Source organism: Shewanella sp. JNE2, assembly GCF_023159115.1.
In the GTDB taxonomy this organism is placed as follows: Bacteria; Pseudomonadota; Gammaproteobacteria; order Enterobacterales; family Shewanellaceae; genus Shewanella; species Shewanella putrefaciens.
In genome coordinates this window covers 2,364,526-2,422,196 of record NZ_CP096169.1, presented here as the reverse complement: position 1 = coordinate 2,422,196, position 57,671 = coordinate 2,364,526, and the positions used below count along the sequence as shown (strand labels likewise).

Annotated in this window: 56 protein-coding genes (2 of these 56 only partly in view); 28 read left to right on the top strand and 28 right to left on the bottom strand. The window is 43.9% G+C overall.

What is annotated here, in order from left to right; genetic code table 11:
- Positions 1-151 carry the 3' portion of an alpha/beta hydrolase YcfP gene (ycfP, locus tag MZ182_RS10855; protein ID WP_014610477.1) on the top strand. It extends 389 nt beyond the left edge of the window, so the window shows 151 of its 540 coding nt (coding positions 390-540); the start codon falls outside the window, past its left edge; its stop codon occupies positions 149-151.
- A 632-nt stretch (positions 152-783) separates the two neighbouring features.
- Here ycfP and MZ182_RS10850 read toward each other — a convergent pair.
- From MZ182_RS10850 to MZ182_RS10840, 3 genes are all read right to left on the bottom strand, one after another.
- Positions 784-1,332: a CbrC family protein gene (locus MZ182_RS10850; protein ID WP_248066030.1), complete on the bottom strand. Its 549-nt coding sequence runs from the start codon at positions 1,330-1,332 to the stop codon at positions 784-786.
- Between the two features lie 90 nt (positions 1,333-1,422).
- Positions 1,423-1,917, bottom strand: a complete 495-nt coding sequence (locus MZ182_RS10845; protein WP_248066027.1) for an AAA family ATPase — start codon at positions 1,915-1,917, stop codon at positions 1,423-1,425.
- A 93-nt stretch (positions 1,918-2,010) separates the two neighbouring features.
- Complete coding sequence (locus MZ182_RS10840) at positions 2,011-2,271, bottom strand: hypothetical protein (protein ID WP_248066024.1); 261 nt, start codon at positions 2,269-2,271, stop codon at positions 2,011-2,013.
- Between the two features lie 885 nt (positions 2,272-3,156).
- Here MZ182_RS10840 and MZ182_RS10835 point away from each other — a divergent pair.
- The 4 genes from MZ182_RS10835 to MZ182_RS10820 all read left to right on the top strand — a co-directional run bounded on the left by MZ182_RS10835 (position 3,157) and on the right by MZ182_RS10820 (position 9,518).
- The gene (locus MZ182_RS10835; RefSeq protein ID WP_115014972.1) at positions 3,157-5,397 is read left to right on the top strand and encodes a hypothetical protein; all 2,241 of its coding nucleotides are present in this window, start codon (positions 3,157-3,159) and stop codon (positions 5,395-5,397) included.
- Positions 5,398-5,406: 9 nt separating this feature from the next.
- Positions 5,407-7,107 carry a toxin-antitoxin system YwqK family antitoxin gene (locus MZ182_RS10830; protein ID WP_248066023.1) on the top strand — a complete coding sequence of 567 codons (1,701 nt, stop codon included), beginning with the start codon at positions 5,407-5,409 and terminating at the stop codon, positions 7,105-7,107.
- 160 nt (positions 7,108-7,267) lie between these two features.
- A complete protein-coding gene (locus MZ182_RS10825; protein ID WP_014610643.1) occupies positions 7,268-8,641 on the top strand; it encodes an IS4-like element ISSpu9 family transposase in 1,374 nt (457 codons plus the stop codon).
- Between the two features lie 601 nt (positions 8,642-9,242).
- A complete protein-coding gene (locus MZ182_RS10820; protein ID WP_248066862.1) occupies positions 9,243-9,518 on the top strand; it encodes an acylphosphatase in 276 nt (91 codons plus the stop codon).
- An 85-nt stretch (positions 9,519-9,603) separates the two neighbouring features.
- On the opposite strand, the gene MZ182_RS10815 is transcribed toward MZ182_RS10820, so the two are convergent.
- From MZ182_RS10815 to MZ182_RS10805, 3 genes are all read right to left on the bottom strand, one after another.
- Complete coding sequence (locus MZ182_RS10815) at positions 9,604-10,614, bottom strand: peptidoglycan binding protein CsiV (protein WP_248066865.1); 1,011 nt, start codon at positions 10,612-10,614, stop codon at positions 9,604-9,606.
- Positions 10,614-14,102, bottom strand: a complete 3,489-nt coding sequence (gene mfd / locus MZ182_RS10810) for a transcription-repair coupling factor (protein WP_248066869.1) — start codon at positions 14,100-14,102, stop codon at positions 10,614-10,616. Before mfd ends, MZ182_RS10815 begins: the two co-directional genes overlap by 1 nt.
- 87 nt (positions 14,103-14,189) lie before the next feature.
- Positions 14,190-14,795: a hypothetical protein gene (locus MZ182_RS10805; protein WP_011789182.1), complete on the bottom strand. Its 606-nt coding sequence runs from the start codon at positions 14,793-14,795 to the stop codon at positions 14,190-14,192.
- A 94-nt stretch (positions 14,796-14,889) separates the two neighbouring features.
- Between MZ182_RS10805 and MZ182_RS10800 the strand changes: the two genes are divergently transcribed.
- The 3 genes from MZ182_RS10800 (at position 14,890) to lolE (ending at position 18,146) form a co-directional block, all read left to right on the top strand.
- Positions 14,890-16,122, top strand: coding sequence for a lipoprotein-releasing ABC transporter permease subunit (locus tag MZ182_RS10800; protein ID WP_248066872.1), 1,233 nt, complete (start codon positions 14,890-14,892; stop codon positions 16,120-16,122).
- A gap of 81 nt (positions 16,123-16,203) precedes the next feature.
- Positions 16,204-16,899: a lipoprotein-releasing ABC transporter ATP-binding protein LolD gene (lolD, locus tag MZ182_RS10795; protein WP_248066877.1), complete on the top strand. Its 696-nt coding sequence runs from the start codon at positions 16,204-16,206 to the stop codon at positions 16,897-16,899.
- Positions 16,896-18,146, top strand: a complete 1,251-nt coding sequence (gene lolE / locus MZ182_RS10790; RefSeq protein WP_248066880.1) for a lipoprotein-releasing ABC transporter permease subunit LolE — start codon at positions 16,896-16,898, stop codon at positions 18,144-18,146. Before lolD ends, lolE begins: the two co-directional genes overlap by 4 nt.
- Positions 18,147-18,249: 103 nt before the next feature.
- On the opposite strand, the gene suhB is transcribed toward lolE, so the two are convergent.
- Positions 18,250-19,053 carry an inositol-1-monophosphatase gene (gene suhB, locus MZ182_RS10785; protein ID WP_011789186.1) on the bottom strand — a complete coding sequence of 268 codons (804 nt, stop codon included), beginning with the start codon at positions 19,051-19,053 and terminating at the stop codon, positions 18,250-18,252.
- A 153-nt stretch (positions 19,054-19,206) separates the two neighbouring features.
- Here suhB and trmJ point away from each other — a divergent pair, with 153 nt between their 5' ends.
- The 14 genes from trmJ to MZ182_RS10715 all read left to right on the top strand — a co-directional run bounded on the left by trmJ (position 19,207) and on the right by MZ182_RS10715 (position 29,515).
- Positions 19,207-19,932: a tRNA (cytosine(32)/uridine(32)-2'-O)-methyltransferase TrmJ gene (trmJ, locus tag MZ182_RS10780; protein ID WP_248066883.1), complete on the top strand. Its 726-nt coding sequence runs from the start codon at positions 19,207-19,209 to the stop codon at positions 19,930-19,932.
- 41 nt (positions 19,933-19,973) lie between these two features.
- Positions 19,974-20,795 (top strand): serine O-acetyltransferase, encoded by an 822-nt coding sequence (gene cysE, locus MZ182_RS10775; RefSeq protein ID WP_011789188.1) that lies wholly within the window; start codon positions 19,974-19,976, stop codon positions 20,793-20,795.
- 349 nt (positions 20,796-21,144) lie between these two features.
- A complete protein-coding gene (iscR, locus tag MZ182_RS10770; protein ID WP_011072275.1) occupies positions 21,145-21,606 on the top strand; it encodes a Fe-S cluster assembly transcriptional regulator IscR in 462 nt (153 codons plus the stop codon).
- Between the two features lie 76 nt (positions 21,607-21,682).
- A complete protein-coding gene (locus MZ182_RS10765) occupies positions 21,683-22,897 on the top strand; it encodes an IscS subfamily cysteine desulfurase (protein ID WP_011789189.1) in 1,215 nt (404 codons plus the stop codon).
- A gap of 38 nt (positions 22,898-22,935) precedes the next feature.
- Positions 22,936-23,319, top strand: coding sequence for a Fe-S cluster assembly scaffold IscU (gene iscU / locus MZ182_RS10760; protein ID WP_011789190.1), 384 nt, complete (start codon positions 22,936-22,938; stop codon positions 23,317-23,319).
- 14 nt (positions 23,320-23,333) lie between these two features.
- Positions 23,334-23,657: an iron-sulfur cluster assembly protein IscA gene (gene iscA, locus MZ182_RS10755; protein ID WP_248066884.1), complete on the top strand. Its 324-nt coding sequence runs from the start codon at positions 23,334-23,336 to the stop codon at positions 23,655-23,657.
- Positions 23,658-23,673: 16 nt separating this feature from the next.
- Positions 23,674-24,198, top strand: coding sequence for a co-chaperone HscB (hscB, locus tag MZ182_RS10750; RefSeq protein WP_011789192.1), 525 nt, complete (start codon positions 23,674-23,676; stop codon positions 24,196-24,198).
- 67 nt (positions 24,199-24,265) lie between these two features.
- Complete coding sequence (hscA, locus tag MZ182_RS10745; protein WP_248066887.1) at positions 24,266-26,128, top strand: Fe-S protein assembly chaperone HscA; 1,863 nt, start codon at positions 24,266-24,268, stop codon at positions 26,126-26,128.
- A gap of 8 nt (positions 26,129-26,136) precedes the next feature.
- Positions 26,137-26,475, top strand: a complete 339-nt coding sequence (gene fdx, locus MZ182_RS10740; RefSeq protein WP_011789194.1) for an ISC system 2Fe-2S type ferredoxin — start codon at positions 26,137-26,139, stop codon at positions 26,473-26,475.
- Between the two features lie 158 nt (positions 26,476-26,633).
- A complete protein-coding gene (gene rimK / locus MZ182_RS10735; protein WP_011789195.1) occupies positions 26,634-27,539 on the top strand; it encodes a 30S ribosomal protein S6--L-glutamate ligase in 906 nt (301 codons plus the stop codon).
- Positions 27,540-27,609: 70 nt separating this feature from the next.
- A complete protein-coding gene (gene iscX, locus MZ182_RS10730; RefSeq protein WP_011789196.1) occupies positions 27,610-27,807 on the top strand; it encodes a Fe-S cluster assembly protein IscX in 198 nt (65 codons plus the stop codon).
- A 230-nt stretch (positions 27,808-28,037) separates the two neighbouring features.
- Positions 28,038-28,205: a hypothetical protein gene (locus MZ182_RS10725; RefSeq protein ID WP_014610490.1), complete on the top strand. Its 168-nt coding sequence runs from the start codon at positions 28,038-28,040 to the stop codon at positions 28,203-28,205.
- 197 nt (positions 28,206-28,402) lie between these two features.
- Positions 28,403-28,834 carry a nucleoside-diphosphate kinase gene (ndk, locus tag MZ182_RS10720; protein WP_011789197.1) on the top strand — a complete coding sequence of 144 codons (432 nt, stop codon included), beginning with the start codon at positions 28,403-28,405 and terminating at the stop codon, positions 28,832-28,834.
- A gap of 237 nt (positions 28,835-29,071) precedes the next feature.
- Positions 29,072-29,515 (top strand): Hsp20 family protein, encoded by a 444-nt coding sequence (locus tag MZ182_RS10715; RefSeq protein WP_011789198.1) that lies wholly within the window; start codon positions 29,072-29,074, stop codon positions 29,513-29,515.
- 70 nt (positions 29,516-29,585) lie between these two features.
- Here the strand turns inward: MZ182_RS10715 and ilvN are convergent, their stop codons facing one another.
- From ilvN to MZ182_RS10700, 3 genes are all read right to left on the bottom strand, one after another.
- Positions 29,586-30,080: an acetolactate synthase small subunit gene (gene ilvN, locus MZ182_RS10710; protein ID WP_248066892.1), complete on the bottom strand. Its 495-nt coding sequence runs from the start codon at positions 30,078-30,080 to the stop codon at positions 29,586-29,588.
- Positions 30,080-31,798 (bottom strand): acetolactate synthase 3 large subunit, encoded by a 1,719-nt coding sequence (locus MZ182_RS10705; RefSeq protein WP_011919388.1) that lies wholly within the window; start codon positions 31,796-31,798, stop codon positions 30,080-30,082. Before MZ182_RS10705 ends, ilvN begins: the two co-directional genes overlap by 1 nt.
- A gap of 414 nt (positions 31,799-32,212) precedes the next feature.
- The gene (locus tag MZ182_RS10700) at positions 32,213-33,433 is read right to left on the bottom strand and encodes a multidrug effflux MFS transporter (protein WP_011919386.1); all 1,221 of its coding nucleotides are present in this window, start codon (positions 33,431-33,433) and stop codon (positions 32,213-32,215) included.
- Positions 33,434-33,904: 471 nt separating this feature from the next.
- Between MZ182_RS10700 and MZ182_RS10695 the strand changes: the two genes are divergently transcribed.
- On the top strand, positions 33,905-35,779 hold the full coding sequence (locus MZ182_RS10695) for a choice-of-anchor I family protein (RefSeq protein WP_248066895.1): 1,875 nt from the start codon (positions 33,905-33,907) through the stop codon (positions 35,777-35,779).
- 126 nt (positions 35,780-35,905) lie between these two features.
- Here the strand turns inward: MZ182_RS10695 and MZ182_RS10690 are convergent, their stop codons facing one another.
- Positions 35,906-37,270 (bottom strand): PLP-dependent aminotransferase family protein, encoded by a 1,365-nt coding sequence (locus MZ182_RS10690; protein ID WP_248066899.1) that lies wholly within the window; start codon positions 37,268-37,270, stop codon positions 35,906-35,908.
- A gap of 92 nt (positions 37,271-37,362) precedes the next feature.
- Here MZ182_RS10690 and MZ182_RS10685 point away from each other — a divergent pair, with 92 nt between their 5' ends.
- On the top strand, positions 37,363-37,989 hold the full coding sequence (locus MZ182_RS10685) for a LysE family translocator (protein WP_248066902.1): 627 nt from the start codon (positions 37,363-37,365) through the stop codon (positions 37,987-37,989).
- Between the two features lie 195 nt (positions 37,990-38,184).
- Positions 38,185-39,942, top strand: a complete 1,758-nt coding sequence (locus MZ182_RS10680) for a SulP family inorganic anion transporter (RefSeq protein WP_248066904.1) — start codon at positions 38,185-38,187, stop codon at positions 39,940-39,942.
- Between the two features lie 65 nt (positions 39,943-40,007).
- On the opposite strand, the gene MZ182_RS10675 is transcribed toward MZ182_RS10680, so the two are convergent.
- Positions 40,008-40,205, bottom strand: a complete 198-nt coding sequence (locus MZ182_RS10675; protein WP_041408380.1) for a hypothetical protein — start codon at positions 40,203-40,205, stop codon at positions 40,008-40,010.
- Between the two features lie 412 nt (positions 40,206-40,617).
- Between MZ182_RS10675 and MZ182_RS10670 the strand changes: the two genes are divergently transcribed.
- Positions 40,618-41,622, top strand: coding sequence for a rhodanese-related sulfurtransferase (locus MZ182_RS10670; RefSeq protein WP_248066907.1), 1,005 nt, complete (start codon positions 40,618-40,620; stop codon positions 41,620-41,622).
- Positions 41,623-41,822: 200 nt separating this feature from the next.
- The gene (locus MZ182_RS10665; protein ID WP_011919384.1) at positions 41,823-42,293 is read left to right on the top strand and encodes a hypothetical protein; all 471 of its coding nucleotides are present in this window, start codon (positions 41,823-41,825) and stop codon (positions 42,291-42,293) included.
- 113 nt (positions 42,294-42,406) lie between these two features.
- On the opposite strand, the gene MZ182_RS10660 is transcribed toward MZ182_RS10665, so the two are convergent.
- The 13 genes from MZ182_RS10660 to MZ182_RS10600 all read right to left on the bottom strand — a co-directional run bounded on the left by MZ182_RS10660 (position 42,407) and on the right by MZ182_RS10600 (position 54,575).
- The gene (locus tag MZ182_RS10660; protein WP_248066910.1) at positions 42,407-42,670 is read right to left on the bottom strand and encodes a DUF2897 family protein; all 264 of its coding nucleotides are present in this window, start codon (positions 42,668-42,670) and stop codon (positions 42,407-42,409) included.
- A 35-nt stretch (positions 42,671-42,705) separates the two neighbouring features.
- Positions 42,706-43,443 carry an 8-amino-3,8-dideoxy-manno-octulosonate cytidylyltransferase KdsB gene (kdsB, locus tag MZ182_RS10655; protein ID WP_011789211.1) on the bottom strand — a complete coding sequence of 246 codons (738 nt, stop codon included), beginning with the start codon at positions 43,441-43,443 and terminating at the stop codon, positions 42,706-42,708.
- 232 nt (positions 43,444-43,675) lie between these two features.
- The gene (can, locus tag MZ182_RS10650) at positions 43,676-44,293 is read right to left on the bottom strand and encodes a carbonate dehydratase (protein ID WP_011789212.1); all 618 of its coding nucleotides are present in this window, start codon (positions 44,291-44,293) and stop codon (positions 43,676-43,678) included.
- Positions 44,294-44,412: 119 nt separating this feature from the next.
- Complete coding sequence (locus MZ182_RS10645; RefSeq protein WP_248066913.1) at positions 44,413-45,255, bottom strand: alpha/beta fold hydrolase; 843 nt, start codon at positions 45,253-45,255, stop codon at positions 44,413-44,415.
- A gap of 55 nt (positions 45,256-45,310) precedes the next feature.
- A complete protein-coding gene (locus tag MZ182_RS10640; protein ID WP_248066917.1) occupies positions 45,311-46,027 on the bottom strand; it encodes a M15 family metallopeptidase in 717 nt (238 codons plus the stop codon).
- The gene (gene dapE, locus MZ182_RS10635; protein WP_011919380.1) at positions 46,021-47,160 is read right to left on the bottom strand and encodes a succinyl-diaminopimelate desuccinylase; all 1,140 of its coding nucleotides are present in this window, start codon (positions 47,158-47,160) and stop codon (positions 46,021-46,023) included. Before dapE ends, MZ182_RS10640 begins: the two co-directional genes overlap by 7 nt.
- Positions 47,157-47,501: an ArsC family reductase gene (locus MZ182_RS10630; protein WP_248066920.1), complete on the bottom strand. Its 345-nt coding sequence runs from the start codon at positions 47,499-47,501 to the stop codon at positions 47,157-47,159. Before MZ182_RS10630 ends, dapE begins: the two co-directional genes overlap by 4 nt.
- Positions 47,502-47,614: 113 nt before the next feature.
- Complete coding sequence (locus MZ182_RS10625; protein ID WP_011789217.1) at positions 47,615-49,483, bottom strand: methyl-accepting chemotaxis protein; 1,869 nt, start codon at positions 49,481-49,483, stop codon at positions 47,615-47,617.
- 316 nt (positions 49,484-49,799) lie between these two features.
- Positions 49,800-50,309 (bottom strand): PTS glucose transporter subunit IIA, encoded by a 510-nt coding sequence (gene crr, locus MZ182_RS10620; protein WP_011789218.1) that lies wholly within the window; start codon positions 50,307-50,309, stop codon positions 49,800-49,802.
- A gap of 73 nt (positions 50,310-50,382) precedes the next feature.
- On the bottom strand, positions 50,383-52,086 hold the full coding sequence (ptsP, locus tag MZ182_RS10615; RefSeq protein ID WP_248066922.1) for a phosphoenolpyruvate--protein phosphotransferase: 1,704 nt from the start codon (positions 52,084-52,086) through the stop codon (positions 50,383-50,385).
- 43 nt (positions 52,087-52,129) lie between these two features.
- Positions 52,130-52,387 (bottom strand): HPr family phosphocarrier protein, encoded by a 258-nt coding sequence (locus tag MZ182_RS10610; protein WP_011789220.1) that lies wholly within the window; start codon positions 52,385-52,387, stop codon positions 52,130-52,132.
- A 22-nt stretch (positions 52,388-52,409) separates the two neighbouring features.
- Positions 52,410-52,805 (bottom strand): ACT domain-containing protein, encoded by a 396-nt coding sequence (locus tag MZ182_RS10605; RefSeq protein ID WP_011789221.1) that lies wholly within the window; start codon positions 52,803-52,805, stop codon positions 52,410-52,412.
- Between the two features lie 132 nt (positions 52,806-52,937).
- On the bottom strand, positions 52,938-54,575 hold the full coding sequence (locus MZ182_RS10600; protein WP_248066924.1) for a methyl-accepting chemotaxis protein: 1,638 nt from the start codon (positions 54,573-54,575) through the stop codon (positions 52,938-52,940).
- Between the two features lie 359 nt (positions 54,576-54,934).
- Here MZ182_RS10600 and MZ182_RS10595 point away from each other — a divergent pair, with 359 nt between their 5' ends.
- Positions 54,935-55,657, top strand: coding sequence for a DUF3334 family protein (locus MZ182_RS10595; RefSeq protein WP_011789223.1), 723 nt, complete (start codon positions 54,935-54,937; stop codon positions 55,655-55,657).
- A 72-nt stretch (positions 55,658-55,729) separates the two neighbouring features.
- Here MZ182_RS10595 and MZ182_RS10590 read toward each other — a convergent pair whose 3' ends face one another.
- From MZ182_RS10590 to recD, 3 genes are all read right to left on the bottom strand, one after another.
- Entirely contained in the window at positions 55,730-56,368 is a 639-nt protein-coding gene (locus MZ182_RS10590; RefSeq protein ID WP_025007710.1) for a PolC-type DNA polymerase III, read from the bottom strand.
- An 80-nt stretch (positions 56,369-56,448) separates the two neighbouring features.
- Complete coding sequence (locus MZ182_RS10585) at positions 56,449-56,841, bottom strand: hypothetical protein (RefSeq protein ID WP_025007709.1); 393 nt, start codon at positions 56,839-56,841, stop codon at positions 56,449-56,451.
- A gap of 12 nt (positions 56,842-56,853) precedes the next feature.
- Positions 56,854-57,671, bottom strand: the end of a protein-coding gene (gene recD, locus MZ182_RS10580; protein ID WP_248066927.1) for an exodeoxyribonuclease V subunit alpha. Its footprint extends 1,243 nt past the window's final position; the window shows 818 of its 2,061 coding nt (coding positions 1,244-2,061); its start codon lies beyond the right edge, outside the window; it ends in the stop codon at positions 56,854-56,856.

Here is a 57,671-nt window from a genome sequence, read left to right as displayed (position 1 = left end):
TTTTTCGGTGAATGATGACGTTTTAGATTGTAAGGCAAACGCCCAAGAATTAAGTGAATATTATGCGATTGAATGGGATGACGTTCAGCCCCACAAATTTCCCCAACTCGCCGCACATCTCCCCAAAATAAAAGCCTTTAAGTTGGCTTGATTTATATCGATTATATAAAAGTATCACTCCTCTTTTTATATTGAAGAGGGGAGTGGATTTATCTTATCGGCTATTTAACCTTATGTTTCGGCTTTCATACTTCATGTGGCGCACATTGCGACTCTGAATATGAGTGTGGCTATGGGTATATATTTCAGTAGGGCATATTGAGGGCTCTAGATTATAAAATCGACAGTATTGGTTTTGGACTTAAATGTGTAGGAAAGTAGTCTCGGATGGCTGCGACTTTTGTTTTTGGTTTTAGGGATTTAGTGTTGGCTGGTATCTACGTATATAGGCTTACCATGGCATTGACTCACCGACACGGTGAATAGAAATCTAGGGTTTCTAAGCTTATGAGCGAGAGCCATAGACGGTGAACTGGCAGTTAAACAAGGATGTTGTTCAAGTCCGTCCTGCTCGACCGCCCCATCTGATGTGAAAGGATTCACAAATGCCGCGATGGCATGGACGCCAATGAGCGGCCATGGGGCGGACGGTCGTCTCGCCAATCACCCTAGCTCACCGTTTTGGCTTTAGCGTAACCTGTAGATTTAAAAACATACGTAACGCACTTTTGGACAATTCCGAGTTAGACCATTAGCTCAAATTAGTAAGTTTCAAATTATATTCTAGTCTGGATCTACTTGAAGCATTATTTCGCCACATTTCAAACAAACAAATTTGAAAAAATAGTGAAGTTCCTCTTCAGGATTGCCGTTTTGACATGATCGTAATTCGCCTTCGTCCATCCAGGTGGTTTTATACAGGCGCTCCTCTTCCTCTTTTGAGATCTTCTGTATATCGCCGATAGTGGCGACTCCATGGAACACGCAAAAATCTTCGCAATGATTTGGCCATTCAATTTCTTGATAGCTAGAGAACCCAGGGGTACGATAAAGCAGTTCTTCAAAGGCGCTGTCCGGGCAATTAATAGATATCGGATTTTTAGGATCAATTACCGCTGGCATAATTGACGAAAATTCAATTTCAAACTTTTCCCTGGCTTCGCCGTTAGCAATACACCAAGGGCATATGTACTCGGGTCTATGCCTTGTATACATCGACCCCTTATATATAAACCCTCTTTTCTTGTTGCAGCATTTACAAACTTCTCCACTTTTGACAATGCTGCCTGTATTTATAGGATTTGGATGGTATTTAAACTTTGGAAGCTCCATAGTTCTCCTTGGGAATATCGCCCGCAGCACGCGCGGCTTTGTAGTGGAGGCGGAGCCGCAGCGAAAAAGCCGTCGTCGTGCCTGCGATTGTTATGCATTTTCCGCAATTACGATTGTGTTGAACCCTTCATCAGATGTGGGGGCAACAAAGTACTTGGTAACCAGCTCAAACATCTCTTGCGTATCAGTTGTCGCTCTCTCTGGCTGTTCTATCCGCCTTTTTGCGATTTGCTCCAAGCAAGTCTCATTTGGCTGATCGATGTAAAATAATTCATGTGGGGCTTGGATCTCTGAGTAAATACTTTTAAACCATTCTCGTTGCTGAATTGTATTGGCTGGAAAATCCATTACCACGTTAGCTCCAGACACCAAGATCGATTGAACAAGCTTCTTCATTTGAGGCTTAAGCCGACCAGAATATTCAACGTAATCATCCAATGTCTTGATGCTATTCGGATACAGTGATGAAAGCCACTCGTCTTCTGAAAGCAGTACGGCGTTTCGCTCTTGGGAGATTTCACGAGACTTTGTAGTTTTCCCTGATCCCATTTTTCCACAGTAAAACGTCAGTACTCCTTTGTTCATTTCTTACCTCGTATTGCATAACGCCGCTAGCACGCGCGACTTTGTAGTGAAGGCGAAGCCGCAACGAAAAAGCCGTCGCCGTGCCTGGCCTTGTTAACTGTAATTGGCAACCAACTTCTTACATTCATCAATAATTTCCTGAATACAAGCTTCCGCCGTAATGCCAATATTTTCGTGGTCATATTGTTCATGAGATAGAAGGCCAAACGCTGACAGTTCTTTTGGCCAATCGAGATCTCTATTAATTTCGCCGAGCTTGGAACATCCTGCATTAGGATCTGTATCACCCGCAATGATGCTCTTCGCGATTTCAACGGCGTTTAACATCATTTCTTTCTCATCAGATTCTTTCATTGCTCGTTTCTACAGTTAACATTTTATTAGTGCGCATGCGCGTTTACCTCGTTGGACCAGTTAAAACGCGCACAGTTAACTACCTGTATGCAAAGAACTTATCAGCTTTCTATCAAATACACCATCTGGAAAAACGCGCATGCGCGTTTTCCAAATCTATTAACTAATTTTGGAAAAGTATATATAAATGATTTTAAAGAGTTTTGTTAATTTTAGGCTGGAAAAACGCGCAAACTAATGAGTGTAAAAACACTCAAAAACATCTAAATTTAAATATGACTGTATACCCATCCAGTTCCGCTTATTCATGAAGACTCACTAAAAATAAGGTTCATCGATAAGAACTGTTAGGGCAAATAGTTCGTCAATTTTCGATTCACTAAATAAATGCTAGCAAACTTTGGGGCAAAGCTGTTTAGGGCTGATTTGTGTATTAATAACTTAGTTAAGATTGGCTTTGTTACAACAGTGACCGTTGGCGACATGACCGCTCTTTCACATCTGATCCATAGGGATATGGGAAATGTCACTATGATGTCGGGAACATCATTGATCATGTGAACGCGGCATTTACACTTGTGCTGCAGATGTCACCGTTGAGCCTATAGGGATACTTCTTATTAAATAAAATAATCGGCGAGTTACTGGTAAACAATGACAATTAATGCCGCAGATCTAGCTTTGTGCATTAGTTCTTTATGCGGGAATTCGTCATTAAGAATTTGCCTAAGATTGGCATTGCAGTAGCTGTGACTATCTAAAAAGGATGTTTTAGTAGCGTACTCGTATGTTGTGCAGAACAGGCATAAATAGCCAAAGCATTTTATTTACTGGGCACGAAAGGGCATAATGCGGCGCTTACTATTTGAGATACAAGGAATAACCATGAAGTACTTGGTTAGCGTAGTTGCATGCTGTTTATTATCGGCCTGTTCTTTTGGGGATGCTGATGTTGAGTTTACACCTGAAAAAGGGGAAGAACGCTCGTATCAGCTTTATAGCACCAGCAAGATCACTGTAGATAATGGTCGGCGTACCGAAACGGTTAACACCAGCTCACATCAATTGTTGCGTTATAAGGTCCTCGAAACAGGCAAAAACAGCCAGTTTCAAGTACATGTCGATTATATGAACATGCGCGATGGTCAAGGAAGTGGTGTCAGCAGTGGCCAACGAGCCGATCGTAATCCAGAAATGCACGCTATTTTCTCGCAAGGATTTGAATTTACGTTAAATCTAGACAATGGCAGCGTTAAAGAATTTAGCGCACTAAACAAATCGGTATGGCAAGCGCAGTTGGCTGAGCGCGGTGCAGAGCTTGAGCAGGAACTGAAAAAGCTCTTTAGTTCATCGGCCTTTCTAAGTTCTATACCCGCTAAAACAGGGGCGGTTGTTGCGCTTCCTGCCTATCAAGGCCACGCCAATGCCAAGCTTACCGTACTACAAGTCACAGACTCGCATGTGTTAGCCAAAGTTGAAAGTGACAGTGAGCAAGCCAAAATATACGGTCAGTTGATGTTAGAGCGTGAGCGGGGTTGGTTAGCGCAGTTAGCCTTAGTCGCGGAAGCGCCGTTTGAGCGCTACGGCTATAAAGGCACAGTGCGCAGCAATGTCATTATGTTGCCGCAGCAGCGCCAGCTGGGTGATCTAACGCAGCGTTTGGGTTTTGATTATGATTTCCCTGCCTTTGAGTATCCAAAACAGCCTGACATTGTGCTGGATGACGTTAATAAAGCTTTAACCCAAGATGTCGTATTTGCCTATGATGCGGGTTACTTTTACCAGCAAGATGACTTGTTGAATCTAACTTATCAACATGATTTTTCAGGTTATAAACCCGAAGGTGGGTTTAGTTTAACCGATATCACGGCACACAGTGCGGATGGCACAGTGCTGCCGCTGCAACTGAGTAAGGTGGGCAGTTACAGTTATCCAGAGCAGGATGGTTTTTATCAATCCGTTCAGCAAAATCTGCTTATCGGCTGGAATGCGCCGAATGAACTCTTAACGCAGGTTACTGAGTTTCGCGCAAAAGCCCATTATCATGGCGCAAAACTGGTAAAACTTAACCTGACACCCGATCCCAGCAAAACCGTGACCTTGCAGTATGAAGACTTACAACTGGAACTCTCGCCGCTCCCCGACAAGCCGTTCAGTTATTTATTGAAATCGCGAGGTTCTGACAAATCTTGGTTATATAGGCATTATGATGGTGCCGAAGGCGCTATGGTGCAGTATCTTTCACCGCCGCCCACTGGACCGGATTGGTTAACTTCAGCAGAGCAAAATATGTTGGCGCTGGTGTCATTTGACCAATATGAAACGACCACGCAGTTTACCTTTACCGCTGTGCCGCCAACGCTGACACTCTATGTGAATACTGCGGCTGACAGCGGCGAACTGACTAAAAATATTCGTTTTATTCCGACCTTAGATTACGCGCAAAATGTGGCGTATCCACCAGTCCAGCAACAACTGCTTTACCGTGATGATATGTATGCGGCTTATGATAATCAGCCGCAAGCTATCACACCTGTCGATATCGCCTTACTTGAGCCGCAAATCGTGGCTAAGTACGGTGTCAGCTTGTTGTTAACCTCAGAGCAGGCAGCGGTGTGTACGCTCAGTGTTGTGGATGCACCTAAGGTAAACGGGCACACACTGCAATGGACAAATATAAGCTCTAACACTAATTCGGGTTTCGGTGGTGGGTTGGATAAGTCTGTACTGTACCAATTGAGTAGCGCCGATGGGATCCGCCGCAATTTTTACGATATCAATGTCAGCAGCACCTTGGCCTGTAAAGGTACGCCTCAATGGCAAGCGCTAGTGTATCAACCCGAGCAAAGCTGGTTGATTGATATCACGCAATTGCCGAATGTTGATACCCGTCAAACTGTGGCCGATTTTATGCGCCGTTATCGTTTTTTAAATGCGCAGAATGTACCGCTAGCTCCTGCTATTCAAGATGAGAGCGATGATTTTTATCAGCGTCCGTTGCAGCAAGTATTACGTGAGGAGCGCTGGTTTGTACTGGCGGGGCGTGCAGCCGCGATAGAGTATTTGACGATAAGCGGCGAACCCGTCAATAAACAGTGGGTTAACACTTTCCCACCGTTACCTTAAGGAGGTGATATGAGAGTTTTATTACTATTATCAGTACTCTTGATGTCATTTAATCTGTCAGCGGAGCGGATCTTACTCGACGAACTATGGCGGGTTAGCGATGTGCCGGGCGAAGCTATCTATTATCAGGAGCAAGCGGCAACAGAGCAAAATGGCGTGTTGCCAGTGCAGCTATTTTATCTGGAGACGGATAAGCCGGTTTTTAAGGGTAGCGTTAAAGGACCTAATTTAGCCGAGAGTTATCTTGTCGGTGATTTCGAGTTCTTCTATCCCGACGGTCAACTGTCTCGCAAAGGCAGTGGCGATGCACAAGGGCGTTATCAGGGAACACATTTGCATTACTGGGAAGATGGAACGCTCTCGGGAGAGTACCACTACCTGAATGGCCAGTTGCATGGTGAGCAGAAAAGTTACCATACCAATGGCCAATTACGAGATCATCAGCATCGCGTGAATGGGGCTGAATTAGGTTTATCGCAAAGTTATTTTGACAATGGCCAGTTGCAAACACGGGTAACCTATGGTGCTAACGGTATGGAAGGGCTTTATGAAAGCTTTCATTCCAATGGTCAGCCAGAACAAACCGTGAATATGGTGGCAGGAAAAAGAGAAGGTGAGCGACTGTATTGGACAAAGGAAGGCTGGTTATTCACCAAAGAGTTTTACATTAAGGGGAAATTACACGGTGAAGTGTTGATTTATCAGGCCGCAGATGTGCTACGAGAAATTAAACACTATCAGCATGATAAGCAGGTGGGAAACCAGCAGCGTTTTGATCAACTAGGGCAGTTAGCAGCGCAACAATTGTACGATAAGGATGGCCGTGAAATTCAAAATATTACCTACGATGATACTGGTAAAGTAGTAAGCCAGAACGACACGCAACACCTCGCTAAAGGTCGGATGACTACTGAAAAACGCTTCGATGCAACAGGAGTATTAACCTATCAATATCAGTATGATACTGTCAAAGATTGGAGCCTACGTCAGCGTTTTACTGCAACCGGTGAATTGATTGGACGCGAAGAACAACTCGAGGGGCACTACGAAGGTTTGTATATCGGTGATGGCTGGAATGGCTATATCAGACGGATAAACTACCGCAAAGGTAAAATGCACGGTGCATATCGCGAAGATAATGCCGTAGTTGGTGGGTTTGTCACTGGGCAATATCACTTAGGCGTAAAGGTTGGTAAGTGGGTGACCCAAAACGCTGATACGACCCGTAATGAGCAGTTTAACCAACAAGGCCAGCTTAATGGTGAACAGAGCGAAATCGCCACAGACGGCACGGTAATGCATCAAGCGTTTTATAAAAACGAAAAGTTACATGGCGCGTATCTACAGCGTGGCTTTGATAAACAATTGCAGGCCCAAGGTCAATATGTTAATGGTCAGCGCGAAGGCCAATGGCTGCTACAAGATGAAAGCAGCTACAGCATGGTTAAGCTATGGCATGGCAACTATAAGGCAGGACACGAAGTAGGGAACTGGCAGGCCTTTTCCGCTAACGGCCATTTATTAGGCCAGATGCAATATGATAAGAAAGGTCAATTGCAAGGTAAAAGCTACAGCTTTAACGAAGATGGTAGCCTACTGCAAAGTGATGAGTATCTTGATAATCAACTGCACGGCAGGTTGGTGTACTACGTTAATGGTGAACCGTCATCCGAATATCGCTATCAAAATGGTCAGATGATAAGCGAGTAGCACGTTATCGCTTAATCAGGTGAGTGCGTAATAAAGCAAAAACCGGCGGATGAGCCTGTCTTTTATACAGAAGTCCCTCATATGATATGAGGGATTTTTTTTGAACTAAATTCTTGGCTCACGATCAGATCTTTAACGGCTTTAATTGAGGCTCCCTGAGATGATAAAAAGCAATAATGATTGGGCTGAAGAACAATTTGGTCATGCTAAACTTGGTGACCCAAGAAGAACGGCTAGGCTCGTAAAAATGGCGTCAGACTTAGCTCAGCATCCCGGTAAGTCGGTAGTAAAATCGTCACCTTCACCAGCAAGTATGGAGGGCGCTTACCGGTTTATTCGAAACGATAATGTATCAGCAGACGATATTGCTGAAGCCGGTTTTCGTGCGACAGTCAATCAAGCCCACCGTTACCCCCTCCTTCTCGCTATTGAAGATACAACCACCTTAAGCTACAAGCATCGCTCTATTCGAGCGGACTTAGGACATGTGAACCAAGGTAATCGTTATCGAGGTCTGCTTGCCCATAGTATTTTGTTGTTTGCTCCTGAAACTCTTGACGTTGTTGGATTGATTGAACAACACAGATGGACCAGAGACATCAAGACTCGAGGTATCCGCCGTGAGAATTTAAAACGACCTTACGAAGAAAAAGAAGGTTATAAATGGGAAAGTGCATCACGTAATATGGCTGCACGTCTAGGAACCGCGATGGCTAACGTGATATCGGTTTGTGATCGTGAAGCCGACATCTACGATTATCTCCTTTACAAGATAGCGAACCAACAACGTTTTGTTGTGCGGTCAATGATGAGTCGTCATATAGAAGAAGGTTCAGATAAGCTTTATCATTTTGCATCAGAGCTTAACAGTGTGAAACAACGCCAAATCCAGATAGCTCAAAGGGGCGGTCGTAAAGCTCGAGAAGTCACGCTGGATGTTAAATATGCGGCAGTAACGTTAAAAACCCCGGCTAACAAAAAAGGCTCCCCCATTTCTCTGAACTATGTGGGTTGCTCCGAAGTCGGTGATGAAGAGAAGACGCTCAATTGGCATATTCTGACCAATGAGCCAGTAAACAGTGCCGAAGATGCTTTAAAAATTATCGGTTATTACGAGAAGCGCTGGCTGATTGAGGAGTATCATAAGGTCTGGAAAAGTGAAGGGACCGGAGTTGAAGACCTTCGAGTACAGAGCAAAGATAACTTAGATAGATTAGCGACTATTTATGCCTTTTTAGCGGTAAGGATCTTCCAATTGAAATTTGCCAATGAGCAAATCGAAGACATTAGCAGTGAGAAAATCTTGTCACCAAGAGCGTGGAAGTTACTTTGGCTTAAAAGAATAAAGACGCCACCTCCAGAGGAAGTACCCACTGCAAAATGGGCATATGAGCACCTGGCAAGGCTTGGTGGTTGGAAAGACAGTAAAAGAAATGGAAGAGCATCAGTAAAGACGCTCTGGGAAGGATGGCTCAAATTGCAAGCAATCCTTGAGGGTTACGAACTTGCTCTGTCTCTTGAACAGGACTTGTGATCAAGAGACAGGCGGATGAGCCGGTTTTCTGCTTTTGCCATTTGCATATCCTTTGCTGGAATTACGTTAACTTTTTTGCTATGTACGCCGATCGTGATTGAAGTGGAATAGCGACATTTCAATTACCAACCCCTTTGTTTCGTCATCATTAGCCTACCAGATAAACACTATCTCACCTTTAATACGATTGGTATAAGCATCAAAATAGTCTGATGCTTACTGTGATCACATGGGTGTTTTCAAATATGAACAATATAGACAGAAGCCTAAGATGATTTTCAACTAAAAGTATTATATTCCCTAAAGGTGGATAGTTTTATTTTTCAAACTCTTGAAAATAATTATTTATTGTGTAGAGTAGCGATTCTCGCTATTTTGTAACAAAATGATACAAAGTCGCTGCTTTATTTGTCCATTTATTGGATATCCCTTTGCGTATGTCGCCCGACACAGCTAACTGCAGTTTTGTTAGCTGTTTTTTTGCGTAAATTCAAATATTGTTTGTTTTTTGCTCTATAGATCCATAGGTTAACACTTAGCCTTCGGATAATTGCGGCTATGCTTAATTCAATAACAGGCTTGTGTGCAAAAGGGGCGTGAGATGAAGCGTGTATTAATTAATTTGACGGGTAAAGTACAAGCTGTGGGTTGTCGTCATGCAACGCTGACTAAAGCCAGAGCCTTAGGTGTAACGGGATATGTAACGAATTGTCGTGATGGTAGTGTCGAAGTGTTAGCGCAGGGCAGTGATATTGCGGTGAATAATTTGATTGCTTGGTGCGAGGTGGGTGTACCTTGTACCGAGGGATTAACTGTGACTGTGGGAGAAGACGAGGGCGATGATATTTACCTCGACTTCTCCATTGTACAGTCTTAAATAACAGTGCAGTGTTAAGTCAAAAAATGAAGCATTAATTTTGGCGCACTGATTTGACTTTCGTTTTTGCAATGTACGAGCTTGCTTAATATTGCCCAACCGTTTGTATCGATTCGGCATTTTGGTTTTGTTGTTGGGCACTTGGTTGTGCCATCTTACGTATTTGGATCACCATGCCCATTTCGGGATGATCTAAATAATGGATTTCTTCACTTTTGACTCGGCGATTTTGCTCAAGTGGGATTGCCATTAAATAAGGTGTCATTACCTTAGGGGCCGTAAGTGAAGCTGACGTACTGACATTCGCATCGTCCGTCGGCGCGGGTAACATTTTTCTACCTTCTTTACGTAAATTTAATGCCGTTTCAATATACAAATAGTGGTTAAGATAGATATTTAATGTGCCATCAAGTTCCCATACAGGGGAAATTTCCGGTGCTGACACTGTGCTGCCATTGGTATTCGATATGGACTCATTGAGAGCCTGTTGCACTATTTTTCGGCCGTCAAAATGGTAGGTTCCTGAAAAATCTTTGCCAGCAAATAAACGGATAGGCACTGAGCCATTCTTAGTACGCATCGGTTGCTGCCATGTCATATGTAATAGGCTGCGATTTCCCCGCTCCCTTGATAAGCTATTAATAATACTTGAAAACTTACCTTGGCTCGTCGAGAGTAATATAGGTTCTCCCTTTGCAGAGCCATATTGAGTTCCATTGCTACCAATTTGGGCGGGTATCACGGAGGGATAACGGTATTCTACTCTGTCTGACATATTGGCTAAGGGATCGATGCTTGAGGTGCCATCTGTGTTGAGGTTTTCAGCACAGTGACTATTGGCCTCAGCATCAAATACTAAAGTACAAGGTGTTGACTCCGTGGCAATTGGTGCCACCGCTTGGCCGACAACGGGTGAGATTAAGTCAATGACTCGATTCGTCTGAGTGGCTATGGGAGTATCTGGCCATTGCTCGGTTGATTGGCTTTTGCGTTCGAAGATATAGACTTCCACTTCAAACCAAGCCTCAGCGTGGGCTAATTGGCTATGCGATAGTGCAATGAGGGTGGCGATAGAGACCGCGAGTTGACGTAACACTATTTATCTCCAAGACGATGTTGCGATAATTGTTCAAGCAAGAGTTTGACTACATCGAGTCTATCTTTGGCTGTTTCAGCAGTAAGACTGAACTTTAACTTATTCGGCCCTTCCATTCGATAGATTTGTGGCTGGCTTTGGAGTAATCCAATAATAAAACCCGGATCTATCACATGATCATGGCTAAATTCGATACTGCCGCCTTTGGCGTGTACTTCAATTTTAGTCGCCCCTAGGCGAGTTGCTTGATGTTTATAGAGCGTCATTTCCATGAGGTTTTTAGTCGCCTCTGGTAGTAAGCCAAAGCGATCAATTAATTCGACTTTTAATTCATCGAGTGCCTCTTGGGTTTCGCAGCCTGCAATGCGTTTATATAAGGATAGGCGAATATTTACGTCGCTCACATAGGCCTCAGGCAATAACGCTGGGATCCTTAGTTCGATTTCACATTGCTGGTTGAGCATTTGCGCAAGCGATGGCTCTTTGCCTTGTTTAAGCGCTTTTACCGCCGACTCGAGCATTTCCATGTAAAGGCTAAAACCAATTTTGGAAATATGGCCGCTTTGCTCGTCCCCAAGGAGTTCTCCCGCACCGCGGATCTCTAAATCTTGGGTTGCGAGCATAAATCCAGCACCAAGATCTTCTAGTGCATCAATGGCTTCAAGGCGTTTACGGGCATCACTTGTCATGCGTTTGGGGTGTGGTGTCATCAAATAAGCATAGGCTTGATGATGTGAGCGGCCTACACGACCACGCAGTTGGTGTAATTGTGCCAGACCAAAGGTATCGGCACGCTCAATAATAATGGTATTTGCGCTGGGGACGTCAATCCCAGTTTCGATAATAGTAGTGCAGACTAACACGTTGAATCTTTGATGATAAAAGTCAGACATGACTCGCTCAAGATCCCGTTCACGCATTTGACCATGGGCGACGACAACGCGAGCTTCAGGCACTAAGTCGATAATCCCTTGGGCACATTTTTCAATGCTTTCGACATTGTTATGCAGATAATAGACTTGGCCACCACGCAGAATTTCCCGCAGAATGGCTTCGCGCACGGTTGCGGGATCGGATTCGCGTACAAAGGTTTTTACTGCTAAGCGTTTAGCGGGTGGGGTGGCGATAATGGATAAATCACGCATGCCCGACATGGCCATATTTAAGGTTCGCGGAATGGGGGTTGCTGTTAGGGTTAAAATATCCACATTGGCCCGCAGCGCCTTAATTTTTTCTTTTTGGCGTACACCGAATCTGTGTTCTTCATCAATGATCAGTAAGCCGAGATTTTCAAATTTAGCTTCAGATTGCAGTAACTTATGGGTGCCGATAACGATATCGACTTTACCTTCTTCAAGCTGCTTGAGCACTTGGGTTTGTTCTTTTGCCGTTCTAAATCGCGACATCACCTCTGTGACAACGGGCCAATCGGCGAATCTATCCTTAAAGTTTTCATAGTGTTGCTGGGCAAGCAGTGTGGTGGGCACCAGTACAACTACTTGTTTACCTGCGTTGACGGCCACAAAGGCTGCGCGCATTGCGACTTCCGTTTTACCAAAGCCCACGTCACCACACACGAGTCTGTCCATGGCAATTGGGGAACGCATGTCTGCTAATACGGCATGAATAGCACTTTCTTGATCGACGGTTTCTTCAAAGGGGAACCCTTGGGCAAATTGGGCATATTCCTCTTCGTCAATCTCGCAACTTTCGCCGGGACGCGCCTGGCGACGGGCGTAAACATCGAGCAGTTCAGCCGCCACATCGCGAATTTTCTCTATAGCTTTGTTCTTGGCTTTGGCCCACGTCTCGTTGCCAAGTTTATTGAGATGGGCGTCTTCATCTGCACCAACACTGTAACGGCTGATCAGGTGTAAGTTCGATACGGGTACATAGAGTTTATCGCCACCGGCGTATTCTAATTGCAGGTATTCGGCAACTAAACCGCCCGTGTCTAGGGTCACTAAGCCTTGGTATAGCGCCACGCCGTGTTCGAGGTGCACTATGGGTTGACCGACTTTTAGTTCGGCTAAGTTTTTAATCAGGGCATCATTGCTGATCTGGCGCTGTTTTTCCCGGCGCCGCTGCTGGGAGATGCGGTGACCAAAAAGTTCTGTCTCACAAATAATGCTCACGGCATCTTTTGGACTGAGCTTAAGTAAACAGCCGCGTGACAGTGGCGAAACGATAAGCCCCAGTTTGGCATCACTTTGAATAAATTCATCAAAATGGCTGAATAATGCGGGTTTAAGTTGGATTTTACTTAAGAGTTCAAGCAGGGCTTCGCGCCGTCCTTCAGACTCGGCGCTAAATAGCATCCGCGGTGCATTTTGGGCGTAATCTTGTAATGCGAGTAATGGCTGCTTTAATTTGTGATTCGCACTGATATCGGGAAGTTGATTAGCATCGATAACCGTGGCTTTACCTGTCTCGACCGACTCGGTAGTGGGCGAAATAAACTGATAGCGCGGCAGTGGTTTAAATGCTGCAAATAGCTCTTCAATCAGTAAATACAGTTCTTTAGGCGCGAGCAGTGGCCGCAGTGGATCGACTCGTCTGTCTTGGTAGCGGGTTTCGACTTCCTGCAAATGGGCTCGGGCGGATTTTTCAATATCCCCAAGGGTGACAAGTTGAGTCTCCTTGGGTAAGTAATCAAATAGGGTTGCGACTTCATCAAAAAATAGTGGTAGGTAATTTTCAATCCCTGCAGGCATTTGATTACGACTCACCAATTGGTAAACCGATTCAGGCTCTTTGACTATCACTTCAAAACGGCGGCGGTATCTTTGTCTAAATCCTTCAATGGCGGCACTGTCAGTCGGAAACTCCTTTGCCGGTAATAGGCGAATGGACTCAACAGGATGTAACGAACGCTGGGTTTCAGGGTCGAAATGGCGAATGGTCTCAACTTCATCATCGAATAGCTCGATGCGCAGCGGCATATTAACGCCCGTGGGGAAAATATCCAAAATCGAACCACGGATAGCAAACTCGCCATGTTCATACACTTGCTCCACCAAGTGGTAACCTGTATCAGTTAAATGTTGGCGTACATTGTGTAATTGATATCTATCGCCCTTTTTAAGTACAAAAACGTTGGCGCTTAAATAGGCTTTAGGTGGCAGGCGCATCATCAAAGTGGTGACGGGGACGATAACCACACTGTGTTCGGTTTGGGATATTTGTGACAGGGTTTCTAGGCGTTGAGAGATCAGATCCTGATGGGGCGAGAAACTGTCATAGGGCAAGGTCTCACGATCTGGGAATAGCCGAACCTTGATATCACATTTACCGAGTAAATAGGTGAGCTCTAACTCTAAGCTTAAGGCGCTAGGCGTGTCGCTGGTGACAAGCAGTGTTGTCCCTGGATGTTGGCGCACTAAGCTGGCGAGTGTGACCGCTTGGCAAACACCACCGAGTGCGGATAGGGTTTGCATTTGAGTACCATTTTTGACGACTGGTGGCGTTAGGGCTGAAAAGTGAGTCATTGGCGTGGAATATAAACTGATTCATTCACAAAGAGTTGCAGACATTGTAGAGACTTGCAGGCGCAGGTGCCAGTGAAAAGTCAGCCATTATTGGTTTCCATCTCTGGCAAGTTTACGCAGTTTCAGTTGTTTTTGTTGTACGTTAAGGCTGGCTTTTACCAATTGTTCGATATCGGACTCAAGAATTTGGCTAAATTCAAGATCGATAAAATATTGCTCGGCAGTGGGATCGCCATCGTTTTGAACCCTTGTATCAGGGTTACTTGCGACTACCTTCGCGAAACATAAAATGGCGACCAATTCATCGTGGATAAAAAGCGTCGTTTTATACTGGGCGCCAAGGGGGAGTGGGCTTGGGCTTATTAGCCGAATACTGCTACCACCAAATTGACAACCCTGGAATTTATCGCCTTCTTGGGTTTCTTTCTCTAGTACATGCTGCAGTACTAAATCGACTTTGCGGGATTGTAGTTTGAGAAAGTCGACAACGGCCTTAGCTTCATTATCTATATGCCGCAGTTGCAGTAGGCAGTTTGCCTCGAGTTCTTTGACTTCACTGAGTAGCTGTATCCCCAGTGATTGCATTGATCTTAATGCTATTTCACTGGGTACTGGCTGACTCTGCGGCCATGCACTTAGGTAAGCTGTGAAGGGGTGAGGCACACTAAAATACGGATTGGAGTCAGTGAACAAGGCTTGCCTCTTTATTTATAGGACCTAAACCCCTATTATCGTGCCCATCTTCATGATTTAGCAAGTTCAGCACACAGGACGCAGCCCCCTTTCAATGAATTTAGGAATTCCTTTCTACGTTGGTTACCGCTACTGGCGGGCCAGAAAAGCAAACGCGTTTGCCTCGTTTATTACTTTATTTGCAGTGTCGGGCATTTTTTTAGGCGTTGCCGCCTTAATTGTGGTCAGTTCTGTGATGAATGGTCTCGAAGGTCAACTTAAACAACGCATCCTTGGCGCAGTGCCGCAGCTCACGGTTTATACCAGTGCGCCCTTAAACGATTGGACTGAACAGGCTAATGCTCTTAAGGCTTTGCCTGGTGTGCAAGGCGTCACACCCAGTGTTTCAACCCAAGCTATGGTGCAATCGGCGGCTAATATTCGCGCGGTGCAAGTGTTCGGGGTATTTCCCGAGCTTGCCGCAAAGCTTTCGGTTATTGCACAGCACACCTATTCAGGTGCATTTGATGAACTTGTCGCGGGTCAATATAAGATCATTTTGGGCTCCGAGTTGGCGCGCCAACTTAAAGTGAATCCAGGTGATACGGTTCGATTATTAAGTGGTGATGGGGTGGTGTATTCGCCCTTTGGGCCAGTACCTAGCCAACGTAAATTTTTGGTTTCAGGCATATTTGAAATGGGCTCTCAAGTCGATGCTGGCGTGGCTTATATTCACTATCAAGATGCTAAGCGATTAATGCGTCAGCCCAGCGAAGCAATCGATCAACTTCGGCTTTATCTTGATGATCCCTTTAGCGCACCGGCGTTATCACCTAAGGTGCAAGATATCTTACTTAAGCAACATATCGAGGCAACAACCAGCGATTGGCGCGATACCTACGGGCACTTATTTGGCGCAGTGAAAATGGAAAAAAACATGATGTCACTGATGCTCAGTCTGATTGTTGCCGTGGCAGCCTTTAACATTGTTTCGGCATTAGTGATGATGGTGGTGGATAAAACGACAGATGTGGCAGTGCTGAAAACCCAAGGCCTAACTACCCCCGCTGTGATGGGCATATTTATTGTGCAAGGCTCCCTCAATGCCATATTAGGTTTAGTGCTGGGGTTAGGGGTTGGCATTCTCCTCACGCTTAATTTGAATGGGATTATGTCTACCCTTGGCATTTCTATTTTAGGTGCTGGTCAAGTGCTACCCGTCAAACTTGAGTTGACGCAACTGTCCGTTATCGTGGTGGGCACTTTACTCGTGACGTTACTCGCGACCTTATATCCCGCATTGCGTGCAGCCAGAGTGCAACCTGCTACTGCACTAAGATATGAATAATCGGAAGTTGATACGAATAATCAAGTGTTGGCTTAGGTAAATGGCCAAACCTATAACAAGTATTTTATAGAGAGAACCTCAATGCAAGACGTGTTACTGCAAGTGCAGAATGTCAGTAAGAGTTACCATGATGGCGCGGTGACTACGCAAGTATTGTCCAATGTGGATCTGCAGGTCTTTAAAGGCGAACAGTTAGCCATTGTCGGTAGCTCTGGTTCGGGTAAGAGTACCTTATTGCATATTATGGGCACTTTGGATGAGCCAACGGCGGGTAAAGTTTTGCTGTTAGGCGAAGATTTATATCAAGTATCCAGTGCTCGCCAAGCGCAGATCCGCAATCAAGATTTAGGCTTTATTTATCAATTTCACCATTTATTGCCTGAATTTACCGCGCTAGAAAATGTGGCAATGCCCGCATTTATTCAAGGGAAAGCTCGTAAGCAAGCGATTGCCGATGCAAAACTGCTACTTGAGCGGGTGGGGCTGGGTCACCGCATAACGCATATTCCCGCCGAATTATCGGGCGGCGAACGTCAACGAGTAGCCATTGCGCGGGCGTTAATCAATCAACCTAAATTGGTGCTTGCCGATGAACCAACGGGTAATCTTGATGCAAATAGTGGTGATGCAGTATATGAGCTTATTCGCGAGTTAGCGAATCAACTTGGTACAGCCTTTGTGGTGGTGACCCATGATCATAAATTAGCCGCGCGTATGGATAGGCAATTGATGATGAAAAACGGTTACTTGCAAGTCGCGGCGGAAACCCAAGTATGAAAGGACCGTTAGCGTTATCTATCGGCTGGCGTTTTTACCGCGCTCGCCAATCAAACAGTTTTATTAGCTTTATCTCTTTTGCATCCACTGCCGGCATTGCCTTGGGCGTTGCGGTATTGATCGTGGTGTTGTCGGCCATGAATGGTTTTGAGCGTGAGCTTGAGCAACGACTCCTTGGCGTTATCCCTCAAGCCGATATTGTTGGGGTTAACGAGCCTATTGTCGATTGGCAGAGCGTTGCAGAGGGTGCCCTGCAAATTGAAGGTATTCGTGGTGCGGCGCCCTTTATTCGGATACAAGGATTAGTGCAAAAGCCTGGCGGATTTCAAGGATTATCCGTGGTTGGAATTGCGCCTGAAGAAGAGACTAAAGTGTCCACACTAGCCCAGTTTATGAATGATGAAAGCTGGCAGAGCCTTGCACAGGATGAGAATCATATTGTCCTTGGTAAAAGTTTACTGAAAAAGTTAGGACTTGAGATTGGCGATACGCTAGCGTTATATGTGCAGGATATGGACCCCGAAAATGCGGGCAGTCTACGTGCAGCGAAGAGTCATCGTTTTGTGGTCTCGGGCGTTTATGCCTTGGGGGGAGAGCTTGAACTGACGACGGCTTATATTCCAATGCGTTATGCTGCGCAGATCCTTAATATGCAGAATGGCGTGACAGGGGTGCGGATCAGTGTCGAGCAAGTATTTGATGCACCAGCCAAAGTCCGTGAACTTGGCTATGCGCAAAAACAATCGGTTTATATTAGTGATTGGACTCGAACTCAAGGGCATTTATATCAAGATATTCAACTGGTTCGCACCGTGATGTACTTGGTATTAGTGTTAGTGATTGGTGTTGCCTGTTTTAATATTGTCTCCACCCTTGTGATGGCGGTACGGGATAAAGCCTCTGAAATTGCGATTTTAATGACCATGGGGCTGAGCCGCTTAAGCATAATGGGCATTTTTATGGTGCAGGGCGCTCTAAATGGGCTATTAGGCTGCGGTTTAGGGGGAATTATTGGTATTAGTGTTGCACTTAATTTAAGTGAGATAGCCAGTGCTATTGAACAGCTATTGGGTATTGAGCTTTTATCGGCTGATGTGTATTTCGTTGACTTTTTGCCTTCAGAATTACATACCTCAGATGCCATCTTAGTGATTGCTATGGCATTTGTGATGAGTCTGATTGCAACGCTGTATCCAGCATGGAAGGCCAGTCAAATTGGACCTGCGCAAGCATTAGCGGGTAGGTAGTTGGCAGATATTGGCTTGATGAGAAACTAAACAAAAGCCCGTGATATTTTTAAATATCACGGGCTTTTTAATATGGGTTCTTGGGTGAATTATTGTGAATAAATTAACGCTTTAAGCCTTCATTCAATAAAGGACGCATGATTTTCACTAATTCTGTCGTCACTTTAGGTGAGCCAGCGACGATATTACCCGAAACCAAATAGTTATGGTTTCCCGTAAAATCAGTCACAGTACCGCCAGCTTCACGGCAAATCAGATCGCCAGCAGCAATATCCCAAGGCTTTAAGCCGATTTCGAAGAAACCGTCCAAACGCCCCGCGGCAACATAGGCTAAATCTAATGCGGCGGAACCTGCGCGACGTAAGTCTGAACATTGACTGAAAACCTCACCGAAAATAGCCATATAAGTTTCGGTGTGTTGACGAGATTTGAATGGAAAACCAGTGCCAATCATGGTTGGCGCTAATTCATTCACATTAGTAACACGGATACGGAAATCGTTAAGTTTGGCGCCTTTACCACGGATAGCGGTAAAGAGTTCTTCGCGAACAGGATCATAAACGACGGCAACTTCAGTTTTACCTTTATGTTGCAGTGCAATAGAAACCGCGAAGTGGGGAATGCCTCGAATAAAGTTGTTAGTGCCATCCAGAGGATCAACTATCCAAATATAGTCTTTGTTACTACCACGGTTTTCGCCGTTCTCTTCACCCACAATCGTATGATCTGGGTAAGATTTACGAATTTGATACGTAATAGCCGCTTCTGCTTCCTTGTCTACACTGGTAACAAAATCATTGATACCTTTAGCACTGACTTCAACACGGTCAAGTTCAGTATAGGCGCGCATAATAGTTTGGCCGGCCGCGCGGGCAGCGCGTACAGCAATCGTCAGCATCGGATGCATTGCAATCCCCTGGATGTTAAAGAACGTTAAAATAGCGGGCGGCATTATACTCGATTTGATTGTTATATCAAATACCGATTTTCATATAAGCATTCGCCCGCGCCTGTGATAATATTCGCCCCCAGTGTTTTATGAATTAAATTAAGTTGTTTCATGCTAAGTAATATTCGTGTGGTTTTAGTGGGGACATCGCACCCCGGCAATATAGGTTCCACCGCCAGAGCGATGAAAACAATGGGTCTGTCTACGCTATATCTTGCCGAACCTCGTGTAGAACCCGATGGTCAATCTATTGCGCTTGCCGCGGGTGCTTCTGATATTTTGAAACATCTCGTTAAAGTCGACTCACTCGCCGAAGCCATTGCCGATTGTAGTCTGGTCATTGCCACCAGTGCGCGCAGCAGAACCTTAGATTGGCCTATGCTTGAACCACGCGAAGCAGGGCAGAAACTGGTTACTGAAAGTGTAACTGGCCCTGTTGCCATTGTTTTTGGCCGTGAAAATCATGGGCTCAGCAATGAAGAGTTGCAACAATGTACTTATCATGTAGCGATCCCTGCAAATCCTGAGTACAGCTCACTTAACCTCGCTCAAGCGGTACAAATTATTTGTTATGAAACCCGCGTTGCACACTTAGCTGGAATTGAATCTGAACAAGAACCGACAGAATATCCATTGGCAGCCGATCAAGAGCGTTTTTTTGTACACCTTGAAAATACGTTATTTTCTACGGGCTTTATTATTAAAAACCACCCTGGACAAGTGATGACTAAATTGCGCCGTTTGTTCAGTCGTGCACGGATTGAAAGTCAGGAAATGAATATTCTTAGAGGGATCCTGACTTCCATCGATAAAGTGGTTAGCAATAAACAAAAATAGTTAACCCTACAATAGTCAAAAATAATCGCGAAGGATAAACAATGGGCGTGATAGCTAGGCTAAAAGAAGATATTGAATCTATTTATCACCGTGATCCAGCGGCGCGCAGTGCCTTTGAGATCTTGGTTAACTATCCAGGAATGCATGCTATTTGGTTGCACAGGATAAGCCATAAATTATGGAAGGCAGATTGGCGCTTGACAGCACGTTGTTTATCGACGTTTTCCCGTTGGCTGACGGGGGTTGAAATTCATCCCGGCGCAACCATAGGCCATCGGTTTTTTATCGATCATGGTATGGGGGTAGTGATCGGTGAAACCGCAGAGATTGGTGATGATTGTACTTTATACCATGGGGTAACCTTAGGGGGAACGACTTGGCAGGCAGGGAAACGTCATCCAACCTTAGCCAATAACGTAGTGGTCGGTGCAGGGGCTAAGATCCTTGGTCCTATTACTATGCATGATGGCGCACGCGTAGGCTCTAATTCAGTTGTTGTTAAAGATGTACCTAAGGATACCACAGTAGTCGGTATTCCTGGGCGCGTTGTCGCAACCCCTTCACCTCAATCGAAGGAAAAATCTGAACGCCGTAGTGCTATGGCAAAGAAATACGGTTTTGATGCCTATGCAGTTTCACCTGATAATCCTGATCCTGTCGCTAATGCCATAGGTCAAATGCTAGATCATATGCATTTAATGGATTCAAAAGTGCAAGAATTGTGTCAGGCAATACAACGTTTAGGTGGGGATGTCTGCACTGAAAAACTGCCAGAGCTTGATATGGGTGAGTTTAATGAGGCAGAAAAAGCGGCAGCGGATAAACGTCAAAGTTCATTAGAAGAGTTTGATCCTAGCATTTAAGCTTCGCTACAGATCGTGTTTGCCCAGAAGAAGTGCCAGTGCTGTTAATAAATCCACAGATTAGGGAATAGGTTTATATTTCACTCTCTTTGTGGTGTTTTGGAATAAGCAATCAGGTTTATCGCTAATGATAGTGCTTTAGATCGCGATCTAGGTCTCTTAAGGCTTATTTATTGCGGTTTTGGCATTGAATCTTCAGAGAGAAAAAGGTTAAATACCCCACCAAGATGACAGGGTATTGGTTTACAATATGACCTATTACCTGAGTGTTTTAGTAGGACTTATACTTGACTAATTTACTCAGGTATGTTGAAATGCTCTCCATACCTGTTCGGGAGCTATGGTAGCTATGAAACTTACATCTAAAGGTCGTTATGCAGTAACCGCTATGCTGGATGTGGCCATCCACTCAGCATCGGGGCCGGTTCCCTTAGCGGATATCTCTGAAAGACAAGGGATTTCGCTTTCTTATTTGGAACAACTCTTCGCTAAGTTAAGAAAACATGGCTTAGTTGCCAGTGTTCGTGGTCCGGGTGGTGGTTACCGTTTAGGCCTAGAAGCCAACGATATTTCAGTGGGTATGGTTGTTCATGCCGTAGATGAGTCCGTTGATGCGACTCGTTGTCAAGGATTAGGCAATTGTCAGAGTGGAACTCGCTGCTTAACGCACTCGCTTTGGGGTGATCTAAGCAAACAAATTTCAGATTTTTTAGATGGTATCAGTCTTGCCGGCTTGATGCAGAAGCGCGATGTGCAATTTATCTCGCTTAAGCAAGACACTATGCAAAAGGAACAAAGAGTCATTTTATAGGCTCCTTGTTATACATAAAAATTATATTGTACGTTGTATGTAGCCTCGGCAGAGACTGCTAAGTACGGAGTGTGTTATGAAGCTTCCTATCTATTTAGATTATGCCGCCACCACGCCTGTCGATCCGAGAGTCGCGGAAAAGATGTTCCAATATATGACGATGGATGGCATCTTTGGCAACCCAGCCTCTCGTTCACATCGCTACGGCTGGCAAGCTGAAGAAGCGGTGGATATTGCTCGCAATCAAGTGGCTGATTTGATCAATGCCGATCACCGTGAAATTGTGTTTACCTCTGGCGCGACTGAGTCAAATAACTTAGCCATCAAAGGTGTTGCTCATTTCTATAACAAGAAAGGCAAGCATATCATTACCAGCAAGACTGAACACAAAGCTGTACTCGATACCTGCCGTCAACTAGAACGTGAAGGCTTTGAAGTCACCTATTTAGAGCCCGCATCTAACGGCATTATTCCGATGGAACGTTTAGAAGCTGCGATGCGTGACGACACTATTCTTGTTAGCATCATGCACGTCAACAATGAAATCGGTGTGATCCACGATATCGATGCAATCGGTGAGTTATGCCGCTCAAAAGGCATCATTTTCCATATGGATGCGGCACAAAGTGCAGGCAAATTGCCAATTGATGTGCAAGCCACAAAGGTCGATCTTATTTCAATCTCTGGTCATAAAATGTATGGTCCTAAAGGCATTGGTGCCCTTTATGTTCGCCGTAAACCTCGTATTCGCTTAGAAGCGCAAATGCATGGTGGTGGACACGAACGTGGTATGCGCAGTGGTACATTACCGACTCACCAAATAGTCGGTTTAGGTGAAGCTGCCGCGATCGCTAAAGCGGAAATGGCAACAGATAACGAACGTATTGGTCGTTTGCGCGATAAATTATGGAATGGCATCAAACATATTGAAGAGACGTATATTAACGGTGATCTAACTCAACGTTTTTGCGGTAGCCTCAATGTCAGCTTCAACTATGTTGAAGGTGAGTCTTTGATGATGGCCTTAAAAGATTTAGCTGTTTCATCGGGTTCGGCTTGTACTTCAGCCAGCCTTGAACCGAGCTACGTATTACGTGCACTGGGTTTAAATGATGAAATGGCACATAGCTCAATTCGTTTCTCCATTGGCCGTTTCACAACGGAAGAAGAAATCGATCATGCTATCGAAACTATTACACAATCTATTGATAAATTAAGAGAAATGTCCCCGTTATGGGAAATGTTTAAAGATGGTATCGACCTGAACCAAGTTCAGTGGGCACATCATTAGTTCTGACACTTAACAATAGATAATTTTGGAGTAATACCATGGCTTACAGTGAAAAAGTGATAGATCATTATGAGAACCCACGTAATGTAGGTTCCTTTGATAAAAACGATCCTTCGGTCGTGACCGGTATGGTAGGCGCGCCTGCTTGCGGTGACGTGATGAAACTTCAGTTGAAAATTGGTGCTGATGGCATCATTCAAGACGCTAAGTTCAAAACCTACGGTTGTGGTAGTGCCATTGCCTCTAGTTCACTGGTAACTGAGTGGGTCAAGGGTAAAACGATTGAACAAGCCGCAGCGATTAAAAATACTGATATCGCTGAGGAACTTGCGTTACCTCCAGTGAAAATTCACTGCTCAATTTTGGCAGAAGATGCCATTAAAGCCGCTATTGATGAGTATAAATCGAAGCAAGCTCAGTAGCTTCTGGAGTTAAGATGGCGATTACAATGACCCCAGCGGCAACAGAGCGAGTCAGATCTTTCTTAGCAAATAGAGGCAAAGGTATTGGCCTTCGCCTTGGCTTAAGAACTTCTGGTTGTTCTGGCATGGCTTATGTGCTTGAGTTTGTTGATACTTTGAATGATGACGATGAAGTGTTTGATATCGAAGATGTGAAAATCATTATAGATCCCAAAAGTCTTATCTATCTTCAAGGGATCGAGCTGGATTTTGTTAAAGAAGGGCTCAATGAAGGCTTCCAATTTAACAATCCTAACGCAAAAGGTGAGTGTGGTTGTGGTGAGAGTTTCACTGTTTAACCGCTAAAGTTGACGCATGAATTATTTCGAGCTGTTTAAATTTTCTCCTGCCTTTGATATAGACACCGCTGTGCTTGCAGAACGCTATCGCGAATTGCAGCGGGCGGTGCATCCCGATAAGTTTGCCCATGATACTGAGCAGCAGAAATTGTTGTCTGTGCAGCGTACAGCACAAGTGAATGATGGTTATCAAACCTTAAAAGACCCCATTCGTCGTGCTGAGCATCTGTTGTCACTGCGCGGTATTGATCTAAGCCATGAAACCACCACAGTCAAAGATACTGTTTTTTTGATGCAGCAAATGGAGTGGCGTGAGGCTTTAGAAGATATCCGTCACAGCACTGATCCTCAAGAGAGTATTGATGAGTTATATCAATCCTTTGCCGAGTATCGTGCCAAACTTACTTATATGTTGACTGCACAACTTAACAGTAGCAAAGATGAAGATGCTTTGTTAGCGGCAGATCAAGTTCGCAAGCTCAAGTTTATGGCAAAATTGCATGATGAGCTGACAAGAATTGAAGATGCTCTGTTAGATTAATTTTCCGTGTTTATGTGATTCAGCCAACTTCATTTTTTTGGGGTTGGCGTTACTAAGTTGGATATATATGGCCCTTTTGCAGATAGCTGAGCCCGGTCAAAGTGCCGCGCCACACCAACATAGACTTGCCGTTGGTATCGATTTAGGTACGACCAATTCGTTGGTTGCAGCAGTTCGAAGTGGAGAAACGGCAACCTTGCCGGACGAAGATGGACGACATTCTTTACCCTCCATTGTCCGTTATACCCAAGACACTGTTGAAGTTGGTGCGCTTGCAGCATTAAGCTCAGCCCAAGATCCAAAGAACACGATAGTATCGGTAAAGCGTTTTATGGGGCGTAGTCTGACCGATATTCAAACGGGTGAACAGTCCTTTCCCTATGAGTTTGCCGAAAGTGAAAATGGGTTACCTTTATTTGTCACTCCCCAAGGCCTAGTCAATCCAGTGCAAGTCTCTGCTGAGATTTTGCGACCACTTATTGCCCGAGCAGAGAAAACCTTAGGCGGCGAACTCCAAGGTGTGGTAATCACAGTTCCCGCCTATTTCGATGATGCCCAACGTCAAGGCACTAAAGATGCTGCGGCATTGTTGGGTGTTAAAGTCTTGCGTTTGCTCAATGAGCCGACTGCCGCCGCGATTGCCTATGGTTTAGACTCTAAGCAAGAGGGTGTGATTGCCATTTTCGATTTAGGTGGTGGTACCTTTGATATTTCAGTTTTACGTTTAAATCGTGGCGTATTTGAAGTATTGGCAACAGGGGGAGATTCGGCTCTTGGTGGTGATGATTTCGATCATTTGCTGCAGGAACATATGCAGCAAGTTTGGCAGCTTGGTGACATCGACTCACAATTAAGCCGTCAGTTGTTGATTGAATCGCGTCGAGTTAAAGAAGCCTTAACGGATGCTGCAGAAACTGAAGCGAAAGTGATCCTTGCCGATGGGACTGAACTGACGCAAATCGTTACTAAAGCTGAATTTGATGCCATGATTGCGGCATTAGTGAAAAAGACGATTGCCAGCTGTCGCCGTACACTACGTGATGCTGGCGTCACAGCAGAAGAAGTGCTTGAAACTGTGATGGTTGGCGGTTCAACGCGCGTGCCATTAGTGCGTGAACAGGTCGAAGCTTTTTTCGGCAAACCACCGCTGACATCTATCGATCCCGATCGTGTTGTCGCCATTGGCGCTGCAATTCAAGCTGACATTTTAGTGGGTAACAAACCCGAATCGGATTTGTTATTGCTCGATGTGATCCCTTTGTCGTTAGGCATAGAGACCATGGGCGGCTTAGTGGAAAAAGTGGTTTCGCGTAATACCACGATTCCGGTTGCACGGGCGCAGGAATTTACCACCTTTAAAGATGGTCAAACGGCCATGGCATTCCATGTGGTGCAGGGGGAGCGTGAGCTGGTCGCTGATTGCCGTTCACTGGCGCGTTTTACCTTGAAAGGTATTCCGCCTTTAGCCGCAGGTGCTGCGCACATTCGGGTGACCTTCCAAGTGGATGCCGATGGTTTACTCAGCGTGACCGCGATGGAAAAATCCACAGGGGTGCAATCGAGCATTCAAGTAAAACCATCTTTTGGTTTATCAGATACTGAAATTGCGACTATGTTGAAAGATTCGATGAAGTACGCAAAAGATGATATAAGCCGCCGTATGCTTGCCGAGCAGCAAGTCGAAGCTGCAAGGGTGCTCGAATCTTTACATGCCGCGTTAGCGAAAGATGGCGATTTGCTAAATGATGATGAGCGTGGGCAGATCGATGCCACTATGGCCAATGTGGCGCAATTGGCCACGGGCGATGATGCCGAGGCAATTAAACAAGCGATTGAACGACTGGATGAGCAAACCCAAGATTTTGCCGCTAGACGTATGGACAACTCTATTCGGGTGGCATTTAAGGGCCAATCGATCGATAACATATAGGTGATGTGATGCCACAATTAGTTTTTCTTCCCCACGCAGAGCTGTGCCCTGATGGTGCTGTGCTTGAGGCAAATGTCGGTGAAACTATTCTTGATGTTGCGTTGCGTAACGGCATCAATATTGAGCATGCTTGCGAAAAGTCCTGTGCTTGCACAACATGTCACTGTATTGTGCGTGAAGGCTTTGATGAACTAGAGCCAAGTGATGAACTTGAAGATGATATGTTAGACAAAGCTTGGGGACTTGAGCCTGAGAGTCGCTTATCCTGTCAGGCTAAAGTGGTCGATAGTGATATGGTGATTGAGATCCCTAAGTACACGGTCAATATGGTGAGTGAAGGTAATTAGCCATCAAGCTGCGCCGCTTAAATAGTCAAAAACCAGTCCAAGCGACTGGTTTTTGACTTATGATGCTGAGCATTTGCTCAAGCAATAATAGCGATGATTGATTTATCCTTTAGCAGGCGTATTATGCGCTCAAAATTAAATGGTTGCCGGAGACCAGAATGAGAATCGCGATCCTATCGCAAGGGCCTGAGCTATATTCAACTAAGCGACTCGTTGAAGCGGCTCAACTACGTGGTCATGAAGTACACGTAATTAATCCCCTTGAATGTTATATGAATATCAACATGCGGCAATCGAGTATTCATATTGGTGGGAGAGAACTTCCTACGTTTGATGCAGTGATCCCCCGTATTGGCGCATCGATCACCTTTTATGGTTCGGCGGTGCTGCGTCAGTTTGAGATGATGGGGGTCTATGCTTTGAATGATTCCGTAGGCATCTCCCGTTCACGTGACAAATTACGTTCAATGCAGTTGATGTCACGTCGTGGAATTGGGTTACCAATTACAGGGTTTGCTAATAAACCCAGTGATATTCCTGACTTAATTGATATGGTGGGTGGTGCGCCTCTTGTTATCAAATTACTTGAAGGCACACAAGGAATTGGCGTGGTCTTAGCAGAAACCCGTAAAGCTGCCGAGAGTGTCATCGAAGCCTTTATGGGCCTTAAAGCCAATATCATGGTGCAAGAATATATTAAAGAAGCAAATGGCGCGGATATTCGTTGTTTTGTGCTTGGTGATAAAGTGATTGCCGCCATGAAGCGTCAAGCTATGCCAGGTGAGTTCCGCTCTAACTTGCACCGTGGTGGTACCGCAAGTTTAGTTAAACTTACGCCTGAAGAGCGCTCCGTTGCTATTCGTGCAGCTAAGACTATGGGACTGAATGTGGCAGGTGTTGATTTGCTACGCTCGAATCATGGCCCCGTCATAATGGAAGTGAATTCCTCCCCTGGGCTTGAAGGGATTGAAGGTGCCACCACTAAAGATGTGGCAGGTGCGATTATTGAATTTGTTGAAAAAAATGTGACTAAAGTGAAAAAGGTGACTCAGGCGCAAGGTTAAATAGTGTAGGTTGCGTCGCATTAAGGCTATCAGTTTTTTCGCTTCCCTATAAATGAATAAGGAGAAAGAGATGAGCTTAAAATGGACAGATTCCTTAGATATTGCATTAGAGTTACTCGAAAAACACTCAGATGTTGACCCTCACAAATTACATTTTACTGAGTTGTATGAATGGATCTTAGCCTTAGATGACTTTGATGATGAGCCTAAACATTGTAATGAACGTATTCTTGAAGCCATTCAGCAATGTTGGATTGAAGAGAAATAACTGATTTTTGGGTAGTTAAAAGCACAGATAACACCATTAATGTGAGTCATACTGTCTTTATGAATATTGGCTAAGGTGATTTGTCTCACGTTTTAGTGGTGGCATAGAGAATATTTTGTGGGAGTTTGATCGCAATCAAGTTCATTCTGGATGAATACCGTATCTTGTTATACATTGGTTAAGACATTTTGCTGGCTTAACTTTGGTATCGCAACTGCAAGGATGTTCACATGAAACTTTTGCTTGTTTTGTTATCTATACTCGTTCCTTCAATGGCTTGGGCTCATCCAGGGCATGGCGGTGTTGGTCTATTCCATCACCTATTAGATCTTGCCCCTGCAATTATCCTCGTGGCTTTGATTGCATGGGCGGGGATTTGGGCTAAAAATCGAAAATAATTCCATATTCATAATTGATTGGCCCCACTCGGATTTTTGATCCTAGTGGGGCATTTTGTATGGTCAAACTGTTTACGAATAAAGCTACTGTGCGCAATATCTCAGGCTAATTGGCTATAAAGATAGGATTTGGCTTTTAAATTTCGTATAATCCGCGCGAATTTTTTCAAACTTGCTGACAAAGGAAGCTCGTTATTATGGCGATCGAACGCACATTTTCTATTATCAAACCAGATGCTGTTGCAAAAAACCACATCGGTGCTATCTACAATCGTTTTGAAACTGCAGGTCTTAAGATCGTTGCAGCCAAAATGTTACACCTGACTAAAGAACAAGCTGAAGGTTTCTATGCAGAGCATAGCGAACGCGGTTTCTTTGGTGCTCTGGTTGCATTTATGACATCTGGCCCAATTATGGTCCAAGTATTAGAAGGCGAAAACGCTGTTTTAGCTCACCGTGAAATTTTAGGTGCAACTAACCCAGCTCAAGCTGCTCCTGGTACTATCCGTGCTGATTTTGCTGAAAGCATCGACGAAAACGCTGCACACGGTTCAGACGCTGTTGAATCTGCTGCTCGTGAAATTGCTTACTTTTTCAGTGCTGAAGAACTGTGTCCACGTACTCGTTAATCTGAGTGCAAGACCGAAGAAGGGAGCCTGATGGCTCCTTTTTTATTGAAAAATTTTTTTAAATTTTTCCCTTGAAATCGGCTTTCCTATCCTTATATCTATTGCAGGATCGCTCGATGAGGATCCGTGATTGTTTCTGTGCCGCAAGGACAGAAGTTAAGTTCGGCGAGACATATCACGTTTGTTTGTGAAGGTTGTCCGCTAATTTCCCATATTGCTTAAGACAAGGATATGAATATGCGTACTTATGATTTAACTCCACTTTACCGTAGTGCCATTGGTTTTGATCGTTTAGCACAACTGGCCGAACATGCCGCAGCTAATAATGGTAACTCAGGTTATCCTCCATATAACATTGAATTATTAGGTGAAAACCGTTACCGCATCACTATGGCTGTCGCGGGATTCTCAATGGAAGAGCTTGAGATCAGTAGCGAAGGTGAAAAGTTACTGGTAAAAGGCAATAAGGCCGAAAGCCAAACCGAGCGTAAATATCTGTACCAAGGTATTGCTGAACGCGGATTTGAGCGTACTTTCCAATTGGCCGATTATGTCACTGTACTGGGTGCCAGTTTAGAAAATGGGTTATTGAATATCGACTTAGTGCGTGAAATCCCTGAAGCATTAAAACCACGCAAAATTGAAATCACATCATCGCGTTTATTAGATAACCAGCAATAATGGTCTTTGCGATGCTAGCCTAAAAGAGAAGGGGAGCAAATGCTCCCCTTTGTTTTATATTTTCTGAGCCTTAGACTTTCATGGCTTTTTCACCACGGGAAAGGCCGACAACGCCTGAGCGCGAGACTTCAACCACTTTTGTAACTTCGCCCATCGCATGGATAAAAGCATCGAGTTTGTCAGTCGTACCCACTAGCTGGATGGTATAAAGGTTCGCGGTGACATCGACAATCTGGCCACGAAAAATATCGGCAGTCCGCTTGATTTCTTCCCTGAACTCACCCTGAGCTCGCACTTTCACTAAGGCAAGTTCACGCTCAATATAAGCTGACTCTGTGATATTCGATACTTTAAGTACATCAATCAACTTATGCAGTTGTTTTTCGATTTGCTCAAGGATCTTTTCATCGGCAACGACGGTGACAGTTAAACGCGATAGTGTAATATCATCGGTGGGTGCCACTGTTAAACTTTCAATGTTATAGCCGCGTTGTGAAAATAAGCCCACTACTCGAGACAGGGCACCGGATTGGTTTTCTAATAAAACAGATATAATTCGACGCATTAGCATTTCTCCGTTTTGCTTAGCCACATCTCATTCATTGCCCCGCCGCGGATAAGCATAGGGTAAACATGCTCAGTTTCATCCACCATGATATCAATAAAGACTAATCTGTCTTTCATCGCTAAGGCCTCTGCCATTTTTGATTCAAGCTCGGCAGGATCGCTGATAGTCATACCCACATGTCCATAAGCCTCGGCAATTTTGGCAAAATTAGGCACTGAATCCATATAAGAATGAGAATGACGACCAGAGTAAATCATGTCCTGCCATTGTTTAACCATCCCAAGAAAGCGATTGTTTAAATTGATAATTTTGACAGGAGTATCGTATTGCAATGCGGTTGATAGCTCTTGAATATTCATCTGGATAGAGCCATCACCCGTGACACAGACTACGGTTTCATCTGGCATAGCTAACTTAACACCCATAGCAGCCGGCAAACCAAATCCCATAGTGCCCAAGCCACCAGAGTTGATCCAGCGGCGGGGTTTATCGAAGGGGTAGTATAGTGCTGCAAACATTTGATGCTGACCCACATCAGAGGCGACATAAGCATCCCCATGGGTCAATTTATATAAAGTTTCAATGACTTGCTGCGGCTTAATACGATCAGTATTTTTGTCATAGGCGAGACTATTACGGCTACGCCATTGCTCGATATCATTCCACCATGTTGCGATAGCATCGTTATCATTGCGTTCATTCGATTCGTCTAACAGCGTTAACATACTGTCAAGCACGCTATCGGCAGAGCCTACAATGGGAATATCCACGCGCACGGTTTTGGATATGGATGAAGGGTCGATATCTATATGCAGAATGGTCGCATTTGGGCAATATTTTTCAACATTGTTAGTGGTTCTATCGTCGAAACGGACACCTATGCCGAAGATTAAGTCGCAATGATGCATGGTCATATTAGCTTCGTAACGGCCATGCATACCTAGCATACCTAAGCTATTTTTATGGGTGCTAGGAAAGGCGCCAAGTCCCATAAGTGTACTAATCACTGGGATATTCAGTTTTTCAGCAAGTTGCAAAATTTGCTTGTCGCAACCAGAGATAATGGCACCACCACCCACATATAGCACTGGCTTTTTAGCCGTCAGTAGCGCTTGTAGGCCTCGGCGTATTTGACCTTTATGCCCTGAAGTCGTTGGATTATAGGATCGCATTTTTACGCTTTCGGGATAGAGGTATTCGTGCAGCAACGCAGGGTTTAAACAATCTTTTGGTAAATCGACAACGACAGGACCAGGGCGTCCTGTTGAAGCAATATAAAACGCTTTCTTAATAATTTCAGGGATTTGTTTTGGATCTTGGACTAAAAAGCTGTGTTTTACTACCGGGCGCGAAATACCGATCATATCGCATTCTTGGAAGGCATCATTGCCAATCAGGTTACTCGGTACTTGGCCGGACAATACCACCAGCGGAATTGAATCCATATAGGCAGTAGCAATACCAGTAATTGCATTCGTGGCGCCAGGACCTGAGGTGACAAGTACCACGCCCACTTTACCCGTTGCACGTGCATAACCATCGGCCATATGCACGGCGGCTTGTTCGTGACGAACCAGAATGTGTTCTATACCGGGGATAACGTGTAGGGCATCGTAGATATCTAAAACTGAACCGCCAGGATAACCAAATACGTGCTTTACACCTTCGTCTATTAAGGATCGCACTATCATGCTGGCGCCGGATAACATCTCCATGTGGAACTCCTATTGCATAGTACCGTTACGGTAAACAGTATTTTGTTACAGCGACGGTAATCGCTCTAAAGTTAAGCCTGAAGGGTAATTCAGACTCCAAACTGCTGAACTTGCTCTAGTAGGGCAAGTGACTCATCCTCTTGGATGCAGCAACTGTTGCAATGAACAGAATTTCATCATATTCAAAAAAAATGACATTTCAAGCGTTTTATCTAAAAAATAACCAACTTGAAACATTTTCAACTTTCTAAGCGCAGTAAATAAGTCTGTGAGGCTAGGTTTTTGTGATGATATTTTTATAAAAACACTAAATATCAATGAAGTAAACGATATAAAATAAAAAAACGATGTCAGGACATCGTTTTTCATCAAAGATAAGCAATATTAATGAAAGCTGATATTACGTTTTGATTGCTAGCCTGCTTTATGCTTAGGTCTATTCCACTGACAAATCCCCACGAGTACCACTGCTGCTAACATTAATGCCGAGAAGGGGACGGCAGTACCATTATAAAATACAGCAAGCAGAGGGCCTGCAAGGGCACCACAACCAAACCTTAAGGTACCAATAACTGCAGTAGCAGTTCCGGTCTCTTGTTTAAATTTCATGAGCACTATGGCATCGGCATTCACCGACATTATCCCTAAGCACCCCATGAGAGGAATGAGCATCATCACAGTAAAGTGGTAACTAAGTTCTAGTAAGTTTACTGCTAATAGTCCGACACCGGCCAAGGCACCAAAGAAAGTTGAAACGTGTAACATTCTTAAGGAGCCATAACGACCTATTACTCGGGTATTAAGGATATTGGCCAGCATCAAAGCGCCAACATTAATACTAAATAAAATAGCAAAAAAAGATTTATCTAAATCAAATACTTCCATATAAATAAAGGGAGATGCTGTGAGGTAACAGAAGAAGGCAAAGGAGGTTAATACACCACTGGCAATATTCAGTTTAACGCCAGCACGGGAAAATACAGTGGCATATGCACCTAAGAAGGATTTTTGACTACGGGTATCTTGATCTTTATCGCTTGGCATTTTCAGCAGTATTATCACCATCAACAGCAACAGCGCTGCATAGGCAGATTGAATGAAGAAAATTAAATGCCATTCGCCTAACTCTAAAATTAAGCTACCGATACTGGGGGCTAATAAGGGGGCTAGCATCATAATTAAGCTGACATAGGACATGCCTTTTGCCGTATTGTCCCCATACACTTCTTTAATGTACCCAGGAACAACGACTGTTGCCGCAGCACCAATAAAAGCTTGCAAGAAACGCAGCCCTAAAAAGATTTCGACTTGTGCTGCAAAACCAATCAGAAAACTTGTCAGCATAAATCCACTCAGCCCCATAATCACCATAGGTCTTCGACCGATGCGATCGGCTAATGGGCCAAAACACAACATGCCGAGTGCATAACCTGCTAAATAGATGCTCAGTGATTGTTGCACTGTAGTGATGTCGGTATGGAAACTCAGTGCCAAGGTCGACATTGCGGGTAAATACATGTCGATAGCCAGAGGGGTAATTGCCACTATGGCAGCTAGCATGGGAATAAGCAGGCCTAAATTGGGTATGCGTCTGATATTAGTGGCTGTGCTACTAGGTTGTAATTGTGGATCCACTGTAACCTCGGGTGGCGAAAGAAATAAAAACTCACTTCTGTGATTAACACTTGCTGTTAAATGGTAAGAAGCCTATTCCTTGGTCAACCATATCTATCATCAATATTTAGCTCAATACAATATTGATTGTTATGTATATGGGGATTAACGCGAATGGCTTGTCTCGTTCACTGGCACACAAGGCTCGAAGAAGCTAAGCAATAACATAGTAAAGCGGTCAGGCAAATAAACCAATCATTGGCGTCGCTTCTTTCTCTTCTTTTTCGTATTAAAGTGTAACGAAAGGAGAACTGAATAAATGATATGCCTTGAACGGTGAATATACTTTTTCAATTTTTAACCAACTGTTGTATCTAGGTTTTATCTTGTCACCTAAGTGTCACCATATTGTCATTCCTGCGACTTTTTCCTTCTTTAGTTTAATGGGCTTTAGTTTCTCTTTACCCCATTCTGACAGGAAATAATATAACGATGAAAATAAGAACATTCCCTCTTACAGCGGCTGTTATGGGTAGCTTATTGCTTTGTGCTTGCAGTGGTGATGACGGTGCTACGGGTGATAAAGGCGACAATGGACTGAGTTCACTTGTTAACGTGACTGCATTGAATGTTGGGGATGCTAATTGCCCCGCGGGAGGTCAGCGTATAGAGACCGGATTAGATGTTAATCGCAATGGGGTATTAGATGAAAGTGAAGTAGACCCCACACAAATACAGTTTGTGTGTCAGCCTCAAGTAGTAGGATTAACTGCAGAGTTGATTGGTCGGCATCAGACGGGCATTTATGGATTAAGTGCCGCCGAGATTGTTGAATACCATAGTGCTTCAAATCGTATTTTTGTCGTTAATGCGATCAGCGGTAAAGTCGATATTATTGATGGTAGTTTATTAGCAACCTCATCAGCAGCCACTGAACCCTTGGCATTGAATAATCTCGATAAACTAGCAGAACTCGATGTTGCTAAAGATGTGGGGCAAACCTTTATGGGGAGCGTCAATAGCGTTAGCATTTCGGGTAACTTGCTTGCTGCGGCAATTGAACGTGGGGATGCTGCGGGTAATAAAACACAAACTAATGGTTTTGTAGCCTTTTATCAGCTTAACGGTGCAGATACTCCACAGTTTATCAGTGCCGTTGAAGTTGGTGCCTTGCCGGATAATGTGGTATTTACCCATGATGGCAAAATGGTAGTAGTCGCCAATGAAGGCGAACCCAATTCATCCTATACCTTAGATCCTGAAGGCAGCATTGCGCTTATTGCTATTACAGAGGGTAAACCTGCAGCAACGGCTACCATCATAGGCTTTAGTGATTTTAATCAAGGTGGTACACGTCATAGTGAGATCACTGCGGACATCAAAATTAATGGCCCAATGGCCAGTGTGGCACAGGATTTAGAACCTGAATATATCGCGGTAAGCCAAGATAACCGTCGTGCATTTGTCAGCTTACAAGAGAACAATGCCATTGCTGTCATTGATATCGTCAATGCCAAAGTTGCAAAAATTTTACCCTTAGGTCTGAAGGATTATGGGCTTGAAGTGAATAAAATTGATGCGAGTGATAAAGATGACCGAGTGAACTTGCAAAGCTACACCGGCGTTTACGGCATGTATCAACCCGACACTCTTGCGACGTACCGCTGGAATAACACAGACTTTATTGTCACAGCTAATGAAGGTGACTCCCGTGACTACAGTGCTTTTTCGGAAGAAGCCCGAGCAGGGGATTTAATACTCGATGGCAATCATCCCCAATTTGCAGCCGCTAAGGATAAAACCCAATTAGCACGTCTTAAGGTAACGACAAGCATGGGGGATGATGATAAAGATGGCGATTACGATAGGATTGTTAGTTTTGGTGCTCGTTCATTCTCGATTTGGACTGCCGATGGTCAACAAGTGTTTGACAGTGGCAGTGATTTTGAACGTATTACCGCAGCACTATTAGGTAATAAATTCAATAATAACAACGAAGAAAATAAAGGTGATAGCCGCAGTGATGATAAAGGCCCGGAGCCAGAAGCCTTGGCCTTAGGTCAAATTGGCCAGCGTCTTTATGCCTTTATTGGTTTGGAGCGAACTTCGGGTTTTATGATTTATGACGTGACGAATCCTTTCGATGTGCATTTTATTGATTATGTCGTCAATCGTGATTTTGACGCTGACTTTACGATTAATACTGAAACTGGAGTGGTTAAAGGTGATGCGACTCTGGCGGGGGATTTAGGCCCAGAAGGGATGAAGTTTGTGAGTGCTGATAAGAGTCCTAACAGCAAACCTTTGCTGATTATTGGCAACGAGGTTAGCGGCAGCACCAGTGTTTATCAGTTGAATGTAAAATAACGGTTTAGTATACCCATCCAGATTAACGCCAACAGCAGTAATGCTGCTGGCGTTATTTTTAGTAGATTAGCGCGATTTTCAGTTTATCTTGCATTTTGCGTGAACAAAATTCATGGCTGTTTTGAATCAAACCACAGAGTAGGCATTTTGCACCAAGGAATGTATGGTCGCTTCTATGCATTCAACGGCGAGATTGAATTGCGCATCATTGTCCGCGCCACCAAGACTTAAGCGGATAAAATTATCGTGGCAATTAAAATCATCACCGTTACGAATGAGTACGCCTTTGGCTGCTAAAGCCGTGACTAAGTGATGTGCTTTAATATCCTCGGGTAATTGCAACCAGCCATTTAAGCCGCGCCAGCGCTGTTTTAAACCTAAGCGTTCACCCATAGCAATACATTGGCTTTGGCGTTGGCGTACTATGGCATCCCGGGCTGCTGTGATGTTTCCTTTTTTGATGATTTGGCAGGCTATTTCCACATTGAGCGGTGATACCATCCAGCATTGGCTGTGAATAGCCAAGCGAACTGGGGCGATGAGTGCTTCCGGTACTAAGATAAAACCTTGCCTTAAACCGCCAGAAAAAAGTTTCGAAAGGCTGGAAATATAGATCACTCGAGGAACGGCTTTTTGCTGTGCTAATTGCCATAGCGGTATATGCCATTCCTCTGGCAAACAATAATTGACATCATCCTCAATAATATAAAATTCATATAATTCAGAAAGTTCAAGTAATTTTAACCTTTGCTCATTACTGTATTGAATGCAGGTTGGATTTTGGTTATTCAAGGTCAAATAAACCAGTTTAGGATTATGCAACTGCACTAATGCTTCAAATAGAGCGAGATCAACCCCTTCATCAGTCAGGGGGACTCCAACACTGCTAATGCCCAATTGTTTAGCGCAAATGCGTACACCGGGATAACTGTATTGTTCGTGCAATAGCACATCACCCTTAGATAAAAATGCACTCAGGCAGGCAAAAATGGCCTGTTGCCCCCCGTGACTAAAGATCAATTGTTCAGGCTTTTGTTCTATGCCTCGTTGGGATAACCATTGATGGAACACTTGTTGGTGTTGATCTAACGGGCTTGCTCTATAACCCATCAATTGACTCAATTTTCTGGGATCTTTCGCGAGTTGGCTAAGGCAGTCGCTTAATGTACTCATTTGATCGGTGAGAGGTTGTTGGCAGGTTGCCATATTGAGTGGCACATTCGTTAATTCTGCTACTGGAGATGGGAAACCGCTGACATAGGTGCCATCGCCAATGCGGGCTTCAACATATCCCCGCTGCTCAGCAAGGGCATAGGCACGCGTAACTGTCCCTATCGTGACACCTAGTGCATCGGCTAAACGCCTCTGTGGTGGGAGTTTACGGCCATGGGGCAGTTGCTCATTTAAAATATCTTGTTCAATTGCACTGACTAAGCGTTGGTATTTTGGACCTGAAAAAGCACTTAGGTCTGGCATCCAAATTGTACCCATAACAATAAATCCATTGATCTCTAATATTCACCGTATATTATTTGTTGAATATTTTTATGTCAAACAATGTATGCATACAATTATGGGTAATTATGAATGTTGCATTTTTTTACGACACACAATTATGGAGTTTAATGACTTCGGCAGCGCTATTTTGTGCCACGATGACAATGACACCCGGCCCGAATAATATTCTATTGGCTAGCTCAGGTGCGCATTTTGGCGTATTACGGACTGTGCCACATATTGCGGGGATCCGCTTAGGCTCGACCTCTTTGCATCTATCGGTATTGCTTGGTCTTGGTGCTTTGTTTGCAACAGTCCCCCTATTGCATCAAGTGCTGAAATACTTCGCTTTAGCTTACTTGTTGTATTTAGCTTACAGATTAGTGACTTTACCAGTGCAAGAAACTTATCTAGATGATGGGCGAAAACCAATGACGCTAATAGAAGCTGCATTGTTTCAATGGATTAACCCTAAATCTTGGATGTCGACAATTACCCTTTGTAGTGCTTTTACATTAAGTGGGGAGGGCTTTTGGTTAAGTGCTTTTCTCGGCGTATTAGTGTTTAACTTAGTGGGATTTCCAGCATCATTTACTTGGGTATTGATGGGCGCTGCGATCAGTAAAAAACTCAATACCGCTAAACGTAAGCGACACTTCAATTGGTTTATGGGTAGTTTACTTCTGGTGTCTTTACCGATGATTTTACGTTAGCTTAAATTTCATAACCCTTAAATCCATAAATATTCTGGAAAACAAACTCGCGTAACGATTGGCTTTATGTCATAACCAACCTAATATTGATGAATTTTTTGTGACATAGGCCTTTCGCTAACAATTTAGGCATGTCTTGATATTCTTGCCTCCAAGGATGTGCGTATCTTGGGGGTGTATATGGAGGTTAACCACGTGAAGTTTCCCAGTTTAGTATCCTTTATGCCCGGGTTAGCGCAGTTATTGCAATATGAGAAGCAGTGGCTTAGGGATGATGTACGCGCTGGATTATCCGTTGCAGCAGTGGCGTTGCCAGTGGCGATTGCCTATGCCCAACTTACAGGGGTAAATGCCGCTGTCGGTTTATATTCCTGTGTTTTACCTATGCTAGTGTATGCATTGTTTGGCACGTCAAGGCAATTAATTGTCGGTCCTGATGCAGCTACCTGTGCGGTGATTGCCGCGGTTGTCACCCCACTTGCTGCTGGTGATAGCATGAAGCATTGGCAGCTAGTCATGACGATGACCGCGATGACCGGCTTTTGGTGTCTTATCGCGAGTCGGTTTAGACTCGGTGTATTAGCGGACTTCCTTTCTAAACCCATCTTGATGGGACTCCTTAACGGGGTAGCCATTACTATTATTGTGGGGCAGTTCTCCAAAATATTTGGATTTACCTTCGATGAGCGTTACTTGATTGAGCGGCTTACTGGGGCGCCCTCCTACTTATCTAAGACCCATTGGCCGACCCTACTGATGGGGATTGTGACATTGGCGACCTATGCGCTGATCAAGCGTTTTCGCCCCCTTTGGCCTGCCTCAATGTGCGCAATGGCTATGGCCGCATTTTTAGTTTGGGTATTTAATCTGACCGCCTTTGATATCAATGTAGTGGGAGAGGTGGCCGCAGGATTACCCTCGTTTTATGCCCCAGTGTTTAATCTTGGCATTGCCCGTGAATTGGTAGTACCAGCACTTAACTTAGCTATGGTGAGCTTTGTCAGTATGATGCTCACAGCGCGAAGTTTTGCTGCAAAAAATGGTTATGATATTGATGCAGATAAAGAATTTAGAGCACTTGGCATTGCCAATATTGCGTCAGCATTATCCCAAGGTTTTGCCGTGAGCGGCGCAGATTCTCGCACTGCAGTCAATGATGCCAATGGCGGAAAGAGTCAGCTTGTCTCGATTATTGCTGCGGTATTAATCGCCTTAGTAGCATTGTTTTTTACCGCACCGCTGAAATATATTCCAAGTTCCGCCCTTGGGGTTGTTTTAGTCATTGCCTCAATTTCACTTATCGATTTAAAAGCATTGTGGGATTTACGGGTCAGAGATCGCTCAGCTTTTTTACTCGCTTGTATTACGCTATTTTCAGTCTTATTTATTGGTGTTATTCCTGGGATTACTTTGGCGGTATTACTGGGACTATTCCAGTTTTTAGCAACCGTGATGCGTCCGACAGATCAAGTGCTTGGATTAGATGAAAAAGGGATCATTCGGAGTATTGATGACTCGGGAAAAGCGAAACCAGTGCCTGGCGTATTTATTTACCGTTTTAACTCACCACTGACTTACTTTAACGCGACTTATTTTAAGCGCCGTTTACTCGAGAAGTTTGTTCGTGAACCCGAGCCCGTAGATTGCATCATTATTGATGCAGTGCCTTGTTTTACACACCTTGATCTGAGTGTCATGGCCATGCTGGCGGATTTACATCAGTTACTGAAAAAACGAGGTGTGCGCTTAGTATTGGCCGGGCGTAAACGTCAGATGCTTGGGTGGTTTGAACTGACGGGCATGCAAACAGGTGAAGGCGGGATTTTAGTTCGACCAGATTTATACTTAGCGCTTAAGATGAATCAAAGTTATAAACAGGCATTGGCTGAAGGGCAAGCACCTGTTATACAAAAGCTTCCTGATGACTCAGTGTTATTACATAGTCACTTGTAAGCTGAGCATTACCCTGTGGTGCAGCAAAGATGAATAGCGTAGTCATGTACTGCGCTATTTTTTATTTACTCTTTGAGAATGGCATCTAAGGGGATAAAACCATGGTAGCTATAGTAGCCTAAAGGGCCAAATAGCAGGCTTAATAAACACCAAAAACATTTTTTATTAGTACTGATATGAACCTGACTTTTAAAGGCTTTAAACGCAAATAAAAAATGTAATACGAGCAGACCCACTAGCATTACCATAATATTAATATCCATATCTTCCAACTGACTTATCCTTGTAACTCGTACCTGTAAAAGGGATTAAGATGTCTTACCACGTGTTAATGACTTGAATAGGTATCGTTGCTTAAGTGTGCTTTACCTTACTTGAATATTTTACCGATTGCTACAAGGTAAAATAAAAAATTTCTTAAAAGTTATTGAGTTACATTAATTCCTAACAAGATTGTTTGCTTTTAGCTAGCATTCTAGATCACATTTTTTATATTGACGTATAAATCATTTTCCCAGCCTAACGCCGCCCTATTTAATGACCTTTGTTTTTGTCTGTGTTTATTTGATTGTGACTCAGGTAAAATTTCGCGCTATTTTGCGATCTGTCGCAAATTCATCGTTTATTTTAAGTTCATGCACTGGAAATTAAGTTCCAGCCAGCAAAGAGGGTGTTATGACTAAAGTTGTTGTGTGTGCGTTATATAAGTTTGTGTCGTTGCCGCATTTTGAATCTATCCGAGCACCTTTGCTCGCCATGATGGAACAGGCTGAGATCAAAGGTACGCTGCTACTCGCAAGTGAAGGGATCAATGGCACGGTTGCTGGCAACCAAGAGGCTATCGAAGCCTTATTAGCGTGGCTCAATAATCAAAATGGTCTAGACAATATTGTTTACAAGTTATCATTCGACGATGAAATGCCGTTTTACCGCACTAAAGTTAAACTGAAAAACGAAATTGTGACTATGGGTGTGGAAGGGATTGATCCACTAAAAGTGGTTGGCACTTACGTTAAACCTAAGGATTGGAATGCGCTGATTTCTGATCCTGATGTGATTTTAGTCGATACTCGTAATGATTATGAGGTACAGATCGGAACCTTCAAAAATGCCATTAACCCTGTCACTGAAACCTTTAGAGAATTCCCAGAATACGTAAAGCAGAACCTTGATCCTGTCAAACATAAAAAGGTGGCGATGTTTTGTACAGGTGGCATTCGTTGCGAAAAGTCAACGGCCTATTTGAAGGAGCAAGGTTTTGAGGAGGTGTATCATCTTGAAGGCGGTATTCTTAAATACTTGGAGGAAGTCAAACAAGAAGAAAGCCTATGGGAAGGCGAGTGCTTTGTGTTTGATAATCGTGTTGCCGTTAACCATGAGTTGAAGAAAGGCCAGTACGATCAATGCAATGCTTGCCGTATGCCGATCACTGAAGCCGAAAAACGCAGTCCTGCCTATGTGCAGGGTGTCAGTTGTCCTCATTGTATCGATAAAATTTCTGATGAGCAGCGCAAGCGTTTTGTCGAGCGCGAACGTCAAGTTAATCTCGCCAAGGCAAGAAACGAAGCGCATATCGGTAGCGACGTAAATCAAGTGATTGAAGCGCGTCGAGAGAAGAAAGAAGCGCTACGTAAACTCGCCGCACAAAAAAATAAACTAAAGCAAACTGGCACAGTTTAATGAGTGTACGACTATTAAGGTGAAAACCAATTGAGAGATGGCCCGACTTGTTCGGGCTATTTTTTTACTTCAGATTTGTATTTTTAGCGTAAATTATTTTTTGAAATAGATTTGTGCAGAAACGCTTAAATTTATGATAACTTTCAGCGGCTAGTGATTTAAACAACAGGGATCCATTTCGTGCAAGGTAGGCAAAGCGCATGACTATTTGGAAAGAGCTATACGATATTTTCGATAAAGAACGCAGCCGTTGGCAACAATCGAGTGCCAATAAACAAGCGATAGCCTTCGAGCTAAAAGCGAATTTAGGTTTTCTTGCCGATGCCTTGAGTAGTGGTTTGTCGCAAAACGCGATTGCCAATGGTTTGGAGTACAGTGTCTTCGAAGCCAAACTCAAAGAGGGTACTGCACTGACGGGGCTAAATCGCCGTAAAGTGACGCAGCAATTTATTGGTGAATTTACTGGTTTTGCCACGTATATCGGGAAAGAAAACGACTATTTAGTTGAAAATGCCTATTCTAGAATTAAATCCTTAAAGAAGTTAGTCGCGGCACAGCCCGATAAAAATCATAATCTTAGAATAAAATTTCTGTTTAATTTTTTAGTCTTTTTAGTGGCGCATCTCGAGGAGCGGCCATTGAGCCGGACTTCGGCAAGAAAGAGCATTTAAGTTCGTTGTTTTGTCGAAATAGGTTTATTGGGTTGGTCTTTGGCCGTTTATTTAACAAAAAGGCGCATTTAGCGCCTTTGAATTCCCATAAAGTAACCTAACTTGAGCCTAGGTTACTCTTTGTTGTCTGTTTTACTGGGTTCTGAGACAGTCTCTTTCAGCGATGTTTGCTGTAATGGTTTTTCATTATCTGCTTCGGTAGGCGCTTTGTTAGGATCCGCAGCAGAAGCGCTTGTACCTGTCTTTAGCTGCTTATCTTTATTATGCTGACCAAATTGCGGTAGCTTAAACTTAGCACTGTATTTTAGTGCTGCCAGATTGCTGGCGATAACACCTATGACCAAAATAATAATGATCCAGACTTCTAAGGTCGACATATACAGCTCCTCGTTTGGCATATCTGTTTTCGGAATTAACCTGCCGCTAAACGCTGCTCACATTTGTGGATATCTTCTGGTCTATCGACTTCAAGAGAATTAGAGGCACTGATGGCAATTTTGATTTTATGACCATGTTCTAAAGCGCGTAATTGCTCGAGTTTCTCTAGATCTTCAAGGCGGCCTAATGGCAGCGCGGCGAAGGTTTGTACAAATTTGCTTGTATAGGCGTAAATCCCTAAATGCTTAAAAACAGGATAATCTTGGGTATCGCGGCCAAAGGGAATACGCGAGCGGGAGAAATACAAGGCATAGTAGTTGTTATCAAAGACCATCTTTACTTGCATTGGGTCATCAATGTCGGCTTTGTTGACGATTTCATAGCCTAGGGTTGCCATTTCAAACTCACCCGGTTGACGTTCGAATAGGTTGATCAGTTGCTCGATAGCCGTGGGATCAATCAGGGGTTGATCGCCCTGTACGTTGATCACTAAATCATCATCTTTCAATCCCAGCAGTTTGATCGCTTCATTGATACGATCAGTTCCCGATGCGGCATCTGGGCTGGTCATCACCACTTTGCCACCAAATCCTTCAACGGTCGCTTTGATACGTTCGTCATCGGTAGCAACATAAATATTCGTGAGACCTTTTGCTAACGATGCACGTTCATACACGTGCTGGATCATTGGCTTACCGTTAATCGGTGCCAATGGCTTGCCTGGGAAGCGGCTAGAGCCGTAACGCGCTGGGATTAACAGAATCACGTTCATCAAAATATCCTACTTATCAAGGTTATGTGCTGTAGACAGATAAAAGGGCTCGCGGCAGAGACCTTAAGTATGGGCTAGAGTTTAAATGCGGTGGAATAGGGCGGTCAACATACTGCCGAAGACTTTTCTCTTTAAGCTATCGCTTCTGGCTATATTGTAACTGCTTGCCTTACTTGGAACTTTAATCCTAAATAAGGCAAGCAGTACGTTAATATCGACCACTTTTATTTGCTTAGCGAGGATTGGCTAAACCTTGAGTTCGATCGACAGTGACATCTAAATCTGTGAGTAAGCCATTATCTATGCCATAAATCCAACCGTGAACGGCGACTTCTTGTCCACGGTCCCATGCCTCTTGCACTATGGTTGAACTGGTAACATTGGCGACTTGCTCAATCACGTTGAGTTCGCACAGACGATCGAAGCGTTTGGCTTCATCCATTTGCAGTAATTCTTCTTGGTAGATACGGTAAATATCCCGTAGATGCCCGAGCCAGTTATCGATAAGGCCGAGTCGCTGTTGACTCATCGCTGCGCGTACACCACCGCAACCATAGTGGCCTACTACCATAATATGCTTTACCTTCAGTACATCGACGGCGTATTGCAGCACAGATAAACAGTTGAGATCCGTGTGGATGACCATGTTGGCAATATTACGGTGCACAAACACTTCGCCGGGCATTAAATCGATGATTTGATTAGAAGGTACACGGCTATCTGAGCAGCCAATCCACAGGTATTCAGGATTTTGCTGTTTTGCCAATTGTTCAAAGAAATCGGGATTTTCTTGGCGTATGCGTCCTGCCCAACGGCGGTTATTATCAAATAAAGGTTTGAGTAGTTTCATTTTAACCTATTGTTTTATTAACGCATTAACTTATCTTTAATGCTCTAAATCACGCATAAGCGAATTTTCTGCAAGAGTATACCAGTAATTTTATGACGGCTGGTCTATCCAATGCGTTGTTATGAGGCATCTTTGGTAAGACGTTTGAGAAATTGGTTAAGCCGTTGGTTAATAAAATCGGCTTGCTCTAGAGTTGAGATATGGCCAGCATGAGGGATATGTACCAGTTCACTGCCATCAATGGCATCGTGCATTAAGTAGCTTTCTAATACACTGCGGGCTTTATCTTCAACACCGACCATGATCAAACAAGGCAGTGTAAATTGTTCCGCAAAATCCATAGTATCTCGGCGGCCAAAAATCATACGCCCAAGCTGTACTATTGCCGGAATATTTTCTGGGGGTATTGAGGCTAAATATTGTTCAAAACCCGCCACCAGCTCTGGATGATTGTTTATGGCATTGTTTGCAAAAAAGAGGGGGGAAATGACGCTGATAAGGGCAGGGGGAATGACACCGGCATTTTCGATTAAATCCAACATATTATCGTATTTTGCACGGGTAATTTCTGGTTCAAACCCAATAAAACTGTCGAGCATGACTAAGCTATTAACTCGAGTTGGCGCTTTCAGGACAAGCTCTGCGCCCCACATTGCGCCAACTGAAAGCCCTATAACACTAAAATTATCAATGGCAAGGGTGTCCATCAGCATAAGCATATGATCGGCAATATCAAGTAAGTTGTTGCAGTTGTCTGGCAGTGTGTCAGATTGTCCATGTCCCCACAGGTCTGGTGCTATGCAGCGGTAATGGGAACTTAATGCCATAATTTGCGGCGCCCACATAGCGCTATCCCAGAGATAACTGTGTCCTAGGAGCAAGACTGGCCCAGTACCGATATCGAGATAACTCAGTTGACGACCTGAAATCATCTTAGTTTGACGGTATAAAGATAAATCCATAAAAAACCTACTTAATATCAATTAATACACCAGCAATAGGATAAAGCTGACACCGTTATTCGGGTTTTGCGATACGTCGTACATATTCATCCACTAAGGTGTTTAAGCGGGTGAGTACGGCATCTTTTAATAACATATCACTGTTTTTTAACAATATTGCCAGTTCATGGGTATCAAATTGGGGTAATAATAGCTGCGAAACGGGGAAATAACTGATGTGCCAAGGTTCGGCACTGACCGCACTTTGTCCGCGCTGAAAGGGAAAATAAAAACCAAAATCACGGGCATTCTCTTTTAGCCAACTATGCAGTTTGGCGCAGGGGCCTCCCTCAATATACTCAGCCTCAATAAGCCTAAGTGCTTTAACATCAATTTGATTGGCATCGAATACATCAATATCTGTGCCCCAATGATGACGCGATGCACCGGGGAGTGCTGACCAGAGTAAAATCAAGTCGATCAATTGATTATCACTCAATCCTTCAATATCAATGGGTTGCTCACAAGCATCTAAAACAACTCGTTTACCACTGGCTTTGGCATTCCATATGGCCAATTGGCGATCAAAGGGACGATAGGCAGAGCAGATAGCTAAGTGAATGCCCTCGAGTGCCGCTTTGGCAGCCATGGCTTTGAAGGCAAGGGCGGTCTTGGCTTCCAACTTAAACCGTGTTTCTTGCTTATGGTATGGGCTGGTTATTTCAACGAGCGCATTAGGCTCTAAGCCATAAAGCCGCGCAGTTGCAGGAGATATTGTCGATGTGTTTAACACAGTAGCTGTTCCAAAATCACTTCATAACACAGCGCGAGTTGTTCAAGATCATCCACTTTTACACATTCATTCACTTTATGAATGGTCGCATTTACTGGACCTAACTCTAAAACTTTAGCGCCCGTAGGTGCAATAAAACGACCATCGGACGTGCCACCAGTGGTTTGTGGTGAGGTGTCATAACCCGTCACTTGGTGAATAGCGTACCGCGTGGCATCGAGTAGGGGACCCTCGCCAGTCAAAAATGGTAATCCATTGAATATCCAGCTTATATCATAATCAAGTTCATGGGCTTTTAATAAGGCTTCTACCCGCTCGATAAGGATCTCGGCAGTCACTTCTGTCGAGTAACGGAAGTTAAACATTACCTCTAAGGCGCCGGGGATCACGTTCGATGCGCCTGTACCACCGTGAATATTGGCGATTTGCATGCTGGTGGGGGGGAAGAATTCGTTGCCGTTATCCCAATGCATTTGGCTTAGCTCCGCTAAGAAAGGGGCCGCTTTATGGATAGGATTATCAGCAAGATGAGGGTAAGCCACATGGCCTTGAATCCCTTTGATGGTTAAATTGCCGGTGAGACTGCCACGACGACCATTTTTGACGACATCGCCTAACTTGAGGGTTGAGGAAGGTTCGCCCACCAGTGCCCAAGTGATTTTTTCATTGCGCGCTTCTAGGGTATCAATCACCCGAGTGGTGCCATTAATAAATGGGCCTTCTTCGTCACTGGTAATTAAAAAGGCGATAGAGCCTTGGTGATCAGGATGTTTTGTCACAAAACGTTCGGTCGCCACGATCATGGCTGCGAGGGAACCTTTCATATCCGCGGCGCCACGGCCATACAGATAACCATCGATAATGGTGGGTTCAAATGGTGGTGTATGCCAGCGGCTTATATCCCCAGTGGGTACCACATCGGTGTGACCTGCAAAACAAAAAACTGGGCCTTGGTTGCCACGGCGTGCCCACATATTGGTGGTGTCTTCAAATATCATGGGTTCGATATTAAAACCGATAGCGCTCAGTCTTTCTGCCATTAATGTTTGACAGCCTTCATCGAGTGGAGTGACTGAAGGGCGTGAAATCAGGTCTTTAGCAAGTTCGGTGACCGGAAAATGTTCGGCTGTCATAGGGAAAAGGCCTTCTTATAGTTTGCTTCATTAAAGCCAACCAGTACTTGCTCGCCAATAACTAATATGGGACGTTTGATAAGCGTAGGGTGGATTAACATTAATTGAATGGCTTTGTCTCTATCGATATCGGCTTTATCGGTTTCATTTAGCGCACGAAAGCTAGTACTGCGTTTGTTAAATACCGTTTCCCATCCAGCGGTATCGCACCAGAACGTCAGATCTTCTTGGGTTAAGCCATCTTCTCTAAAATCATGAAAGCAAAAAGTAAGCTGATGATTTTCAATCCATTTACGTGCTTTTCGCACAGTGTCACAATTTTTAATACCAAAGAGAGTCAAAATCTTGCTCCAGTGTAGGGCACGCAATGCGTGCAAACTTTGATTTTGCACGCATTGTGGCATTGTGCGCTGGATGTCACAAGTAGGATATCCCCTTTCTTAAAGGGGATGACTTAGACGATAAATTTATTCAGGATTGCGTCTTGTTCTTTGATATGTTGCGTTTGTGTATGCATCGCCGAGTTAGCACGAATGGCCGTGTCTGAAACTTGGACAGATAAATCTTTGATCCTAATTGTATTACTGTTTATTTCTTCGGCAACGAGACTTTGTTCTTCAGCCGCAGAAGCAATTTGTAGGTTCATGTCTGTGATTTGTAATATGGCTTCACGGATCTTATCGAGTGCAGTGTTAGCATCTTGGGCGCGGGTAACGGCATCTTTTGCGGTTTCCTTACTTTGGTGCATCACTTCTGCCACGGCTCGGGCTCCTTGCTGAAGTTGTTCTATCATATTGCGGATTTGTGTTGTCGATTGCTGTGTTTTTTGCGCGAGAGTTCTGACTTCATCGGCTACAACGGCAAAGCCACGCCCTGAATCTCCCGCCCTTGCAGCTTCAATTGCCGCATTTAAGGCCAACAAATTGGTTTGATCTGCGATATCGTTAATGACTTTTAAGATAGTCGCAATATTATCTGTCGCAGATCCTAAGATTTTGACTTCAGATACTGCCATATCGATTTCGGAGGATAAGGCATTAATCGCCTTCGTTGTATCGCTAACGACGCGAGTTCCTGCACTGGTGGCGTCGTCTGCTTCTTTGGCTGCAGAGGCTGCACCCTGAGCATTGCGTGCGACATCTGTTGAGGTCGTTGCCATTTCATGCATTGCGGTGGCAAGTTGTTCGAGTTCATGTAGCTGCGAGTTCATTGCATCAGTTGATTGTTGTAACTCTACCGATGTCATTTCTGAACTCTGATGGATGAGTCGACCAATCGATTTAGATTCAATAATAAGTTGTTGAAGATTAGCAGTGAAGGTATTGAAACTAATGGCTAAAGATGAAAACTCAGTATCGGTTTTTGTATTCAAACGTTGGGTTAAATCACCTTCTCCAGAAGCGACATCTTGAATCGCATCATTCAAGGTTTGCAATGGGCGCATCAAAGTTGTGATGAGTAGGAGAAGTACAGTAATACTGATAAGCAAAGCGATAACCGTATAGAGAATAGAGCTATTGCGTAAATCGGTTACGGCGGCATAGGCAATATCTTCATCTAAGATAACGCCGACATACCAGTTTTCTCCTGCCACTTTAGAGAAATCTAAGGTGAAGTTTTTACCATCAATACTCACTTTTTGAGGTTGTTCCATCACTTTGATGTTAGGCAGATAGTCAGCCATTGGAGTACCATTTCGCTTTTCTTCTGGGTGGGCGATTGTCGTTCCATCCTGCGCAACAATAAACACATATCCAGCGTTGAATAGCTTCACCTCATTGACTAATGTTGCTAATCCAACAAGGCTAACATCATAAAAAATTGCCCCAATAAATTGACCGCTCTCTTTTACGGGGGTTGCAATAGAGACAAGAATTTCACCGGAGGCAGAGTCAGGATAGGGTGCTGTGATGATCAATTTATCGGCTTGTTTTGCATCTTTATACCAAGGTCTCGCCCTTGGATCCCATCCAGCGCCGGGATCCCAACTCGGATTATTATTAATATTAGTGCCATCCTTTTCGTATCCGAAACCGATAAGCAAAAATGCATTTTTGACCGTGGGACGCGTAATAACGCTACTGATGTGGGCTGGGGTGAGATCTTGCTCTATCAAGCTAGTGGTATAAGCTGCCAGTTGTTTACGTGCTTCTATTTCCGATGAAACAGTGTTTCTTACACCATCAACGATTTCAGTGACACTGGCTTCGACTTGTGCCTGCATTTCCTTCTGGATGGAGTAGTATTGTTTTATTGTGAGTAGCGTTACTGTCACTAAAAGTAACGCAGAGGATGCGGCGACAATCTTATGACTGAACTTCATTGTTATTCCTCTTTATTAAAAAAGCACTACTAGATATATAGTCATTCTTTTACACGAGAGCCAGCATAGACGTTGATTTTTTTGGGTTTTGCGAGAGGTAATGTGGGTTATTTGGGAATGAGAATTGATGAGTATTATCGTTGATCAGAGAAGCCTTTTTGGCCAGTCCAGGTTAACTTACTTAATGGCACATTGCAGGTGTATATCTTAGGCTAGATCCTATGAGCTAGCCTAGATGTTGTGACAGACAGTGTGATCTATAGGTACGCAGTGCGGCGGCATAGAATGGTTAAGCGGTTTTAATTTATATTCATCATTAAAGTTGGACAGTAAAGATCACATCTTTACCTGCGGTCACACTTCCCTGAGCTTTATCAAGATATTTAACGTCTTCCATATTGGCGAGGACTACAGGGGTAAGCAAACTCTCGACTTGATCCCTAAGATACTCAATGTCAAACGCTAAAATCGGATCGCCAGCTTTTACAGTTTGGCCTTCTTCCGCAAGTCGCTTAAAACCTTTGCCACGAAGTTCAACGGTACCCACTCCAAAATGCACAAATAGCTCTAAACCTTGTGGTGACTCTATGCTAAAGGCGTGGTTGGTTTCGAAAATTTTACCAATAGTTCCATCAATTGGGGCAAGCATTTGATCACCTTTAGGCGCAATTGCAATGCCGTCTCCAACAATTTTTTCTGCAAAAACAACATCGGGGACTTTTTCAATGGCGACAATATCACCACTCACAGGTGCATATACCATGATACCGCCGGCTAAATGGGGTTGCCCCGATACCAATCGTCTTATGCGGCTTAGAAATCCCATAATGTTGAGCCCCTTGTATTGATTTTTGTCATTATTTTTTCGATCCGTGATGCAGCATAACGAATAAATTCTACTATTTATAGCTTGTTATACATTGCTGTAAGGTTGCAATTCTATCTTGTTGTAATGCAGTGTGCGCTAGCGCAGAAAATCGTTCAAAATCCCCTTGGCAGATGGCAGCTTTAACTTCTAACAGGGAATTTAAATTCACGCTCAGTTCATCAAGACCCATACCAACCAATAAGGGCACCATAAGAGGTGAACTGGCAAGTTCACCGCAAAGTGATACTTTAACGCCTGCTGATTTCGCCTGTGATATGGTCATTTTTATCAGGGCAAGTATCGCAGGGGAGAGTGAGGGATAGTCCCGTGTAAGCTGCGGATTTGTACGATCGGCTGCCATGGCATATTGGGTTAAGTCATTGGTGCCAATACTTACAAAGTCCAGTTTAGGCAGCATGGCACTGAGGTTGAGTACTGCGGCAGGTGTTTCTACCACAATGCCGTAACTCAATTCGCCATAACCTTTTTCTTCTTCCTCTAACGCAGCTTGACATTCGGCAATCAGCTTAAAAATTTGTTCGAGTTCCTCGACTTGATTGACCATCGGAAACATTAATCGAATTGGGCCATGATTAGCGGCCCGGAGCGTGGCTCGTAATTGGGTTTTAAACAGTTCAGGGTGCGCCAAAGTGTAGCGTATTCCCCGTAACCCGAGTGCAGGATTCTCCTCCACTTCCTGATATAGACAAGGCAATTCTTTATCGGCCCCTATATCTAAGGTCCTAATAGTGAAAGTTTTTCCTCCAAGAACATGTAATGCCTCGCAATATAGGCTGTACTGTGCTTTTTCATCGGGTAAGGTTCTGGCATTCATTAGCATAAATTCGGTACGAAATAACCCAATACCGTCGGCACCAACATCACTTACATGGGTGATATCGTTCAAGTTGCCCACGTTTGCTAATAGGTTAATCTGGTGCCCATCTTGAGTTTGTGCAGGGACGTTTTTATAGTCATCGAGTGCTGCACGTCGAGCCTGTTCATGGTGCAATGTGACCGTCAGCCGAGCTTGCTCCTCTGGCGTAGGCTTTACCCACAAATCGCCATTAAGGGCGTCGAGAATTAAGGGCGTACCATTGGGAATACATTCGGCATCAAACTGGCAACTTAAAATAGCGGGAATTCCCGCGGCTTTGGCTAAGATGGCGGTATGGCTGGTTAACCCGCCAGTTTTCAGAACGATACCGCTAATATGTTCCTTTGGCAGCAAAGCAAACTCAGCCGGGGTAAGATCTTGAGCGAGCAAAATCGTGGGAGAATGTAGTTTCTCTAAGCCTTGATCTAAGTGGCCATGGATGGCAGAAACGAGACGTTGCCCAAGGCTGCGCACATCCTGCGCCCGATTGGCTAAATAGGGGTCGTCAAGGGATGCTAATTCATTAGCTTGGTGAGCGAATATCCGCTCAACTGCGACGCTGGCAGATAATTGCAGAGTCCTAATGGCATCTTTGACTTGCTCAATAAGTTCTTCATCTTGTAACAGCAATAAATCGGCTTCAATAAGCTGATAATTTTCACATTCGGCAGAAAGTTTAGCTTGGCTATGGCTAAGTTGTTGTTGTAGTTCCTGTAATGCTTTGAAAAACTTTGCTTGCTGTTGTGGGATCCTCGCGAGGGGAATGGGCCGATAATCGAGGTAGTTTTTGGTGTAGTTAAGGTGTAATGCCTGTCCAAAGGCAATACCCGATGACACTATGATCCCTGTTATCGACATATTGATTCCTACAATTTACGCGTAATTAAATGCGAAATAGAGTTTAACTTAAGGTAATTAAGAGTGTGGAGACTTTTTCAACTGCATCCTGTGCATCTTCCCCATCGGCAAACACTCTAACAGTAACACCATGATATAAACCTAATGTTTGTAATTTAAATAAACTTTTAGCACTGGCTTGTTTACCATTGCACTCCACTAAAACATCACAGTTAAAGGTTTTAGCCTCTTTGACGAGTAATGCTGCTGGGCGAGTGTGAATACCATGTTTGGCGGTAATAGTGACAAATTTTTCATACATAGCGGATCCACTCTTTTACGTTCTACTGTGTTTCTTGTGATTCGATAACTTGATAACCCTGTTTTCTTAGAGCATCAATGGCACTGGTGAGACGACTTTGTTTCACCAGAATATAGTCGGTATCGAAAGTTGAAAGAGCAAAAATACTGATTTGTACGTCGGCTAATGTACTAGAGACTTTCGATAAAATGCCCGTCATTGAAAAACCGAGAGGCCCAAGCACTTCTATACAGCACCAATGGCCTTCTTGTTCAAGACTGTCTAGTTCAACATCACTGCCGATAACGACCGTAAAACCTTCTGCAGTTTTACTGATAAAATACACATCTTCGGCAAAGATGTTGCTCGGTAGTTGGGCATTGGGGCTAAAACTATGGATGGTGTATTGCCGAGTGTGAACGGCTAAAGTCATGCGCATCGGCTGTTCCTCTGTTGATATTTGTGACAGGATACCCTAATCCTATTGGCTTAGGCGTGAGGTTTTTTGTTTTGAAACATTTTAATTAAAAAAGGCGCCGATTGGCGCCTTTTTACATGTACCTTGGGCCAATTAGATTTTAAATTGACCTAGTGTATGGGACATATCTTGGCTAATGTCCTGCAACGATTGTGCTGCATGGCTGTTACTTTCATTTGCTTTGACCGAAACTTCGGTTAAATCTGAGATATTACAGATATTTCGGTTAATTTCTTCTGTCACTAATGACTGTTCTTCCGTTGCGCTGGCAAGCTGAGTGTTCATATCACTAATATGGGCAATCAATTGCAAAATAGCCGCCATTGATTTACCTGCTTCGTGAGCTTGAGCTTGCAGTTCATCGGATTGATGTTGGGTTTGGCTATTACTTTTCATCACTGAGCTAACACCGGATTGGATCTCAGTGATGATCTTCTGAATCTCATTCGTCGAATCTTGAGTACGGTTAGCTAACGCTCTGACTTCATCGGCAACGACAGCAAAACCACGACCATGACTACCCGCCCTTGCGGCTTCAATCGCAGCATTGAGTGCCAGTAAATTGGTTTGTTCAGCAATACCGCGGATCACATCAAGAATACTGCCAATTTGCCCTGAGGCAACGCCAAGCTTTTGGGTTATGATTTCAGAGGCTTTAAGCTCTTGAACGAGTTTTTCAGTGTTGCGGACGGTATTGTCTATTACTATTTGGCTTTGCTGAGCTTGTTCTTTAACACTATTTGCTGCATCTGCGGCTTGTTGGGTATTGTTCGCCATTTCATGGGTAGTTGAGAGCATTTGATTCACCGCGGTAGCAACACTGCCGGTTTCACGGTGAATATGCTCAGCACTTTGATTTGATTCTTCAACGGCTTGCATTAATTGTTTTGCATCGTTATCCAATGAATGGCCAAGAGGTTGTAAGTGGCCAATCATATCGCCAATTTTTTGTGCAAAAAGATTAAAAGCTTGGGCAAGGTGGGCTATTTCATCTTTACCTTTAGTGCTTAAACGTTGGCTTAAATCCCCTTCACCTTGGGCAATGTCTTCCAATGCTTCAATGGCATCGTTAAGTGGTGAGGTGATGGAGTGATTTAATACGAGGAAAAAGGCAAAAATGGGGACAGAGATTAAAAACATGATAATCAGATAATCAACGATGACCGATTTAAGGTTTTTTTCTACATCGCTAAGATATGCGCCAGTAACAATCGTCCAGCCCCATTGAGGATAATAACGGGCTTCGGCAAGTTTATCTTCAATCACATTAGTGACAGGATTCTTAAATGGATATTCTAAGGTGGTTTTTGCATTTTTGCGCGCTAACGGCAACATGGTTGCTAATGGGGTTGAACCATCTGTCAGCTTAACATTCATGGCCGAAGTGCCAATTAAAGCCTTATTTTCACCGTGTGCAACGATTTGATTTGTATCATCTATCACAACAAAATAACCCGCGCCAGCATAACGAATTTGGGTCATTAATGCCGCTGCAGCTTTTTTTGCCTCTTCTTCGGTGGATTTCCCATTAAGGGCATCTTGGCGATGGGCATCGAGTATGCTCAAAACACTGCCAAGTTGCCCGTCGATCTGTTGCCATTTCTGCTCTATCAAATTGTTGTACTGTAATTTTATTGAAAAGCTAGCAAAACAAACAGTACCTATTGCCGCCATGATGAGCATTATCATCAGTCGTTGCAATATTGTCAGTTGACGTAAAAATGTGATCATTTGGGTTCCTTAAAGGCACAATACACACAAAAATAGTGTAACTCAATATACATGCGAATCATTGTTAATTGAATCACTTACTACTAAATTTAGTAACAGGTTAATAAGAATCGAAGGTTTCTTTGATCTTAAGCAGGATATCTTATTCAACGGTTTTGAAAAGTGAGTGTTAACGAGCCTATTCTTTATTCGCCCTGTTTTTGAATTGCCATATCATCTGGAAGACTAACCTAATATCAATAGGTTACAGGTTTTTCACGGTTTTATTCTTGATAAAAGAGGCTAATCAATTGTTTTAGTTTTGATTTTTTTGGGTTTTACGCGCAAGATTAATTCATCGTTCAGTTTGAGAATTGATTATGACTACAGACACAATTGTTACTTCGGATGATATTTTACTTAAGCTATGTCATTCGGTGGCCCACGTGTTATCGAGCACGAGTGCTAGCCATGTTAGCCATGCGGGTATGGTGCAGAGTATTGCTCGGACTCGCCTTAAGCCAGATCTTGGCTGTTTTTCTATTTTTGATGGTGGTTTTTCTGGACTTGTCGTGATCAACTTTTCAGCTTCCGCCGCCATTGAGATCTATCGTCGGTATATGTTGAATATGGGAATGCCGGAGTCCGAGTTGGCGTTTTCCCACACTTCTGATGAAGTGGGAAATGTGATGGGGGAGTTAATGAATCAAATTCTTGGTGATTTTATTAATAAAATCTCTAAAGAGTTGCAAACATCCATTAGCCAAAGCCAACCTAAGATGTTGACTATTAATAAAGAGTTAACTATTTCTATTGATGCAAATTTAGATGATGCTGTCGCAAGAAGGGTGTCCTTTAAAACAGAAAATAACCATATTTTCTACCTTGAGTTTGCAATGGATAAGACTGAATTTATTAAGTTGGACGAGTTTGAATACGATGAGGAATTCGATCCAGATAGTTTGCTTGAGCAACATGGTAATAACGGTGCGAGTAACGATAGCGATGTATCACCTTGGTCCAAAATGAAAGATAAACCCGCGATAGCCTCACTTACAACAGATGCTAATGCCGATGATTTACTTGACCAATTAGGCCTTTAATTAATAAGACTCTTAATCTGCGCAATAGACGAATGTGCACAGCATTCGTCTATTTTAGTGGGCTTAAGGGTTCTATTTCGCGCTGTATTGGCGGATAAATTTAGCCACATCGGCTTTTGTTTTTTGAGTTATTTTTTGCATTAGGCTAAAAGGCGGTGATGTGATCGCAAAATCACGCTGTAAATCCGCCAGCATGGCTAACCATAAGTGGCCAGTCATTTCTGCATCGGCTAAAGCTCGGTGAAAGGTGCCGTTATTAGGCAATTGTTTATAACGTACTAGAGTCGCCAGTTGATGATTGCTCGCTAAGGGGTATAAACGTCTTGCCAGTAGTAAAGAACAGGCAAATTGGCCTTGATACTGGTGGTGGATATGGGCAAATTCAGCATCAAGAAAGCGTTGATCGAAGCCTGCATTGTGTGCCACTAAATGGTTATCGCCAATAAAATCGGCAAAACGTGCCATCACTTCGTGGCAGGGGGCGGCATTTCTCAGCATTTGGTTGCTGATCCCTGTGTAGTCTTCAATAAAAGTGCTGATCCTAAAGCCAGGATCCATTAGCTCTGAAAATCGTTGGGTTATCACGCCATTTTCAATCAATACTGCACCAATTTCGATGGCTCTAGCTCCTTGATTGGGTGATAAACCCGATGTTTCAAAATCAAGTACGACGAGGGTATTTGCTGGACTAAACGTTGGTCTTTTAGGCATAAATGAGTCGATTTATCTATTGTAGATTGACCTTCAATTGGATCTCGGTCACTGTTAAATTACGTGTGGTTATCATAGGGTTAAATTGCATAATCGAGATCGAAACTTATCTTTAAACCTAAGTTATAGGCGTGATTTTGGTTCAAATACTCCATTAATTCACTATCCATGATCTGTGCCAAGGTCATCGGCCTTGCCTCCCAGCGCGGTGCATGGCCTGCATCATTGCAGTGGGCAAGATACACACGATGTTTACTTTGCATTATCCCAAAATAGTGCATATTGCAGCGCTGAGCGATGGAAAGATAAGGCTCAAAATCGAGTGCATAAACCTGCATATTCTGAAATACGGACCATGGAATATAGCGGGTCTTTTCATAGCATATAGCGGGCAGATTTGCTTCCGGCGCTATGTTATCAAATAGCGCGGTAACCTCTTGTATGTTATTTAATTTAATGATGTTTTCAGCCATCAATCTTACTCCTTAACCCCAAAGTCTATCGGCAAGACCCGATGCCCTTTGGGTGACTTGGCTGCTGGCTCGCTCAAAAACTTGCTGGGTGCCTAAGCAAGTAAAATGTGCTTTCGCGCGGGTAATTGCCGTATAAATTAATTCTTTAGTTAATAGTTGCCACTGAGCTAGGCTTGGACTCGGTGGTAGCACCAAAGCCACGCGATTGAATTCACTCCCTTGGCTTTTATGCACTGTCATCGCGTAGCAGGTTTCATGCTTTGGTAAACGTGCGGGTAAGACTTTAAGCAGACCACCGTCGGCCTTAATAAAGTGTGCCATTAGGCGTTCGGGTTTATCTTCATCCTGTAGAATTAGTCCGATATCCCCGTTAAACAAGCCTAAGTTATAGTCATTACTTTGGATAATAATCGGGCGGCCTAAATAAAACTCCTGTTGTGGTTTGATAAGTTTGGCATGGGTGAGCGCTTGGGTGACATAGCTGTTAATACCTTCTACCCCATAATCACCCGAGCGCATGGCGCATAAAATCCGGTAGTGGTTAAAACGCTCGATAATTTCTGCGGTGCTAGGACGATTCCCTATATCCTGATTTAATAAACCGAGGTAATCGCCATATTGTGCGCATGCTTGTTCAAGCAGTAAGTTAAGCCCAGTGTTGTGTGCCGGTTCACTGACTTTTGCTTGGGTTTGGCTCAGGTGAGTACTGTGTTCTAACCAGTTAAGCTCCGCAAATCCTTGGCGCCACACCTGTAGAATCCCTTGAAGATCAGCGCGATTAACTGCACTTGCAAGGAGTCCTATGCCCGCATCCCCTTTGAACCTATGGC

Bases quoted from the DNA above. Each gene is read 5' to 3' on its own strand.
- hscB (WP_011789192.1), top strand. From the start codon at position 23,674: ATGAATTATTTCGAGCTGTTTAAATTTTCTCCTGCCTTTGATATAGAC.
- cysE (WP_011789188.1), top strand. From the start codon at position 19,974: ATGGGCGTGATAGCTAGGCTAAAAGAAGATATTGAATCTATTTATCAC.
- MZ182_RS10765 (WP_011789189.1), top strand. From the start codon at position 21,683: ATGAAGCTTCCTATCTATTTAGATTATGCCGCCACCACGCCTGTCGAT.
- suhB (WP_011789186.1), bottom strand. From the start codon at position 19,053: ATGCATCCGATGCTGACGATTGCTGTACGCGCTGCCCGCGCGGCCGGC.
- MZ182_RS10595 (WP_011789223.1), top strand. From the start codon at position 54,935: ATGACTACAGACACAATTGTTACTTCGGATGATATTTTACTTAAGCTA.
- rimK (WP_011789195.1), top strand. From the start codon at position 26,634: ATGAGAATCGCGATCCTATCGCAAGGGCCTGAGCTATATTCAACTAAG.
- crr (WP_011789218.1), bottom strand. From the start codon at position 50,309: ATGGGATTTCTAAGCCGCATAAGACGATTGGTATCGGGGCAACCCCAT.
- MZ182_RS10670 (WP_248066907.1), top strand. From the start codon at position 40,618: ATGACTAAAGTTGTTGTGTGTGCGTTATATAAGTTTGTGTCGTTGCCG.
- fdx (WP_011789194.1), top strand. From the start codon at position 26,137: ATGCCACAATTAGTTTTTCTTCCCCACGCAGAGCTGTGCCCTGATGGT.
- MZ182_RS10665 (WP_011919384.1), top strand. From the start codon at position 41,823: ATGACTATTTGGAAAGAGCTATACGATATTTTCGATAAAGAACGCAGC.
- mfd (WP_248066869.1), bottom strand. From the start codon at position 14,102: ATGACTCACTTTTCAGCCCTAACGCCACCAGTCGTCAAAAATGGTACT.
- MZ182_RS10845 (WP_248066027.1), bottom strand. From the start codon at position 1,917: ATGAACAAAGGAGTACTGACGTTTTACTGTGGAAAAATGGGATCAGGG.
- dapE (WP_011919380.1), bottom strand. From the start codon at position 47,160: ATGACAGCCGAACATTTTCCGGTCACCGAACTTGCTAAAGACCTGATT.
- MZ182_RS10825 (WP_014610643.1), top strand. From the start codon at position 7,268: ATGATAAAAAGCAATAATGATTGGGCTGAAGAACAATTTGGTCATGCT.
- MZ182_RS10840 (WP_248066024.1), bottom strand. From the start codon at position 2,271: ATGAAAGAATCTGATGAGAAAGAAATGATGTTAAACGCCGTTGAAATC.
- ptsP (WP_248066922.1), bottom strand. From the start codon at position 52,086: ATGTCGATAACAGGGATCATAGTGTCATCGGGTATTGCCTTTGGACAG.
- MZ182_RS10690 (WP_248066899.1), bottom strand. From the start codon at position 37,270: ATGGGTACAATTTGGATGCCAGACCTAAGTGCTTTTTCAGGTCCAAAA.
- MZ182_RS10725 (WP_014610490.1), top strand. From the start codon at position 28,038: ATGAAACTTTTGCTTGTTTTGTTATCTATACTCGTTCCTTCAATGGCT.
- iscU (WP_011789190.1), top strand. From the start codon at position 22,936: ATGGCTTACAGTGAAAAAGTGATAGATCATTATGAGAACCCACGTAAT.
- MZ182_RS10715 (WP_011789198.1), top strand. From the start codon at position 29,072: ATGCGTACTTATGATTTAACTCCACTTTACCGTAGTGCCATTGGTTTT.
- trmJ (WP_248066883.1), top strand. From the start codon at position 19,207: ATGCTAAGTAATATTCGTGTGGTTTTAGTGGGGACATCGCACCCCGGC.
- MZ182_RS10685 (WP_248066902.1), top strand. From the start codon at position 37,363: ATGAATGTTGCATTTTTTTACGACACACAATTATGGAGTTTAATGACT.
- MZ182_RS10835 (WP_115014972.1), top strand. From the start codon at position 3,157: ATGAAGTACTTGGTTAGCGTAGTTGCATGCTGTTTATTATCGGCCTGT.
- MZ182_RS10675 (WP_041408380.1), bottom strand. From the start codon at position 40,205: ATGGATATTAATATTATGGTAATGCTAGTGGGTCTGCTCGTATTACAT.
- MZ182_RS10800 (WP_248066872.1), top strand. From the start codon at position 14,890: ATGAATTTAGGAATTCCTTTCTACGTTGGTTACCGCTACTGGCGGGCC.
- lolE (WP_248066880.1), top strand. From the start codon at position 16,896: ATGAAAGGACCGTTAGCGTTATCTATCGGCTGGCGTTTTTACCGCGCT.
- MZ182_RS10625 (WP_011789217.1), bottom strand. From the start codon at position 49,483: ATGAAGTTCAGTCATAAGATTGTCGCCGCATCCTCTGCGTTACTTTTA.
- MZ182_RS10830 (WP_248066023.1), top strand. From the start codon at position 5,407: ATGAGAGTTTTATTACTATTATCAGTACTCTTGATGTCATTTAATCTG.
- MZ182_RS10645 (WP_248066913.1), bottom strand. From the start codon at position 45,255: ATGGATTTATCTTTATACCGTCAAACTAAGATGATTTCAGGTCGTCAA.
- MZ182_RS10660 (WP_248066910.1), bottom strand. From the start codon at position 42,670: ATGTCGACCTTAGAAGTCTGGATCATTATTATTTTGGTCATAGGTGTT.
- kdsB (WP_011789211.1), bottom strand. From the start codon at position 43,443: ATGAACGTGATTCTGTTAATCCCAGCGCGTTACGGCTCTAGCCGCTTC.
- iscA (WP_248066884.1), top strand. From the start codon at position 23,334: ATGGCGATTACAATGACCCCAGCGGCAACAGAGCGAGTCAGATCTTTC.
- iscX (WP_011789196.1), top strand. From the start codon at position 27,610: ATGAGCTTAAAATGGACAGATTCCTTAGATATTGCATTAGAGTTACTC.
- ilvN (WP_248066892.1), bottom strand. From the start codon at position 30,080: ATGCGTCGAATTATATCTGTTTTATTAGAAAACCAATCCGGTGCCCTG.
- ndk (WP_011789197.1), top strand. From the start codon at position 28,403: ATGGCGATCGAACGCACATTTTCTATTATCAAACCAGATGCTGTTGCA.
- MZ182_RS10850 (WP_248066030.1), bottom strand. From the start codon at position 1,332: ATGGAGCTTCCAAAGTTTAAATACCATCCAAATCCTATAAATACAGGC.
- iscR (WP_011072275.1), top strand. From the start codon at position 21,145: ATGAAACTTACATCTAAAGGTCGTTATGCAGTAACCGCTATGCTGGAT.
- can (WP_011789212.1), bottom strand. From the start codon at position 44,293: ATGAAACTACTCAAACCTTTATTTGATAATAACCGCCGTTGGGCAGGA.
- MZ182_RS10590 (WP_025007710.1), bottom strand. From the start codon at position 56,368: ATGCCTAAAAGACCAACGTTTAGTCCAGCAAATACCCTCGTCGTACTT.
- lolD (WP_248066877.1), top strand. From the start codon at position 16,204: ATGCAAGACGTGTTACTGCAAGTGCAGAATGTCAGTAAGAGTTACCAT.
- MZ182_RS10705 (WP_011919388.1), bottom strand. From the start codon at position 31,798: ATGGAGATGTTATCCGGCGCCAGCATGATAGTGCGATCCTTAATAGAC.
- hscA (WP_248066887.1), top strand. From the start codon at position 24,266: ATGGCCCTTTTGCAGATAGCTGAGCCCGGTCAAAGTGCCGCGCCACAC.
- MZ182_RS10600 (WP_248066924.1), bottom strand. From the start codon at position 54,575: ATGATCACATTTTTACGTCAACTGACAATATTGCAACGACTGATGATA.
- MZ182_RS10585 (WP_025007709.1), bottom strand. From the start codon at position 56,841: ATGGCTGAAAACATCATTAAATTAAATAACATACAAGAGGTTACCGCG.
- MZ182_RS10820 (WP_248066862.1), top strand. From the start codon at position 9,243: ATGAAGCGTGTATTAATTAATTTGACGGGTAAAGTACAAGCTGTGGGT.
- MZ182_RS10695 (WP_248066895.1), top strand. From the start codon at position 33,905: ATGAAAATAAGAACATTCCCTCTTACAGCGGCTGTTATGGGTAGCTTA.
- MZ182_RS10605 (WP_011789221.1), bottom strand. From the start codon at position 52,805: ATGCGCATGACTTTAGCCGTTCACACTCGGCAATACACCATCCATAGT.
- MZ182_RS10610 (WP_011789220.1), bottom strand. From the start codon at position 52,387: ATGTATGAAAAATTTGTCACTATTACCGCCAAACATGGTATTCACACT.